We start from the raw sequence: 57,283 nt of genomic DNA, 5'->3' as shown, positions 1-57,283 counted from the left end.
GGGGATCACATCAACCGCGAGGCCGAGGACGACAGTTGCCCGCACAGCACGACATCGACTCCGAACGCGAAGTATGGGATGCATTCGCGGAGAGCGCCAAAGACAAAACCCTGGAGGCCGATCCGGTCTTCTGCTGGACGCAATACTCGGGGCATGGCCCTGGCCCCGAACTCCTCGGGTCACCCAGGAGCGCGCTGGAGATCGGTTGCGGCACTGGGCGGGCGCTGGCGTTCCTTCTCAACCAGGGTGTGAAGGTCACGGGCCTGGACCTGTCTCCGGTCGCGGTCAAGCACCTGACGGAACGCTGGGGCGGGCGGGGCGCCGAATTCATCTGCGGCGAAGTGCTGGAACGCTTGGCAGTGAGCGCTGACGCATACGACGCGATCTATTCCCTCTTCGGTGCTGCCTGGTTCACCGACCCGGAGCGGCTGTTCCCGCTGGTCGCGGCGCGGCTGAACTCCGGCGGGGTGTTTGCTTTCTCCCAGCCACCTGCGATTCCCGGTGCATATGGACCACAAGGTATGTACAAGGGTGGCTTCGCGGGTAAGGCCACGTACACCTACCGGTACAGCTATACGCCCCGGAAGTGGGCGGCAATGCTGTCGAAGAACGGCTTCGGGGACATCGAAGTGAAGGTCGTCGATGCGCCGGCCCCTGGCCATATCGGAACCTTGATCGTACGAGGCGTGAAGCACTGAGCCGCGGCGCGCTGCGCCGGGCGTCGGCCCCCGCGGGGTACGGCACAACAACCGCCGAGGCGGGGATGTACGGCCGAAGGGCCCGGACCGTGGTTGCGGTCCGGGCCCTTCGGCGTGTGTACGGGGCGTGCTAGCCGCCCAGCTTCTTGGCGGTGCTGAAGCCGCCGGCGGCGGCCAGGACGAAGAAGAGCACTTCGATCGGCTCGAAGTTGTCCACCCAGGCCTGGTTGATGTCGCCGAAGTGGTCGAAGAAGACCCCGACGTCGCCGATGAAGAAGACGGCGGAGAACATCACGCCGAGGTAGTAGGCGAGCAGGCCGAGGATCGCGGCGACCACCGGCACGACGGCGTTACGGCCGCCGATCTTGCCCATCGCGGCGCCGATCAGCGCGCCGAGGGCTACGGCCGCATAGCCGATCGTGGCGCCGTCGGTGGCGTTGAGGATCCCGCCGTAGATGGCGGCCACGATCAGCATGACGACGAAGCCCACGGCGATGGCGCCGCCCGGGTTCCCGGTGCCGGCCGGCTGCGCCGACGGCGGGAAGCCGCCCGGACCGGGAGCGCCGTACTGGGGCTGCGGCGCGCCGTACTGGGGCTGCTGGGGCTGCTGGGGCGATGGCGGGTAGGGCTGGCTCATGAAGGTCCCCCGTGGAAGAAGCGTGAATGCAAGCGTGAATGACGGGCCAAAGTTAGCAGCGTGCTCTGGCATGCCCACAACGACTTAGAGGACCGTGACCTGTTCGATGCCTGCGTGCCGCATGGGTCACAGGCGGTGCGCCGCCCCCGTAGGCGTGGCCCCCCGTGTGTCCAGGAGCAGTTGGGCCTTTACGGCCAGGCCCTGGAGGTCGTAGGTGCGGTGGGGCTGGAGCAGCACCGTCAGGTCGGCGGCGGCCGCGGCCTCGTAGAGGGAGTCGGCGCGGGGGATGGGGCGGTCGAGGACGTTCCACTGGGGGATGTAGGGGTCGTGGTACGTCAGGTGGGCGCCCAGTTCCATGAGGCGGGAGGCGATTTCGCGGGCGGGAGCGGCCTCCTGGTCGCCGATGTCCGGCTTGTAGGTGACGCCGAGGAGCAGGATGCGGGCGCCGCGGGCGGACTTGCCGTGTTCGTTGAGGAGGGCGGCGCAGCGCTGGATGACGTAACGGGGCATCCGGCCGTTGACCTCCTGGGCGAGTTCGACCATGCGGAGCGGGTAGCCCAGTGAACGGCCTTTGTGGGAAAGGTAGTTGGGGTCAACGGGGGTGGCGTGGCCGCCGACTCCCGGGCCGGGGCGGAAGGCCTGGAAGCCGAAGGGCTTGGTCTCGGCGCAGCGGATGACGTCCCACAGGTCGACGCCGATGTCGTGGCAGAAGACTGCCATCTCGTTCATCAGGGCGATGTTGATGTGGCGGTAGTTGGTCTCCAGCAGTTTGGTCGTCTCGGCCTCGCGGGGGCCGCGGGCCCGTACGACCTTGTCGGTGAGACGGCCGTAGAAGGTGGCGGCGGCCTCGGTGCAGGCGGGGGTGAGGCCGCCGATGACCTTGGGGGTGTTGCGGTAGCGGTGGGTGCGGTTGCCGGGGTCGTGGCGGCTGGGCGAGCAGGCGAGGTGGAAGTCGCGGCCCGCGGTCAGTCCGGAGCCCTCTTCCAGGAGGGGGCGCAGGAATTCCTCGGTGGTGCCCGGGTAGGCGGTCGATTCGAGGATGACGGTGGTGTGCGGGCGCAGCCGCGCGGCGAGCGCGCGGGCCGCGTCGGCGATGCCGGTCAGGTCCAGGGCGCGGTCCGCGCCGAGCGGGGTGGCCGCGCAGATGACGGCCGTACGGACCTTGCCGAGGGCGGCGGGATCGGCGGTGGTGCGGAATCCGGCCGCGAGCAGCCGGCGGATCTCGGTGGCGGACAGCGGCCCGTCGGCGCCCGAGGGGGTGGCGGCGAGCGGGTCGGGGTCGTAGCCGAGGGTGCTGATGCCGGCGGCGGTGGCGGCCTGGGCGAGGGGGAGGCCGAGGTGGCCGAGTCCGATGACGGCTAGGTCCGCGGGCATGTCTGCTGCCGTCCTTCCCGAGCGACTGCGAATAACGCATAAGTAGACTAAGCCGACATTTGACCCAGAATAGGGATTGGTGGATCAAGGTGGCGGGGTGTTGCCGTCACGGGCGGAGCGGGGATACCGGCATGTAGCAGATGTCCACAGCACGGCCGGAACGACGAACGGTTGGCAGGCCACCGATCACAGCGGGAGGCAGTGGTGAAGACAGCGACACTGGGACCGGCGCAGCGTGCCGAGGCGCTCGCTCGAATGGCGGAGCGCGAGCTGGACATTCTGGTGGTCGGCGGCGGGGTCGTCGGCGCCGGTACGGCACTGGACGCGGCGACCCGCGGACTGGGCACCGGGCTGGTCGAGGCCCGCGACTGGGCCTCGGGCACCTCCAGCCGCTCGAGCAAGCTCATCCACGGTGGCCTGCGCTATCTGGAGATGCTGGACTTCGCACTCGTACGGGAGGCCCTCAAGGAGCGGGGGCTGCTGCTCCAGCGGCTGGCACCCCATCTGGTGAAGCCGGTGCCGTTTCTCTACCCGTTGCAGCACCGGGGCTGGGAGCGCTGGTACGCGGGGTCCGGCGTCGCGCTCTACGACGGCATGTCGGTCTCGTCCGGCCACGGCCGCGGGCTGCCCGTACACCGCCATCTCTCCCACAAGCGGGCCCTGCGGGTCGCGCCCTGCCTGAAGAGCGACGCGCTGGTCGGCGCGCTCCAGTACTACGACGCCCAGATGGACGACGCGCGCTATGTGGCGACGATGGTGCGCACCGCCGCCGCCTACGGCGCGCAGGTCGCCAACCGGGCGCGGGTGGTGGGATTTCTGCGCGAGGGCGAGCGGGTGGTCGGCGCGCGGGTGCAGGACGTCGAGACGGGCGGCGAGTACCCCATCCGCGCCCGGCAGATCGTCAACGCCACCGGCGTGTGGACGGACGACACCCAGGCGCTGATCGGCGAGCGCGGGCAGTTCCACGTCCGCGCCTCGAAGGGAATTCACCTGGTTGTCCCAAAGGACCGGATCCATTCGACGACCGGGCTCATCCTCCGTACGGAGAAGAGCGTGCTGTTCGTCATCCCCTGGGGACGGCACTGGATCATCGGGACGACGGACACCGGCTGGGACCTGGACAAGGCCCACCCGGCCGCCTCCAGCGCCGATATCGACTATCTGCTGGAGCATGTGAACTCCGTGCTCGCCATACCGCTGACCAGGGACGACGTGGAAGGCGTCTACGCCGGCCTGCGGCCGTTGCTGGCCGGGGAGTCGGATGCGACCAGCAAGCTGTCGCGCGAGCACACCGTCGCGCACCCGGTGCCGGGGCTGGTCGTGGTCGCCGGCGGCAAGTACACGACGTACCGGGTGATGGCCAAGGACGCCGTGGACGAGGCGGTCCACGGGCTGGACCGCAGGGTCGCGGAGTGTGTGACGGAAGACGTCCCGCTGGTCGGCGCCGAGGGCTACAAGGCGCTGTGGAACGCACGGGCCCGGATCGCGGCCCGTACGGGCCTCCATGTCGCCCGTATCGAGCACCTCTTGAACCGCTACGGCTCGCTCACCGAGGAATTGCTGGAACTCGTCGTGGCCGATCCTTCACTGGGCGAACCGCTCGCGGCCGCGGACGACTATCTGCGCGCCGAGGCCGTCTACGCCTGCACCCATGAGGGCGCCCGGCACCTCGACGACGTCCTGACCCGCCGCACCCGCATCTCCATCGAGACCTTCGACCGCGGCGCCCACAGCGCCCGCGAGGTGGCCGAACTGATCGCGCCCGCGCTGGGCTGGGACAGCGCCCAGATCGAGAAGGAGATCGCGCACTACGAGAAGCGGGTCGAGGCGGAGCGCGAGTCGCAGCGGCAGCCGGACGATCTGACGGCGGATGCGGCCCGGCTGGGGGCGCCGGACATCGTGCCGTTGTAGCTGCCCGCTCTGCGCTCTACGCAGGGTGCCCGGGGCAGAATTCCGCCGTCAGGACGGCCGTCCCGTGCGCCGGCCGGGTCAGCGCGTCGGTGTTGACCCGGTAGCTGACGAGGTGCCGCCCGTCGGCGGTGCCCGCGGTCTCGGCGAACGAGCCGTTGATGTCGCCGCTGTGGCCCCAGACCGTGACGCCACAGGGCAGCGCGGTCGCGTACAGGCCGAGGCCGTAGGCGCCGCCGGTGGCCCGCTCGCTGCGCAGCTGAGCCATCTGACGCGGCGCCAGGAACTTGCCGCTGAGCAGCGCGGAGAAGAAGCGGTTGAGGTCGCCGAGGGTGGAGACCAGCTCGCCCGCGGCGCCGGCCCGGCTGGGGTCCAGGGCCGTGGCGTCCACCTGCCGGCCGCCGATCAGGGAGTACGCGCGGCCGTGCGGCTTCGGCAGCGACGGATCGGTGCCGGGGAAGGAGGTGTTGTCGAGCCCGGCGGGAAGGGTGATGCGCTGACGGATCTCCGCGGCGTACGAGTGGCCGGTGACCCCCTGGATGATCAGGCCGAGCACCACGTAGTTGGTGTTGGAGTACGCGTAACGGGCACCCGGTGCGGCCGCCGCCGGGTGGCCGAGGGCGATCCGCAGCAGCCGGGCCGGGGTGTAGGTGTCGTAGCGGTGGGCGGCGAAGCCCGTGCCGTACAGCCGGCCGGCGAGCCGGGGGTCGCGGGTGTAGTCGAACACACCACTCGTATGGTCCAGCAGCTGCCGGATGGTCACCTTGCGCAGATCGCTGCTGTGGCCGCCTGCCGCGCCGGGCCCGCGGACCGGTACGCCCGCCGGGAGGTGCGCGGCCGCGGTGTCGTGCAGCGTCAGTTTCCGCTCGGCGGCGAGTTGCAGGATCACCGTGGCGACCAGAGTCTTGGTGAGACTGCCGGCCCGGAAGTGGTCGGACTTCTCCATGACGCGGCCGGTCCGCAGATCGGCGACCCCGACGGTGGAGAACCGCGAGCCCCAGAACCGCCCGTCGCGGGTGATGAGGGAGGCGGCGCCCGGGGCACCGTCGTCCACCAGACGGTGCAGCGCGTGCACCGTAGTGGCGGGCGGCCGGCGGACCTCCGCGGGCGGGATGGCGGCGATATGCCTCTGACCAGCACATCCTGCCTGGACCGGCACGATCAGCGCGGTCAGTGCGATCAGGGCCGCCGTCGCGGCCCGGCGGGGCGAGCGCATCGTCATCGGGACTCCCCTTCGTCCGGGCCATCATGGCGCGCGGGCGGCGGCCCCCGGAAACCGTGCCGGGCACCCACCCGGGCCTTCCGCATGGCTGCGGATGAGAGAGAATGAAGGCTCCGCCAGGGTGAGTTGTCCGAGTTGGGGCAGTTTGGCGATCGACAGGGGTGTGGCCTGGGGCCCGCACCGGGATCGCGGTGCCAACTCGGCTGGAGTGCAGAGGGGATTCCGTGGGCGACGACGTCGAGATGGACGGCAAGGAGGGCAGGCTGCTCGCCGGCCGGTACCGGCTCGCCGATGTTCTCGGCCGGGGCGGCATGGGCACCGTCTGGCGGGCCCGCGACGAGGTCCTGGGCCGAACGGTCGCAGTCAAGGAACTGCGCTTCCCCGGCGGCGTCGAGGAGGACGAGAAGCGCCGGCTGATCACCCGTACGCTGCGCGAGGCCAAGGCGATCGCCCGGATCCGCAACAACGGCGCGGTGACGGTCTACGACGTGGTCGACGAGGACGACCGGCCGTGGATCGTGATGGAGCTGGTCGAGGGCCGCTCGCTCGCCGAGGTCGTCCGCGACGACGGCGCGCTCACCCCGCGCCGCGCCGCCGAGGTCGGCCTCGCCATCGTGGACGTCCTGCGCGCCGCCCACACCGCGGGCATCCTGCACCGCGATGTGAAGCCGTCCAACGTCCTGATGTCCGACGACGGCCGGGTCGTGCTCACCGACTTCGGCATCGCCCAGGTCGAGGGCGACCCCTCCGTGACCTCGACCGGCATGCTCGTCGGCGCCCCCTCCTACATCTCCCCGGAGCGCGCCCGCGGCCAGAAGCCCGGCCCGCCGGCCGACATGTGGTCGCTCGGCGGCCTGCTGTACGCCTGCGTCGAGGGCCACCCGCCGTACGACAAGGGCTCCGCGATCGCCACCCTGACGGCGGTGATGACCGAGCCGATCGAGCCGCCCAAGAGCGCCGGCGCCCTCGAAGAGGTCATCTACGGCCTCCTGGTGAAGGACCCGGCGGGCCGCCTGGACGACGCCGGCGCGCGGGCGCTGCTGCGCGACATCGTCGACGGCCCCAAGGACGCCGCGCCCGAGCCGCCGATGGACGCCACGCGGGCGATGGCGCTGCCCACGGTGCCGGAGGAGCGGGAGCCCAAGGCCAGGGCGGCGAAGCCGAAGGCCGCGCCGAAGCCGAAGGTGTCGCGGAAGCCGAAGACCAAGGCCGGAACCAAGGCCGGGACCAAGGCCGGGACCGGGGCGGTGAGCGCCGAGGCCGGGGAGAAGGCCGGGGCCGCCGTGTCCGCCGCCGCCTCGGTGGGCGCGCCGGAGAAGAAGTCGCAGACCCCCCGCACGACGGCCTCCTCGGACCGTACGAAGCCGGCCGCCACCAAAACGAGCGACCCGGTCAACCCGGCCGCGAAAGCGAACCCGCACGGGGGTACCGCGACCGCCGACCGCCCCGCAGCCCGTTCCGCCGTCGCCACCGACGCCGCCAAGGAGCGGGTGCGCGGCGCCCTGCAGTCCGTACGCAACGCCGCCGCCGCGGTCCGCAACGAGTCCAGACCCGGCGACGGGAGCCGGCCCGCCCCGCGCGCCTCGGTGACCGATGTCGTACCGCGCCGCACGCTGATCATCGCTGCCGTGGTCGTGGCACTGCTGGTACTGGGCACGATCCTGGCCGTCGCGCTCAGCGGCGGCGACGAGAACAGCGGCGCGTCGGCCGGCAAGGACGGCAAGGCGTCCACCGGCCACGCCAAGACCTCGAAGGACGACCGCAACAAGCCGGACTCGGCGGATGCGGACGAGCCGGGGGACGAGCAGCCCGGCGCACCGGGGTCGCAGACGCCGAACTCCGGGTCCGGCGACGGCAAGGGCAAGGGCAACGACACGGGCGGCGGAAAGGGCGACAGGGCCCTCCCGGCCGGCTTCGCGCCGGTCTCCAACGGCCGGTTCCACTTCAGCGTCGCGATGCCCAAGGGCTTCAAGCAGACCGCGACCTCGGGCGACGGCTCCGGCGCCATATACAGCGCCTCGGGCGGCCTCCCGCGCGTCCAGATCGACTACAACGCCAAGCCGGGCACCGACGCGGCCGCCTCCTGGCGCTCCCTCGAGCCGGCGGTGGCCGGCAGCACGCCCGGCTACCACCTCCTCGGCATCAAGACCGTCTCGTGGCGGGACTATCCGACCGTCGCGGACTGGTCGTTCACCCGTCAGCAGAGCGGCACGAAGGCACGGGTCCTCGACCGCGGCTTCAAGGCCGACGACAAGCACGGCTACGCGATCATGATCACGTGCAAGGCCGACGCCTGGTCGGACAAGGAGTGCAAGCAGCTGCGCGATACGGCGTTCCGGACGTTCGCCATCAAGGGCTGACGCGTGCGGGGCCGACGCGGCACGGGCCGCTGTCGGTCCCGGCACGTATCGTGAGAGCGAACGGTTCGTACGCATGAACGCCGTACGCCTGAGCGCGCTGTTGGGGAGGCGTCGTGGACGAGTACGCGGGGAGAGTGCTCGCCGAGCGCTACCGCCTGCCGCTGCGGCCCCCCGGCGACGAGGACTTCACCGCGACCCGCGCCTTCGACACCTACAGCGGGCAGGAGGTGCTGCTCCGTCAGGTGCCCCTGCCGGAGGTGGTGGAGGCGGAGGTCGTGGACGCGGACCCCGTCGGTGACCCCGGCTTCCCGCGCGGCGGCCCCGCGGGCACGGCCACGGGAGCGGCCGACCGCAGCCCCCGGGATCCGGCCGTACGACGCGCGCTGGAGGCCGCGACGGCGGCCGCGCAGATGCCCGATCACCCCCTCCTGGACCAGGTCTTCGACGTCTTCGCCCAGGACGGCAGCCTGTGGATCGCCGGCGAACTCATCCCCGCCCGCCCGCTGTCCGCGCTCCTCGCCCAGGGCCCCCTGAGCCCGCACCGCGCCGCGGAAATCGCCGCCGACGTCCTCACCGCACTGCGCGCCCTGCACGCCCACGGCCGCCTCCACCGCAACATCACCGCCCGCACGGTCCTGGTCTGCGACGACGGCCGGGCCATCCTGACCGGCCTGGCGGTGGGCGCGGCCCAGGAGGCGCTGTGCGGAGACGAGGCGCTGCCGGGCGGGAGCGGCACGGGCCTCGACCCCGGCGAACTGCCCGCGCCACGCCGCGCGCCGGCGGCGGAGGCCGCGCCCGATCCCCAGGTCCGGCTCTCCAAAACACCACCGCCTCCGCCGTCGAGCGAGCCCTCGTCCTCCTCCTCGCCCTCCCCGTACGGCCGGCCCACCGCCGGCCTGGCCGCCGAGCGGGCGTGGCAGGCCCGGCTCCAGATTGTCGGCCCGGTCACCGAACGCTGGGCCCCCGAACAGGCCGCACCGGCCGAACTCGCCCATGTGACAGGCCAGTTGGCGAACCGGCCCGGCCCGGCCACCGATCTCTGGGCGGTCGGCGCGCTCCTCTTCCGCAGCGTGCAGGGCCACCCGCCCTTCCCCGAGGAGGACGCCGCCGAACTGACGCAACAGGTCCGCTCGCAGCCGCCCGCACCCGCCGACGCCTGCGGCGAGGGCCTGCCGCCCCTCATCGCCTCCCTCCTTCGCCAGGACCCCGCCGACCGGCCGGACTTCGAGGAGCTGCGCGGCCGGCTGCGTGCCCTGATCCGTACGGCACCGGAGCCGGAGGTCGGCCGCCGGCTGGTCACGATTCCGGCGCTGGAGCGGGGCGCCGTCCCCCGCCGGCTGCCGATCCTGCGGCGCCGCGGCGAACTCGTCCGCAAAGGCCGCCGGAAAAAGGACCGCGCCCGCCGGCCGCAGCCGACGCCCGTCGCGGCACCGGCGGCGGCCGCGTCCGCGCCGCCGGTCGCCGCCGTACCCCGCCCCGCGCGCCCACCGCGCCCCCCGAAGCAGCCCAAGCCGTTCGGCGGGCCCGGATTCGCCAAGCAGCCCAAGCCACCCAGGTCGCCGAAGCCGCGCAAGCCGCCGAGACCCGCCCGGAGCTCCGGACCCTCGGCCGGGGGGCTGTACGACGACCAGCAGCTGCTCGTCCAGGTCGGGCTGGACACCGCCCCGCGCCGCTCACGTCCGGCATGGGACGACGACGCCGAACGGACACCGCGCGGACGCGGCCCCCGCCATCTTGGCCGCCTCCTCCTGGTCCTGATCCTGCTCCTCCTCGTGGGCGCCGTTGCCTACGCCATGGTGTTCCTGCCGAAGTCCGGCGAGGAGGCCCGCGGCGCTTCGGGCGGCTCGGACGGCACGGGCGTATCGGGCGCGCCCTCCGGCGGCAGCCCCACACCCACCGCCGGCCAGGACAGCGGTGGCCAGGGCCGGACCGAGGGCCAGGACGGCGGTTCCGGCGGCACCCGGCCGCCACAGCCCACCCCGCCCGCGAACCTCCCCGAGGGCTTTGAGCTCCGCAAGGACGCCGAGGGTTTCCAGGTCGCGGTCCACAAGGGCTGGCAGCGCCGCGGCAAGAACGGCCAGGGCCAGGTCCGTTACCTGCGCGGTGACTACGAGCTCCTGATCGTCCCCGGCCGCGACACCACCGCCCACTTCGGCGCCGACCCGATGGCCTACCAACTGGAAAAGGAAGGCGAACTGGCCCCGTCCCGCGCCTCCAACTGGTCCTCGTCCTCCGGCCTGCGCCGCATCGACGTCGGCCGGACCGCCATGGCCGAGGGCACCTTCACCTGGAAGGACACCAGCGGCCGCGAGGTCTACGTCCGCAACCTCGCGATGATCCACAACGGCCGCTACCACCTCGTCCTCGTCATCGGCCCCGACAACGGCCGCCGCGAGGTCGACCGCCTGTTTGAGCAGGCGACGAGCACATACAGCCCCGGCTGACGGAAGCGCCGGCCGCCCAGCGCGCGCGGACCGTGCACGCGTCCCGCGCCGTGCGAGGGCGGCCGGCGCGTCAGCGGGAGTGTGACGACAGGGGCTAGACGGAGGGACCCGCTCCGACCAGCGCCTCGAGGACCTTGACGGCGTTGCCCACGCCGTCCTGGGCCCGGGTCTGCCGGCCCAGCTGTTCCGCCCGCCGGATCAGCGTGGGGGTGTGCACGGACTTCCGGATGGCGGTTGCCAGCCGGTCGGCGGTCAGCCGGTGTTGGGGCAGGGGCGGCGGCGCGACGCCGCATGCGTGCATACGCTCGGCCCAGAACGGCTGGTCGAAGCTGAGCGGGCAGACCACCTGGGGCCGTCCGGACGTCAGCGCGGCGGCAGTGGTCCCGGCACCACCGTGGTGGACGATCGAGGACATCCGCGGGAACAGCCGGTCGTGGGGCGCCTCCTCCACAAAGAACACGTCGTCGGCGCTCCCCATGGGCTGGTGCGCGGTCATGCTGCCCCAGCCGGTGGCGACGACGGCCCGGACCTGTGCCGCGCGGACCGCCTCGACCACCGTGCGCGTCGTCTGCGCGGGGTCGCTTCCGGGCAGGCTCCCGAACCCGACGTACACCGGTGGCGGGCCGGCATCGAGGAACGCGCGCAGAGGCGGTGGCATCCGCCAGTCGGAGTGCGTCGCCAGGTGCCAGAAGCCCGTGGTGTGGACGGTCGCCGGGTAGCGCGGCGCGCCGGGGAGCACATGGCCGCCGAAGGCCTGCAGGACGGTGGCCGGTTGCCGGTCGGCACCCCTCAGCACGTTGTGCCGCCCCCGCCGACGCGGCAGCCGCAGGTCCTCGCGCGTCCGCTCCACCGCCCGCCCGTACAACAGCCGGGTGATCTCCGGCGTGCCCGTGTACGACAGGGTGTTCCACCTCCTTGGGAGGCGCCCGGGGAAAAGTGGATTGCGCAGGTCCGGCGTGGGCACCCAGCCGGGCTGGAGACACACCGGTACGGCCGGCACGCCGAGGCTCTCGGCGAGGTGATGCGCCGGCAGCCACGACTGGAAGACCACGACATCGGGACGCCCCTGAGCCCGGACCGTGGCGACCAGGTCCGCCAGGACCTCCCGGTAAAGCGGCCGGTTCCGCAGCAGCCACCGCACCGCCAGCACCCGCCCCCGCAGCCCCCGCCCACGTGTCCGGTTCGCCTTGACGACGACGGGATCCCGCATCAGTGTCAGCGGCCCGTCCGTGATCGGCACGTACGGCACCCCGGCGGACCGCGCCACCTCGGAGGCCGCCCGCGGACCGACCAGCGACACCTCATGGCCAACGGACGCCAAACCACGGGCCAGCGCAACAAACGGCTGGACATCGCCCCGGGAACCATGCGCCAGAAGCAGTGCTTTCAACAGTGAACACTCCATGCAAGACATCGGACGGAACGGGCGTTCCCACGCCTCGTCGGCTATCTGCCTCCACCCTCCAACGCCCATGGACCCCGCAGAGAGATATGGGGCCACGGTTCGATCCCGTGTCGCGTTTGCCGGCGCGCCCCGTAAGGGCGACTGGTTTCCGGCCACCGATGGGAACATCCCTGCTGAATGTGTCCGTGTCGGCCAGGATGCCGTGGACCGGTGCGAGACGGCCCGGTCTCGGCGTAGGCCCCATGAGCGAGCGACCGGCAGCTCAAAGGCCCGGCGGCTCCCTCCGTGAATCCGCCGGACAGGCCCTACCGGAAGCCGTCCGCCGGCAGCATCGGCGCCCCGAACCCGTCCGGTCGTTCGGCCTTGACCGGGCAGCACGACGCCGTGCGGCTGACGAGGGGCAGAAGGAGAACGGGTCGGGCCGACCACTCCACCCAGGCCCCGGCCAGTTCGAGGCCCAGGCCGCAGGGTTCGCCCCGGTGGAGCGCCGCCATCGCCCCGACGTGCCCATGCCTCCCCACCCGGTCCAGTACGCGCTGCCGCTCGCGGTCGGGGAGCCCGGAGGCCATCCGCCGTGCGTCCGCGCCGATGCAGTGCATGGCCCGTGCGGCGCTGTGCGTGACCATGGCTGCCCAGGAGGCGGGGGCATCCGCGTACAGGGACTCATGGACGAACCGCTCACACCAGAAACCGGGAAGGGCGAGCGGCCCCGGTGTCACGCCGCCAGCCATGCCGCCTCCCGACCGCGTGACGCCAGATCGGACCACTCCGCCCAGACGGCAAGGACGTACGTACACCCGTCCCCGTCAACGGCCTCCAGCGTGAACGGAACGTCGCCCGCGAGCCCGTACAGCGCCCACTGATACTCGTCCCCGTCCGCCAGCCACTCCCGCACTGCCCCGTCGTACGGAGCCCCTAACTGCTCCGCCACCTGCTCGGCCCGCTTCCGCACCCAGCCGAGGGCGCGACCTGGCGAGCCCGAGGCCCATCCGCCGAGGCCGATGGAGCCCCCGTCCGGGCACCGGACCACGGCCGACGCCCGGTACGTCACACGCTCCGGCACCTTCACGGCTTGCGCGGCGCCGACGGTCGCCCCGTCAACTCCCTTCCGATGATGGCCAGTTCGGCCCACACGGTCTTTCCGGTGACGTGCCGGTCGACGCCCCAGCCACTTGCCAAGGCGCCCACGAGCATCAAGCCGCGACCACATTCCTCGTCCTCCTTGGTTCCTTCGCTCATTACGGGTTGTTCGTCGCTCGCGTCGCGCACCTCGAGCCGCAGACGGCCGTCCGGTAACGCGAACCGGACGACGACTGTCGGGTTGCCGGGCGGCTGCGCCTGCACGGCATTGGTGACCAGCTCGGACAGCAACAGCTCGGCAGCGCCGGCCAGTTCACCGTCGATGCGCCAGATATGGAGATGACGGCGCAGTTCCCTGCGGGCCCATCCGACGCTCCGCACGTCACTCGGTATGCCGTACGCCACGGCCGGCGGGGGTGGGGGCGAGGTGGGGGCGGCGGTGGTGAGTCGTGTTGCGGCGGGTCGGGCGCGTGTGGACATGGCTATCCCCTGGGTGCGCATGACGGAGTGTCAAGAGCGCTGATTGCTCAGCAAGTTGAGACTGACAGTGACAGCGGCTCTAGAATGCTCGGCGTTCGCGAAATTGGCAAGCGAGTCGTTGGCACTAGTGCCAACGACTTTGCTGCCCACTAGTGTTCGGGTATCCGAACCCGTTCAGAGGGGGTACTTCATGGCCGGAACGCGTCCAACGGTTCGACGGCGTCGCCTCGCTGCAAAGCTGATCGAGTTCCGGGAGCAGTCAGGGAAGACTCCGCAGGATGCAGCCGAGCGCATCGGATGCCATCGAACGAAGATCAACAAAATCGAGAATGCCCGCTTGGGGATCTCGCTGGGCGAGCTGCGCGATCTACTGAGGTTCTACGAGGTCGATGACGACGATGCCCTGGTCGATGACATGGTGTCGCTGGCCAGGCGCAGCCGAGAGCCCGGTTGGGTGCAGCGTGTGGGACTCGCGCGGCCGACATTCACGGACTTCATCGACTACGAGTCGACAGCCGAATACATCAGGTCGTACGAAAGCAGCCTCATCGCAGGACTGTTGCAGACCCCCGACTATGCGCGGGCCGTGCTCTCCTGCCCGCCATCCACCCTTGGGCACGACGACATCGAGGCGTTGGTGGAGTCCCGCATAAAGCGGCAGGAGGTGCTGGAGCGCCCCGATCCGCCTCGCCTGTGTGTGATCGAGACGGAGGCAGCGCTGCGACTCCAGGTGGGAGGCCGCCAAGCAATGCGCAAGCAACTGGACCACCTGGAGACCATGACCGGGCACCCCTCAGTAGAAGTGCAGGTCATCCCCGATCGCGCAGGGGCGCATGCAGGGCTGGACGGTTCGTTCGTGCTGTTCAGTTTCCCGAACCCCACCTATTCCGACGTCGTATGCGTCGAGCACCGTACCGGGATGCTCTATATGGAGACCCCGGACGAGACTGAGGAACATACGCTCATCTTTGACTCGCTCCGGTCAATCGCCCTGAGCCCTGGGGACAGCCTGGACCTGATCGCACAGGTACGGGAGGACCTTTAGCGGCAGGACCTTAGAGAGGTAGCAAGGGATGAGCACCCTGAATCGTGAGACCGCCACGTGGCGCAAGAGCAGCTACAGCGGCACGGGAGGAAATTGCGTCGAGATGGCCGACGGCTCCCCCGGTGTCATATCCGTACGCGACAGCAAGGACCCCGCCGGCGCTCACGTCGCCTTCGGCGCGGGTGCCTGGACCTCGTTCATGGCAGCGCTGAAGAGCGACGAATCCGCTGCTTCCTGAGGTCACGCAGCGACGGCACAGAAGTGCCCTGGGCGGTCCAGGCCCGGGGCACTTCCCGGGGCCTGCGGCAAGCCTGACGCACCCGCCGCCGGGCTCTCCGCAAACACCTCGCCTCTTGAGAGGATCTGGGCAAGCACGGAGTACCCACGGAGGACAATCGATGAGCACCAAACGCGGGAACTCCGCGGAGCGCCGCCCCGCCGGCCCTGACAGCCAGGGCCCGGACCCCGGCCCCTGGCCGCCCACCGGGCTGCACCCCGAGCTTCTCGCGGCCAAGGCGTCGGTCTACGACCCGGCCGGTTTCCGGTGTTCGCGGCCGGTGCCCGAGGCGGAGAGTGCCGAGTACGGGGCGCATGCCTTCACCGTGGACGGGCGGGCCGTCAGGTTCCGGGTAGGGAAGACCACCCCGACGAAGGCCGGGCAGTTCGTCACGGTGTGGAAGCGGTGCGACGGCGGGCCGATCCAGCCGTACGGCATCGAGGACCCCGTCGATCTCTTCGTCATCAGCACGCGCGAGGGCGACCACTTCGGGCAGTTCGTCTTTCCGCGCGAGGTGCTGGGCGAGCGGGACATCGTCTCGCGCAACGGCGTGGGCGGGAAGCGGGGCTTCCGGGTCTACCCGCCGTGGGTGACGGCGACCAGCCGTCAGGCCCGCAGCACCCAGGCGTGGCAGGTGGCGCACTTTCTGAACGTTCCCGGGGACGGTCCGGCCGACCCGGACCGGGCTCGCGCGCTCTACCACCTGCAACGTTCCTAGGCGCTCAGCTCCCGCTCCAGCGGTGTCCGGAACCGCGGGGTGATCCGGACGTCGCCGACCCAGCCCGCCAGCCGGGCCGCCTCGGCCGCCACCGCGGCGGCGGCCTCGCGCCCTCCCTCGCCCTCGCCCGTCAGGAGCCGCCACACGATCTCGCCGTCCGCCCGCTGAGCCCAGCCGCCGATGATCCGGCCGTTCCACCACACCGTCGGGCCGATGTTGCCGCTGCGGTCGAAGAGGAGCGGTACGTGGGCCGGGTCGAGGTACCAGTCACGGGCCCGCCAGCCCATGGCGGTCGGGTCGAGGGAGGGCAGGAGGGCGGCCCACGGCTCGCGCGCGGCGACCGGGCCGAGGTCGTCCGGCAGGGCCAGGCCGTCAACGCCGTTGTCCAGCGTTACCGAGACGGCGTCGGTGGCGGCCACCGCGCGCCGGGTGTCGGTGAGCGTCCAGCCGGTCCACCACTTGAGGTCCTCGACGGTCGCCGGGCCGTACGCGGCGAGCCAGCGGCGGGCGAGGGCGGCGCGGGCCTCAGGGGCAGGCGGGGCGGGCAGATCGGCGAATGCGGCGCCGGGCGTCCAGCGGAAGGAGCTGCTGGTCCAGCCGCCGCGCGGCCGGCCGCGGCGGACTTTCCCCTCAGCCGCCAGTACACGCAGGACACGGCTGGAGACGGCGACCCTGGCCTCGTACGGCTTGCCGGGGGACTGCACGATGGTGGTGCGCAGGTCGGGGACATCGGAGGCGAGATCGGCGGCCGTCGCCTCGCCGCGCGCGGCCAGTGCGGCGAGGGTTTTCACCTCCGCCTCCGCCAGCCGCCGTTCGTCCCACCCCGGCGCGCCGCCGGTGATCCACTTGACCATCCCCGCCCGCTCCCTGGCCGCGATCGCCCGCCCCGTGGACGAGGCGACGACCGGCACGAACTCGGCGCCGACCGCGAAGAGCGTGCGGCGCATGCACAGCAGCCGCACCAGCGAAAGGTCGTCGTACAGCGCCCGCTCGACATCCCCGGGATCGGGTTCGGCCAGCCGGGCGCAGGCCGACAGGTGGACGGTGGCGGCGTCGGTGGCATGCAGCCCCACGACCGCGTCGGCAACCTCTTCGGTACGGGCCGCCCGGTACGCGGGCGCCAGCAGATGGCGCCGCCCCAGGCGGGCCCGTCGGCCGGCGCTGTCGATACGGGGGCGGGGAGGACGGATTGGGCGAGTGGCGTTCATGGGGCGACGGTACGGAGCAACTAGGACCGATGGCGTCCTTCGACGCCCTCTGATGTCCTTCGGCGTCCTTCGGCGCGTCAGTGGCCGTACACCTTGACGTTGTGGTGTTCGCAGAACCGGGCGAGCTTGTCGGGGTCGACGAAAGCCCAGGTGAGCTGGTCGATCTCGACGAATTCGCGCGGGTCGCCGTCCCCGGGGCTCAGTGTTTTGGCGATCCCGTAGACCGTACCGAGGTCCCAGTACTCGCCGCATTCGTCCATGGCTGTGAGGGAGTGGGGCCGGCCGTGGAGAGTGAACGAGAGCCGGGGTCCGTCGGGCGTCTCGGTCAGATCGGTCTCCTCGACGTTCAGGGAGCCGTCGGCGGCATCGACGAAATCCGTCACCATATTGTCGTAGGGCGGCGGTTCACAGCCGGAGTCCGGCGAGAAGCGGGCCACCAGACGGGCTTGGTCGAGGGCCTCCTCCAGCACCGTGTACGCAGACGCGGGGGCGGTACAGCGCGCCAGGGCGGCGTCGGCCGCGTCGGCCGGTACCAGCCCCAGGCCGACCAACTGCGCGGCGACGTCCTTCGGCGGCGCGGGTGCGTCGTTCGCTACCAGGTTCTGCAGCTTCGTCAGACGCGAGTCGTAGCTGTCTCGCGCCGCGAACCGTTCGACGACGCCGCGGGCGGCCGCCACCGCGTCCGGTCCACCGATGTTCACCAGGGCCTCGACACATTCGGTATCCAGCCAGGGCCGGCACTCGTCGCTGATCCGGACCACCAGGTCGACCACCTCCGGGTGGGCGGCCTTCTCCCGGAAGACCTCACCGAGTACTGCCATCGCCGACTCCGGGAAGCGCCGCCAGTCCTCGAGTGCGTAGTGCGCAGCGCGGTCCGGGTCGAGTTTCGCGAGCGCCTCCAGGGCCCTGCCCGCGGCATGGTCCGGCGCCTCCCGCACGGCCCGGTCCAGCAGGGGCAGGCCTTCCTGCCCACGGGACAGCAGCCCCTTCACCGTGGAATTGGCGGCGCCACTCAGCACTTCCTCGGCGCACCTTTGCAACGCCTCCTCGTAGACCCCTGGTTCGGCGCGCTCGGCTATCAGCCGGAGCGGTTTCCCGGGCCAGCATTCGGTCCGGTTCTTCGCGCCCGGCCGGTCCAGCCAGCGCCGGACCTCCTGCGCCACCTCCCGGCCGGGCCAGATACGCGCGGCGGCGGTGAGGAAGATGAGCGGGTCCCCCACGTACTCCTCCCGGCCGACGCGCAAGTCCGCCAAGCCGGCTTGCGCCAGCTCCAGCAGCCGCGGCCCGGCCGCGGCGACCCCCAGCCGCTCGCACGCCAAGGCGGCGCAGCGGCGCAGGTAGCGGTCGTCCGAGTCGAGCAGGCCCAGCAGCCACGGCGTGATCAGCTCCTCGTGGTCCCCGAAGCCGTCTCCCACGTACTCGATGTTCGACAGGGCCACCTGCAGACATTCTTGATCGGCCAGCACGGCAGCAAGCAGGTCCCTGGCGGCCCCGTCCCGCAGACGCACGAGTGCGACGACGGCCTTGACCCGGAAGCCCGGCCATGTACCGCCGGACAGCGCCCCCGCCCGCAGCTCGGCGCGATCCTCCTCGGTCACCTTCGCGAGCAGCCGGAGATCCCGCTCGTCCATGAAGTCGATATTGCTGGGGGCCGCAAGCAAAGCGGCCAGGCGAGGGGGCCGGACGGACACGGACCACTCCCATCTGCTGGTGAACGGACTGTTGGAAGAGGGACTGATGGGGACGGAGGATTTCGAACGCAAGATCGAAGTTGCGTCGAAATTAACAGTCTCTCTGGTGGTCGGTCCCGGGTTCACCGTTTTCCCTGAACCGCTCCCGCAGCTCCCCCTTCAGGACCTTCCGCAGCGTCGCCCCGCGCGGCAGCGCCGCCAGCACCTCCAGCTGCTCAGGCAGCTTGTGCGGCGCCAGCCCCTGTGAGCGGAGGTGCGCGGCCGCCTCGGCCAGTGTCAACTCCCGTGTGCCCGGCGGCTGTTCGACGACGGCGCAGACCCGTTCGCCGCGCTCTGGGTCCGGAAGTCCGATGACCGCCGCGTCGGCCACGTCCGGGTGCCGGTACAGCAGCTCCTCGATCTCCTGGGCGGAGATGTTCTCGCCCTTGCGGATGATGATGTCCTTGAGGCGGCCGGTGACGACGAGGTGGCCGGTGGGAGTGAGACGGCCGAGGTCGCCGGTGGGCAGGAAGCCGTCCGCGTCGAAGGGGGACGGCTCGTCCAGATAGCCGCGGCAGACGGCCGGGCCGCGGAGCATGATCTCCCCGCTCCCGGAGGCGATACGGATCTCCATTTCGGCGGGCGGGCGGCCGTCGGTGGTGGCGAGGTGCTCGGGGCTGTCGTGCGGGTCGCCCATGGTGACCATCGGCGCCTCGGTCAGGGCGTAGCCATGGGCGAGCCGGCAGCCCAGCTCGGCGACGACCTCGTGGTGGAGCGACGGTGGCCTGGGCGCGCCGCCGCCCGCCAGCAGGCGCAGCGACGGGAGCAGCCGGCGGCCGGGCGGCAGCGTGCGCTGTTCGGCGAGGAAGAGGGAGTAGAAGGCGGTGGAGCCGCCGGCGAGGGTGACGCGGTGGCGGCGGTAGGCGGCCAGCGAGCCGGGCAGCGCGAAGTGCTCCAGCAGCAGTGCGGGGATGCCGTGCCGCAGCAGCATGACGGTGTAGTCGGGCCCGGCGACATGGGCGTACGGGAAGGCCATCGAGCCGATGTCGGACGGGCCGATGCGCAGCGCGGCGCTCAGGCAGCGGCCGGCGGCCAGCAGGCTGCGGTCGGTGTGCAGGACGCCCTTGGGGCCGGCGGTGGTGCCCGATGTCCAGTAGATCCAGCGGACCTCGTCGGCGTCGCCGGGCGGGGGCGGCAGGACGGCCGGGTCCCCGTCCGGGAGGTTCTCGTACGCCTCGATGACGGTGAGCGGACCGGACAGCTTGGCGGCCAGGCGGTGCGCCATCGCGGTGTGGTCGAAGCCGCGCCAGGTGCCGGGTACGGCGAAGAAGGCGGCGCGGGTGCGGCGCAGCACCTGGCCGGTCTCGTGGTCGCGGTAGAGCGGGACGACCGGGCTCTGGACGGCACCGATCCGGGCCAGCGCAAGGCTGAACAGCACGGTCTCGATCCGGGTCGGCAGCTGCCAGACGACCCGGCTGCCGGGCCGTACGCCCAGGTCGTACAGTCCGGCGGCGACCCGTTCCGCACGCCGCCGCAGCGCCCCGAAGGTGATCCGGAGCTCGTGCCGGGCGGATGCGGCGCCCTGGATGAGGGCGGGCGCATCGGGGGTACGGGCGGCCCGCCAGGCGACCAGATCCCAGAACGTGACGCCGGTCATCTCGGCACCTCCCGTGCACGCCGGAGCCAGTGGCTGCCCGCGCAAGGCTGACGGCTCGTCAGATTTCTTGGCGAGGGTAGAGGTCGTTGCCTTGTCGGTCCAGAGGATCCGGGGCTAGCCTATTTCTGACGGTGCATCAGATAAGTCTCGGAGGCCGACCGTCGGAGATCGGTCGCCGGAGACCGGCCGGCCGGGATCAGGTACCGCGGATCCGGCCGGACACGGGTGAGGGGAAACGATGCGGAACCCGCCAGAGCCACCGCGCATCATCGGCGTCCACGACCGGACGACCGAGCCCGCGCACCTCTTCGCGACCCGGCCGCCGAAGAAGTGCCGAGACCGGGACCGGGACCGCTAGTGGACCTCACGTACACCGAGGAAGAGGACGACTTCCGGGCCCGGCTGCGCAAGTGGCTCGGCGAGGTGCTGCCGACGCTCCCCGCCAAGCCCGCCGCGACCGACTGGCCCGGCCGGCGGGCGTACGACGCGGCCTGGCAGCGGATGCTGTACGACGCCGGATACGCGGGCCTGCACTGGCCGCGGGACGCCGGCGGGCAGGGCGCCACCCCCACCCAGCACCTGATCTTCCTGGAGGAGACGGAACGGGCCGGCGCGCCCTACGTCGGCGCGGGCTTCGTCGGACTGCTGCACGCCGGCCCGACCATCGCCGCCGAGGGCACCCCCGAACAGCGCGCCCGCTGGCTCCCGCCGATCCTGCGCGGCGACGAAATCTGGTGCCAGGGCTTCAGCGAACCCGACGCCGGATCGGACCTGGCGGCGCTGCGGACCAAGGCCGTACGCGACGGCGATACGTACGTGGTCAGCGGCAGCAAGATCTGGACCTCGCACGCAGAGGTCGCCGACTGGTGCGAACTCCTGGTCCGTACCGACCCCCACGCACCCAAGCACCGCGGCATCAGCTGGCTGGCGATGCCGATGGACGCGCCGGGCGTCACCGTCCGGCCGCTGCGCACGCTCGCCGGGTCGACGGAGTTCGCCGAGGTGTTCCTCGACGAGGTACGGGTGCCGGCCGCCCACCGCATCGGGGCGGAGAACGACGGCTGGCGGGTGACCATGGTGACCCTCTCCTTCGAGCGCGGCACCGCCTTCGTCGGCGAGGTGGTCGCCTGCCGCCGGGTGCTCGGCGCGCTGGCCCGTACGGCCCGCGCCAACGGCCGTTGGGACGATGCCGTACTGCGCCGCCGACTCGGCAGGCTGAACGCGGAGTTCGCGGCGCTGTGGCGGCTGACCCAGTGGAATGTGAGCGAGGCGCAGAGGAGCGGTGGCGTCCCGGGTGTCGGCGGCTCGGTCTTCAAGCTGCGCTATTCGCACGCCCGCCAGGAGCTGTACGACGCGGCGGCGGAGGTGCTGGGCGCCGGGGCGCTCGACGCGGACCACGAATGGGTCGCCGACCGGCTGTCCGCCCTCTCGTACAGCATCGCCGCGGGCACCTCCCAGATCCAGCAGAACATCGTCGCCGAGCGCATTCTCGGCCTGCCGAAGGGGCGGTGAGCGGCCGGTGGACTTCCAACTCACCGAAGATCAGCGGGCGTTGCGCGACGGCACGCGGGAGCTGCTGGCCGGACGGTTCGGCCGGGACCGGCTGCGGGCGGCCGTCGACGACCCGGCGCTGGACCGTGCGGGGTGGCGGGAACTGGCCGCGGCCGGGTTCTTCGCGCTGCGGCTGCCCGAGCCGGACGGCGGCGTGGGACTCGGCCTGCCGGAGGTCGTCCTGGTCTTCGAGGAGGCCGGGCGGGCCCTGCTGCCCGGCCCGCTGGCCGCCTGCGAGCTGCTGGCCGGCGTGGTCGACGGCGTCGCCACCGGCGAACGGATCGTCGCGCTGGCCGACGCGGCCACCGACCCGCTCCTGTGGGAACATCCGGCCGACTGCGACACGTTGATCTTGCTGGGGGACCCGCAGGGGGCGGATCCGGTGCACCAGGGGCGCGAGTCAGGGGCGTATCGGAGCGCGGCCGACGACCTCGTCTGCGCCCCTTTCGCCTCAGTTGACCCCCTGACCCCGCTCGCCCGCATAACGGACATCGCGCACCCCGTCCCCCTCTCCCTCGATGCGCCCCGGCTGCGCCGCGAGGCGGCCCTGCTCACCGCCGCCCAGCAGCTCGGCAGCGCGTCCCGCACCGTCGAGATGGCCGTAGCGTATGCGGGCGAACGCGAGCAATTCGGCGCACCCATCGGCTCCTTCCAAGCCATCAAGCACCTGTGCGCGCAGATGCTCGTACGAGCCGAAATCGCCCGAAGTGCGGTGTATGCGGCGGCGGTCACAGGCGGTGACCTCGACGTGACGGGCGCGAAACTGCTCGCCGACGCGGCTGCGGTGCGTAACGCACGCGACTGCCTGCAGGTTCATGGCGGCATGGGGTTCACCTGGGAGGCCGATGTGCATTTGCATCTCAAGCGGGCCTGGTTGCGCGCCGAGCGCTGGGGCGGGGCCGCCGAGGCGGAAGAAGCGCTGGCGGCGGGCTTGATTACCTGAGGGTGGTGGGCGTGATGGGGCGTCCCGTGAGCCGCGATGTCCGGCTCTGGCGGCTCATGCGCGAAATGTCGGACACCGTACGCATAAGCGGTCACGCAGGGTCGATATCGGGTTGTGTCCTAGGCGTGACTCGTCACAGGCGGGAGTCGGCGTTCCGCTCGGGTACGCTCCCTTGGGTGCGAGTGGTTCTGTGGCGCAATGTGCACGGTGCCGTCGAAACGACGACGGCTCCGGGGTACGGACTGCGCGCCGCTCGCCTCGGGCGGGGGCCCGAGAACCCCCCTTGTTCGACTCCCCGCAAAGTGCGTCGCACAGTATGCAGCACGCATACTCCCTTGCGCTGGAATATGCCCGAAGCGCTTGTTGGGGTGACTGAACGTCAACCATGCTGTGCTTCACCGGGGTCACGCACCGTGACCCTGTGGAGGCGCGAGGCGATGTTTCCGCCGGTTCGGATGGTGTGAGCGGTGCAGGTGCTTCAGGTTCAGTTGGAGGTACGGCCCGACCCCGCAGAGGTGGGGCGAGCCAGACGGTGGGCCCGGTCGCGGCTGATGGGGTCCGGCATAGGAGCCGATGAGCCGCTGGCGGAGACGTTGATCTTGCTGATCTCGGAACTCGTCACCAATGCCGTGGTGCACACCGGCTCGTCGGCCAAGCTGCGGATGTGCTTCTCGGGATCGGGCGCGGTGGTGGGGACCGTACGGGTCGAAGTGGTGGATGCCAGCGCCCGCCCGCCGCGCCAGCGGCACGCGGACGGCGAGGACACCAACGGCCGGGGCCTGGAACTGGTCGACGGCCTCGCGGACCGCTGGGGCTGGCAGCAGGAAGGCGCCGGCAAGCGGATCTGGTGCGAGGTGGACCGCTGCCAGTCGCTGCTGATGGCAGCGGGGGGCGAACTGCGGGCGTACGAGCCCCATTGCGCCGTGAGGCATCGCGTGTAGGTGATGGGGACGTCAGCGATGGGGACGTCAGCGATGAGGGCGTCGGTGTATGGGACGTCAGTCAATTGGGCACCAATTAATTGGGCTTCAGCGAGTCGGACCGTAGTGAGTCGGGCCGTAGTGAGTCGGACCTCAGCGAGTCGGGCCCGAGTCAATCGCGTGCAACGGAAGTAGTCCAGACCAGGTGTTGACGTGGCGCGCATGGGCGCACCGCCACCCGGCCGGCCGGTTCTTACAGGATCGCCACGGGCGCCACGGGCGTTCCCGTACCGCCGACGAACGGCTCGGCCATCGCCGACAGCAGGAACGTCCAGCGGCCTTCCGCCGCGCAGGCCGCGCTCAGCTCCTCCAGATTCCAGTTCTGGCCCTGGAGCATGCCCATCTCCACCAGGTCGAGGGCGTGCACCGGCAGCCACAGGTTCTCGATCTCCGGGGGGAAGATCTCGAAGGTGAGGGTGTCGTTGGCGACGGCGGCCACATCGCGGGCGTGGAACCACTCGGGCGTACGCAGCGAGAGGCCCGGTGACGGGAACGCGTACGCCTGGCGGTCGCCCGCGAGGTAGTGCTGGATCTGCCCGGTCCGGATGAGGACGATGTCGCCGGAGCGGACGGTGGCGGACGCCAACTCCTCGGCGGCGTCGAGGTCTTCGGGGGTGACGGCGTGCCCGCCCGGCAGGCGGTCGGTGCCGTGGGCGCGGGGCACGTCCAGGAGGACGCCGCGGGAGACGATCGGGGTGGCCTTCTCGATGCCGAGGCGGGTGGCGCCGCCGTGGGCGGTGACGGTGCCGGCGGGGCGGTTGTTGTAGAGCCGCCCGGAGTGTGAGACATGGGTGAGGCCGTCCCAGTGGGTGGCGGCCTGGAGGCCCATGGTGACCGCGTCGTCGGAGGTGGCGACCGTGCCGGGGCCGAAGATCTCCTGGTTGATCGCGGTCATCGTGTGCAGCGGGTTGACCCGGCCGGGGATCATGCCGGTCTGTACGCCGTCCTGCTGGAGCGGGAGGGCGAGGGGGATGCGGTGGCCGGTACGGATGGCTCCGGCCGCCGCCCGTACGGTCTCGTCGGTGATCAGGTTGAGGGTGCCGATCTCGTCGTCAGGACCCCAACGGCCCCAGTTGTTCACGCGTTTGGCGATGTCGTGGAATTCCTGCGGCAGGGGCATGGGGGCCTCCTCGGGCCGGTTCGGCTCGGGTCGTGTCGCGTTCGATGTCGCGTCCGGCGTCGTGTCCGGGGTCTTGTGTTCGTACCGCGTCTGCTCAAAAATCTAACGGTCCGTCAGAAAGCGCGGGAAGGGGTGCGGCATGGGGAAGTTCTTGGCCGGCAAGGTGGTCGCTGTCACGGGCGCGGGGCGCGGTATCGGGCGTGCGGTCGCCCTCGCCTGCGCGGAGCAGGGTGCCAAGGTGGTCGTCAATGACTACGGGGTCTCCATCGCGGGCGGCGAGCCGAGCAGCGAGGTCGCCGAGTCCGTGGTGAAGGAGATCGAAGCGGCGGGGGGCATCGCGACGGCCGTCGCCGATGACGTCTCCACGATGGCCGGCGGGCAGCGGATCGTGGACACCGCACTGGCGCAGTACGGGCGGATCGACGGGGTCGTGTGCGTGGCCGGGATCCTGCGGGAGCGAATGCTGTTCAATATGTCCGAAGAGGAATGGGATCCGGTTGTCGCCACGCATCTGAAAGGGACGTTCACGGTGTTCCGGGCGGCGGCGGCGGTGATGCGGCGGCAGGGGTCGGGGACCCTGGTCGGATTTACCAGCGGGAATCATCAGGGGTCGGTTTCCCAGGCCAATTACTCGTCGGCCAAGGGCGGCATCATTTCGCTGGTGCGCAGCGCCGCGCTCGGCCTGCACAAATACGGGGTGACCGCCAACGCGGTGGCGCCCGTCGCGCGGACGCGGATGTCGGCGAATGTGCCGATGGAGCTGTCGGAGATCGGCGAGCCGGAGGATGTGGCGGCGTTTGTGGTGTATCTGCTGAGCGAGCGGGCCCGGGAGGTCACCGGCCAGGTCTATACGGTGGCGGGGCCGAAGATTGCGGTGTGGGCCCAGCCGGGGGAGCTTCGCTCCGTCTACGCCGACGGGGGGTGGACGCCGGAGCGGGTTGCCGAGGTGGTGCCGGGTTCGGTCGGTACCGACCCGATGCCGATGCTGGCGCAGCTGTCGGCCATGGCGGAGGCCGCCGCGGCCAAGGCCCGGCCCAACCAGTAGGGGTTTCGGCGTACCTGCCGCGTTCCTGACGGTCCTGCGGGGTGACGACGAATCGCCCTGACGGCGATTCGCCTTTCTCCGCCCCGTTCCGCAGGAGCTTCGTTTCTCCCCCGCAAGCGGGAGGTACCCCCACCCCCGGCTGAAGCCGGGGGTATCCACGAAGGAGATCAGATGAAAGGCATCATTTTCGACGGCGAGCAGACCCGGGTCGTGGACGACCTGGAGGTACGGGATCCGGGGCCGGGCGAGGTGCTGGTCGGGATCCGGGCCGCCGGGCTGTGCCACAGCGATCTGTCGGTCATCGACGGGACCATTCCGTTTCCGGTGCCGGTGGTGCTGGGGCACGAGGGAGCGGGCGTGGTCGAGGCCGTCGGGGCGGGGGTGGAGCACGTGGCGCCCGGCGATCACGTTGCGCTGTCGACGCTGGCCAACTGCGGGGCGTGCGCGGAGTGCGACCGGGGGCGTCCGACGATGTGCCGGAAGGCGATCGGGATGCCGGGGAAGCCGTTCCGGCGGGGGGACGCGGAGTTGTTCAACTTCGCGTCGAACTCGGCGTTTGCGGAGCGTACGGTCGTCAAGGCGGTGCAGGCCGTCAAGATCCCCGAGGACATTCCGATGACCTCGGCCGCACTGATCGGGTGCGGGGTGCTGACCGGCGTCGGCGCCGTACTCAACCGCGCGAAGGTGGACCGCGGGGATTCGGTGGTGGTGATCGGGGCCGGCGGCATCGGCCTCAATGTGCTGCAGGGCGCGCGGATCGCCGGGGCATCGGTGATCGTCGCGGTGGACGCCAATCCGGCCAAGGAAGCGGTGGCGCGGCAGTTCGGGGCCACGCATTTCATCGATGCGTCGGCGGTGGCGGACGGCGTCAAAGCGGTGAAGGAGATTCTGCCGACCGGGGCCGACCATGCCTTTGAGTGCGTGGGGAGCACGCGGCTCATACGGCAGGCGATCGACCTGCTGGACCGGCACGGGCAGGCGGTGCTGCTCGGAGTGCCGCCGGCCAGTGCGGAGGCGTCGTTCCTGGTGTCGTCGATGTATCTGGACAAGTCGATTCTGGGGTGCCGGTACGGCTCGGCCCGGCCGCAGCGGGACATCGCCCTGTACGCCCGGATGTACCAGGAAGGGCGGCTGCTGCTGGACGAGTTGGTGAGCGAGACCTATCCGGTGGAGGACTTCGCCAAAGCCGCCGACGATGCGCATCATGGGCGGGTGGCCCGCGGGGTTCTGACCTTCGGGTAGGGGTGCGCGAGGCCGATGGCCCGATCCTGGTGAAGCGTGACCCTCCGGCCACTCGTTCCGTGGTGCCCCGGCGATGATGCTGCTCCGGTGAGCCAGACAACCGACCTGCCCCTGGGGGCTACGGACCCCGCCCCCGCACCCACCCGTAGACGGCGCCCCCACCGGGCCTGGTCCGTCGCCGCCGTCACCTTCCTCACCCTCATCGGCGCGGCCGGCTTCGCCTCGCTGCCCGGACTGCTCATCGAGCCGCTGCACGCCGAATTCCACTGGTCGCGCGGCACCATTGGCTTCGCGGTGTCCGTCAACCTCGCGCTGTACGGGCTGACCGCGCCGTTCGCCGCCGCCCTGATGGACCGCTTCGGTATCCGCCGGGTGGTCGCCGCCGCCCTGACCCTGATCGCGGTCGGCGCCGGGCTGACCGTCTTCATGACGGCCGACTGGCAACTCGTCCTGTTGTGGGGCGTGTTGGTGGGACTGGGCAGCGGCTCCATGGCGCTGGCCTTCGCCGCCACGGTCACCGGGCGCTGGTTCGTCGCGCGGCGCGGGCTGGTCACCGGGATCCTCACCGCGGGCGGAGCCTCCGGGCAGCTGGTCTTTCTGCCGCTGCTGTCCTGGATCGTGGACCGCCACGACTGGCGGCCCGCCGCCGTCACCGTGGCGCTCGCCGCGCTCGCCGTCGTCCCCCTGGTGTGGCTGCTGCTGCGCGACCATCCGTCGGACGTGGGCCTCGCGCCGTACGGGGCAACGGAGTACGTACCGAAGCCGCCGCCGCAGCAGGGCGCGGCCCGGCGCACCGTGCGGGCGCTGCTGTCGGCAGCCTGCACAGGCCCGTTCTGGCTGCTGGCGGGCACCTTCGCGATCTGCGGCGCCACCACGAACGGCCTGGTCAAGACCCACTTCATGCCGGCCGCACACGATCACGGCATGCCGATGACGGCCGCCGCCTCACTCCTCGCGGTGATCGGCATCTTCGACATCGCCGGGACCGTCGCCTCGGGCTGGTTCACCGACCGCTTCGACGCGCGCCGCCTGCTCGCCGTCTACTACGGCCTGCGCGGTGCGTCGTTGATGTTCCTGCCGCTGCTGCTCGCGGACTCGGTCCACCCGCCGATGGTCTTCTTCATCGTCTTCTACGGACTGGACTGGGTCGCCACCGTCCCGCCGACCATCGCCCTGTGCCGCGAGCACTACGGCGCGGACGGCGCCATCGTCTTCGGCTGGGTGTTGGCCGCTCACCAGGTGGGCGCCGCCCTGATCGCCTTCCTGGGCGGCCTGGCACGCGACGCCTTCGGCACATACGACCCGGTCTGGTACGCCTCCGGGGCGCTGTGCGCGGCCGCCGCGCTGATGGCGCTGGTCATACGGAGGCGGAAGCCGTCATAGCGGAGGGCCTCGTAACGGTGCCCTGGTGGCGGGGCGCCTTCCCGCCGGGTGCATGATCCCGGTGAGAGGGGTGAGGCGATATGCGCACGACCAAGGATGGGGACGTCGGCAGCGTGTTCTGGAGCTGGCCGGCCGTGGCGGTCTCGATGGCCGCGCTGCTGGGTGAGGTGCTGGTCGCGGGCGCCGGGCTGACGATGTACGGCTTCACGGAGGAGGGGGCGGTCGGCAATGTGTTCCTGATGGCATTCGTGCTGCCCTTCGCGCTCCTCCTCGGTGCGGTCCCCGGCTTCGCGCTCACGGTCACTCTGGTGCTGCCGACGCTGTGGCTGGCACGGTGGGCGGTCCGCCGGCGCGGCGGGCCGGGGCGGCCCAAGTGGTGGGCGACGGCGGCCGCGGCGCCCTTCCCGGCGGCCGGCGCGACCCTGCTGGACGGGACGATCCGCGCGGTCCTCAGCCGTACCGTGGGAGCGCCGCTCGGGTACCTCGGGCTCTGGCTGGTCCTCACGGCCGCCGTCATACCTGCCGCGCTGCTCGCCGCGTACGCCGCCCGGAACCGCGGCGCCCGGCGTGCCGTGCGGCTGACGATCACCGTCGCGGCCGGCGGGGTCGCGGCCGTCGTCGGGGTGTTCCTGCTGGGCGTCGGCGCGTACGCCGTCGGGCTGCTGGAGGAGTACCGGGCGCCGCACCTGGAGCGCGCCGAGCTCGTCGGGGTCTGGAAGGACGGCTCCGGTGGCATCCTGCGGCTGGACTCCGGCGGCACGGCGAGCGCGTCCCGCCTGGGCGAGCGGGGTGAGCGCTGCACCGGCACCGGCGTCTGGGAGCTGGAGGGGACCGTCACGGACGGCGAGCAGGAGGTGGGGGTGACCGGTGCCTGCCCGCAGGACTGGTCCATCGGTGGTACGAAGGAGAAGCCGGCCCTCTACTTCTTCGTGGGCGATCCGGACGAGGGGCGCCGCCATGTGCTGACACGGCAGGGAGGCGCCCAGCGGTGAACCGTACGGCCGCGCTCAGCCGCTGACGGGGCCGAAGGCGCCGAACGCGCCCCGGTGAAAGAGCAGCGGTCCTGCCTCGGCGGCGGCCGGGTCCGCGGCGAGGGCATCCACCCGGCCGACCACGATCAGATGGTCGCCACCCGTGTGCACGGCCTGGATCGTGCAGTCGATCCAGGCGGGGACGTCCGCCAGCCGCGGCGAACCGGTCGCGGGCGCCGCCACGTACGAGACGCCCGCGAACTTGTCGCCGCCGCTCACCGCGAACCCGCGGCACAGTTCCCCCTGCCCGGCGCCGAGAATGTTGACGCAGAAGACTCCGGCGCGGGCGATCCGCGGCCAGGTGGTCGACGTACGCGCCACCATGAACGTGACCAGCGGCGGGTCGAGGGACAGCGACGCGAACGACTGACAGGCGAAGCCGGCCGGCCCCTCGTCCCCCGGTGCCGTGATGACCGTGACGCCACTGGCGAAGTGCCCCAGGACGGACCGGAATTCGGACGGATCCAGAGGTGCGCGCTCGTCTTCCCGTACGGCGCGCAGGGCGGGGCGCGGAAGGGCGTGGGCCGGGGCCTCCGGGGAGGCGGTGGTCGGCGCGCCGACCGAACGCAGATATCGCACCGCTGTGGCTGCCATTCCCGCATGTCCCATCATGCCTTTCATTGAATCTGATGCTGCGTCAGATGGGAAGTGCTTGGACGGGTGGAGGTGAGGGGTGGTGGATGGCGGATGAGGGGTGGCGAGTGACGGGTGAGGGGTGGGGGATGGGTGGTGGCGGGCAGGGGTGAGCGGGGGTCGGTGGGCGGCACCCTCAGGGGTGGTTTGCGGCAACGCAGGACTGATGTAGGGGGTATTCGGGCGAGATCGGGGGATGGCACCTCATTGCCTACTGACTGCACGGGTAGCTCCGCCTCGGCCACCTCGGCCCTTTCGGCCGCCGCCCGTAGCCAAGTGCGGGGGAGTTCCGCCATATGCCCGATGCGACGCCGTCATCACGCTCATCTGCCGCGTCACCCACCTTCGGAGAGACCGCCGGCGAAGCCTTCGGAGAGCCCTCCCAAAAGGCCTCCAACAAGGCCTCCAACAAGGCCTTCGACGAGGTTTTCTGCGGGCTGTTGCCCCGGCTCTACCGGCGCGCCGTGATGCTGGCCGGATCGAGACAGTCCGCGGAGGACGTGGTGCATGCGGCGTACCTCAAACTCGCCGCCCGGCCACAGCGCTTCCTCGCGCACCCGGAGCCGTACGCCTACGCCTTCACCACCGTGCTCACCATCGCCCGCGACGCGTACCGCAAGGACCGGCGCCAGGTTCTGGTCGAGGCGATGGAGGGGGCCGACGGGGCCGGCGCGGTCGGGGCGGTCGGCGGCTCCGGCGCGGGGTCCGGCGGGGCGGCCGGGGGCTGGGACGGAGGGACGGAACGCCGGCATGCCGAGCTCGAAGCGGTGCGCCTGCTGGGGCGGTTGTCGCACCGCCAGGCCGGAATCGTCATCCTCGTCGACCTCGACGGCTACACCATCGACCAGGCCGCGCAGATCATCAAGGTGCACCGCGGTACGGCCGCCCGGCACCGTGCCCGCGCACTGGACAGACTGCGCGCCTACCTCGGGGAACCGCAGCACGGCCGGACGAAGAGGTGAGCGGCGTGGCGAGCTCGGGGGGCGACGACGCCGAAGCGCGCGGGACAGCGGGCGCGGGGCGCAGCACCGGCGAGGCGGCGCTGCGCGACCGGCTGCGGCGCGCGGACGAGCAGATCGAGACGCCGGCCGGACTGTGGGCCCGCATCAAGCAGTCCGCCGGACCGGTGTCGAAGCCCGTAACACCCAGAACGCCCAGAACACCTGTGGGGCGCCTCGCGTCCGTACCGCTGGTTTCATCACGCCGGAGGGCGTACGCCGTCGTGCTCACGGTCGCGGCGACAGTGGCGGCCCTGGTGGTGGGGGTGTGGTGGCTGGTGCGTCCGGGCGGCGGCGGACCGCAGCCGGCCGCCGGCGTCCGCGCGGTACCCATGGCCGTCTACAACAGCGAGGCGCCTTGCCGCTACCTCCGCTCCCTGGAATGCGGACTGCGACTGGCCAGGAATCCGCACGTCAGATACGCCGCGCGCAACAATTCCGTGGGCCGCGTCTGGCACGGCGACGTACTGCTCGCGCACTGTGTGGTCACCGACGGACGGATGATCCGGGACGAGGAGGGCGTGACCTCCACCCGCTGGTATCTGGTGACCGCCGGGAGGAATGTGACGGGCTGGCTCCCGGGGGTGCGGACCCGCAATACGCGCGAGCTGCCGGAGTGTTCGCCCGACGTGGCCTAGATCGGACTGCGTGGCCTGGATCACGCGATACGACGTCATGTGGGGTGGAGGCGCCACCCGTGTGCCCAGTGAACAGCCCACCCACCCACCCACCCACCCACTTACCTACCTCCTACCGGCCCCGGTACCTGGGGCTGCGGCGCTCCACGAAGGACGCGATCCCTTCCTGGGCGTCCGCCGTGGTCATGTTGATCTCCTGGGCGGTGGCCTCGGCGGCGAAGGCGGCGGCCCGGTCGACGTCGAGCGAGGCGTTGACCAGCTGTTTGGTAAGGGTGAGCGCCCGGGTCGGGCCGCCTGCCAGCCGCTCGGCCCACTCCCGCGCGGTCTTCCCCAACTTGCCGTCCGGCACGACCCGGTTGACCAGTCCCAGCCGCACCGCCTCGGCGGCCGGTACGGCGTCGCCGAAGAACATCAGTTCCTTGGCGCGCTGCGGGCCGATCAGCCGCGGCAGGAGGTAGGCGCCGCCGCCGTCCGGCACCAGTCCGCGCCGTACGAACACCTCGATGAAACGGGCCGATTCGGCGGCCAGCACCAGATCGCAGGCCAGCGCGAGATGCGCCCCGATCCCGGCCGCGGTGCCGTTGACGGCGGCGATCACCGGCTTCTCGCAGTCCAGCACGGCACCGATGAACCGCTGTGCGCCGCGCCGGATCATCCGGGCAACATCGCCCGCCACCCGCTCGTCACCGGCCGAGGGCGATCCGCGCAGATCGGCACCGGCACAGAAGCCTTTGCCGGTCGCGGAAATCACCACGGCCCGGACGGCCGGATCGGCCGAGGCCTCCGCGAGCAGCTCGATGATGCGTTCCCGCTGGTCCCAGGTGAGCGCGTTCATCGCCGCGGGCCGGTTGAGCGTGATCCACAAGACGCCATTGTCAGTGGCGCGAAGTATCAAGGAATCAGCGGAAGGCGGGGAGTCGTTACCTGATGCGGCCGCCGATTGGACTGCGGCTTCGGCTTCGGCTTCGGCTTCGGCGGCACGGGGCGATCCGGGGGAGGACGTCATGGCGGAGTGGCTCCAACGGGTGCGAGGGGGGCTTACGGCCGAGGGCGTGCTGTTCAGGAGCGGGGCAGGCAGGAGGAGCGGGGAGGCGGAAGGCGCAGGAGGCCGTATGCCCAGGCTGCACGTCACGCCCAGCGCGGCGCCGAGGCGGCGTCCCCCTGCGGTCCATGGCAGACAGCCAGCGCATCGAGCGCCACAGCCCCCTGCCCGCGCGGTAGGACAACCAACGGATTGATGTCCAGCTCGGCCAGATCCTCGCCCAGCTCCAGCGCCATCCGCTGCACCCGCAGAACGACCTCGACCAGCGCGTCGACATCCGCGGGCGGCGCGCCCCGTACGCCGTTCAGGAGGGCGTGGCCGCGCAGCTCGCCGAGCATCGCGCGGGCCTGGTCCTCCCCGAACGGCGGCACGCCCACCGCGACATCCCGCAGCACCTCGACGAGGACCCCGCCCAGCCCGACCGTCACCGTCGGCCCGAAGAGGCTGTCGTGGGTGACCCCGACGACCATCTCCACGCCGCGCTCGATCATCTGGCAGACCAGCACGCCGTCCAGCGGGACGCCCTCGTAGCGGGCGATGTCCGTGAGTTCACGGTAGGCGTCCCGCACCTGGCTGGCGGAGGTCAACCCGACCTTGACGAGGCCGAGTTCGGTCTTGTGGGCGAGCTGTGGGCCGGAGGCCTTCATGACGACCGGATAGCCGACCTGGCTCGCCGCCCGTACGGCCGCCGCCGCACTGGTCACCAGCTGTTCGCGCGGTACCCGGATGCCGTAGGCGCGCAGTAGCTGCTTCGCCGCGTGTTCGCTGAGCTGCTGACCCGGGCGCATCAGAGCCTGCGCCTTGCGGGCGGAGGGGGAGAGCACGCGCGGGGCGTCGTCGAACGGCGAGCGGTAGTTGGCGGCGAAGCGATGGTGGTCGAGGTAGGCGCGTACGGCGGTGATGCAGTTGGCGAAGGTGCGGAAGGTCGCCACGCGGGAGGAGCCGAGGAGGGTGTGCCGGTAGGCATCCTCGGTGCCGACCGGCGAGCCCCAGACCACGCACACCAGCTTGTCCGTCTGCTCCGCCGCGTCCACGAGGTCCTGGGCGAGCTTGTCGCTCATGGGGGGAAAGGGGCCGGTGATGGGGCAGATGAGAACGCCCACCGAGGGGTCGGCGAGGATCGCATCGATGATCTTGCGGCCGCGCCAGTCGCCGACCGGGTGCCCCCCGTTGTCGATGGGGTTCGCGACGTTCAGGTACTCCGGTATCCACTGGTGCAGCTCGGCCTGCTTGGCCGGGGGCAGGGTGGGCAGGTGCAGGCCCGCCGCGGTCGCCAGATCGGAGAAGTGGGCGCCGGTGCCGCCGGAGATCGAATAGACGGCGATGCCCTCGGCGGCCGGCTTCTTGGCGCGGGCCAGCAGCGCCGCGGTGTCCTGCAGCTCGTCGAGCCCGTCCACCCGGATCACGCCGAACTGCCGCATCGCGGCGTCCACGACCTCGTCCGCACCGGTGAGCTTGCCGGTGTGCGAGGCGGCCGTCCGGGCGCCCGTCTCGGTGCGGCCGACCTTGACGGCGATGACCGGCACCTTGTTACGGGCGGCCCGGTCGGCGGCGAGCAGAAAGCTGCGCCCGTCCTTGAGGCCCTCCACATACGCGGCAATGGCGCCGACCTCGGGGCGGGAGGCGAAGTAGGAGAGGAAGTCGGCGGTCTCCAGATCGGCCTCGTTGCCGGTGGGGGCCCAGTGGGAGAGGCGGATGCCCAGTTCCTGGAGGGCGAAGACGGGCCGGCCCTGGTGGCCCGACTGAGTGATGAGGGCGATGGCCGGGCCGTCGAGGTCCTCGCGGAACTTTTCGAAGGCGTTGAGGTTGGTGTTCGGGCCGAGCAGCCGCAGCCCGGAGCGTTCGACGACGTCGGCCAGCCGGGCCTGCGCCGCCGCGCCGGCCGCACCGGTCTCGGCAAACCCGGAGGCGAATGCCACCGCGAACTTCGCCTTGGCGTCGCCCAGTTGCTCAATGACCGGTATCGGGTCGCCGACCAGGAGGACGGCGAGGTCGACGGGTTCGGGGAGATCGGCGACGCCGGCGTGGCAGGGCCGCCCGAAGACCTGCTCGCGTCCCGGGTTGACGGGATGGAGCCGCGCGCCGACCCGCTCCGCCCAGGCGATCAGCTGGCGGGTGATGCCGGTGTTCGGCCGGCCCTCGCTGTCCGAGGCGCCGATCACCGCCACGGACTCGGGCCGGAAGAAGCGGTCCAGGTCGGGCACCGGAGCGTGCACCGGCCGGCCGCTGACGTCCCGGTCGGCCGTCGACCCGTCGGGACGCAGCACGCCGTGGACGGTGGGTGGTGGTTGCTCCCCACAGGCCACGACGCGGGCCGGCCGGGAGTGAGTGGTGAGGGTGCCGTGAGTCGATCCAAGCATCGCAGGCCCGCTCCTGTGTGACGGTGACGGCTCTCATTACCTGACGCATAGTCAGATTACTGAACTGACGCCGTGTCAGGAATGGGGCTGCACGGTAAAGCTTCGCCGGGGTGTGGGCGCGGCGGGCGGTGACGTACGGCCCCTTGCGCACCCGCCCTGAATCCGTTGAACTGACGTACCGTCAGAATAGTGGGTTCGCCGCCAGGAGGGCATACGGAATGCAGCCGATCTTTCCCGGCGGGGCCGACCGGCCAAGTCCTGTTCGCGATGAGCCGGCGGACGTGGTCGCTCGATGATGTCGTGGGGGTGTTCCAGTGATGGCGGTGTCCGGAGCGGTTCGTGGTGCGGCGCCTGGTCCGGTGCGTGGTGTGGTGCGTAGTGACCTGCCGGAGGTGGATGCCTTCACCCGCCCGTACTGGGACGCGGCCGCGGAGGGGCGGCTGTCGCTGCGCCGCTGCCGGGTCGAAGGCGGCGGGTGCGGGGCCGCCCACCACTACCCGCGAGAGTTCTGCCCGTACTGCTGGAGTGAGGACGTCGTCTGGGAGCCGGCGAGCGGCCGCGCCACCCTTTACACATGGTCGGTGGTGCACCGTAATGACCTCCCGCCGTTCGGGGGCCGGGTGCCGTACGTGGCGGCCGTGGTCGACCTCGCCGAGGGGCCCCGGATGATGACCGAGGTTGTCGGGTGCGGGGAGGCGGATCTGCGGATCGGGATGGCGCTGGTGGTGGACTTCCGGGAGGAGGGGCGTGCCGGGGGGCATGCAGCCGCTGAGGGCGGCGGTGACGGCGGCGGGCGCCCCGTCGCGGTCCCCGTCTTCCGGCCTGCGTGACCCATGCGACCCACATGATCCACGTGATCCACGTGATCCATGCGACCCACATGCCTCACATGACCCACGTGACCGCGCGCGAACCCGAGCGTGCCCACGCCCCCCACGCCTCCCACGCGCCCCGCGCCCGCGCGCCCCGCCCGGCCCGTACGCAACCCGGTGAATTCCGGTGGCATCCTCGCCACCTCCACGCGATCCTTTCCCCGTGCTGATACGAGAAGCGACCGCGGCCGACTGGCCCGCCATCTGGCCGTTCTTCCACACCATCGTCGCGGCGGGTGAGACCTACGCCTACCCGCCCGACATCGATGCGGCGGCCGGCCGGGAGCTGTGGATGCTGGAGCCGCCGGGCCGTACGGTCGTCGCCGTCGACGAGGACGGTACGGTGCTGGGCTCGGCCAAGATGAACCCCAACCACATGGGCGGCGCCTCACATATCGCCAGTGCCAGCTTCATGGTCGATCCCCGGCACGGCCGGCGCGGTGTCGGACGGGCGCTGGGCGAACATGTGCTGGCCTGGGCCCGCGCCGAGGGCTACCGCGGGATCCAGTTCAACTCGGTCATCGAGACCAACACCGCCGCCGTGGCCCTGTGGCAGTCCCTCGGCTTCGCGATCATGACCACCATTCCCGAGGGATTCCGGCACCCCACCAAGGGCTATGTGGGATTCCACGTCATGCACCGGAAGCTGTAGCACCGTTACGGCCACAGTAGTTCTTGTGCCCAACTCTCACCCTCATAGCGGTAGTTGAGGCGTACGTGCCGGCGTCGTGCGTCGCCCTGGAAGAACTCGACCTCCTCGGCGCGCAGTACGTAGAGCGTCCAGGTGGGGACGGGGGCGCCCGGCTCGCGCCGGGCGCGTTCCCAGGCGGCGTCCGAGGCGCGGGCCAGCTCCTCGGTGGAGCCGAGGACCTCGCTCTGGCGGCCGACCAGCGCTGCGGCCAGCGCGCCCGGTGAGCGGCGGTGCAGATCGGCCGCGCTCTCCTCCGGGCCCGCCGCGGTCACCGACCCGCGGATACGGACCTGACGGCCGACCGCCGCCCAGTAGAAGCCGAGCGCGGCCCGCGGCCGGGCGGCCAGTTCGCGGCCCTTGCGGCTGCCGTGGTGCGAGGCGAAGTGCCAGCCGCGCTCGTCGGCGTCGTGCAGCATCAGGGTCCGTAGGGACGGGTCGCCGGCCGCGTCCGCCGTGGCCAGCGTCATGGTGTGCGGCTCGGGCACACCGGCCTCGGCGGCCTCGCGCAGCCACTGCCGGAAGAGCGGCAGCGGCTCGGCCGGGGCCTGCGCCGGGTCGAACGAGGGCAGTTCGGTCTCCCAGACCCGCAGCCCGCGCAGCAGCTCGCGGAACGCGCGGGAGGCGGCGTCATCGGAAGAGTGGCGGTCGGTGGCCCCGGCGGCGGGGGCGTCCGGGGTGTCCTGGTGGGCAGCGGATTCGGCCATGTCAGGCAGCGTACGGGGGGTGGGCCGCGGCCGCCTCGGGGCGGGCCCTGCGCGGTCCGGGCCGCGCTGCTCCTGGTGCCGGACGGCGGGCCGCGGCGTACTCCTTGAGCGTGATCGCGTTCGCACCCCGCTGCACATCCTCGGCGACCTTCTTGGCGACCAGCTTCTTCCACGGCATGTGCGGCAGGATCCGCAGCATCAGATGCCGCAGCCGGATCTGCCGCCGCGTCGCCAGGGTCATCTCCGCCGCGAACTTCTCCGCCAGCCGGTGATTGACCGCGACATAGCCGCGCATCTCCCTCTCGTAGCGGTCGAAGGCCACCGTCGGATCGCCCGCCGCGGCCGCGAGTTCCCCGGCCAGGACGTACGCCCCGACCAGCGCCATCCCCGTGCCCTGCCCCGAGGCGGGCGAGGCGCAGTGCGCGGCGTCGCCGAGCAGCACCACACGGCCGCTCGACCAGCGGTCCATCTCGATCAGGTGCAGCCCGTCGAAGTAGAAGTCGGGCGCCTCCCGGGCCGCCCGGAGCAGCCGGGGGACGCGCTCCCAGACGCTGTCGCGGGGGACTCCCAGGCTGTCGGGATCGAACGCGGCCTCCAGCAGGGCCAGTTGCTGTGCGGTGTCCCGGTGGTCGTACGTCAGCCGGGGCGCGCGGAAGCTCAGGATGCCCTTGGCCGTCGGGTCCCCGGCCGAGCTGTATTCGCAGATGAGTTTGTTGGGCAGCGCGTGGTACAACTCCTCGCGGTCCAGGCCGAGTTCATTGGGCAGGGAGAAGACCGAGACATAGGTGCCGAGGTGGCGGGCGAAGTGCCCCTCCGGGCCGAAGGCCAGCCGCCGTACGGTCGAGTGGACCCCGTCCGCGCCGACGACGAGGTCGAAGCGGCGGGGCGCGCCCCGCTCGAAGGTCACCTCGACGCCCTCGACGCCCTCGACGCCTCGTCGACCGTGGTGAGGGAGGCGATGGAGTCGCCGAAGACGTACTCGACGTCCGTCCGGGTGCGGTCGTAGAGGATGCGGGCCAGGTCGCCGCGCATGATCTCGTCGTCGCGGCCGAGCCGGGCGCCGAAGATGTCGGCGGGGAGCGTGGCGATCCGCTTGCCTGCGCCATTGACGTAGGCGCCGGTCTGCATATCCGTACTGGCGCGCTGGATGTCCTCCAGGATTCCCATCCGCTCGACGGCCTCGATCGCCGCGCCCCGGATGTCGACCTTGTAGCCGCCGGTCCGCAGTTCGGGGGCGCGCTCGACGACGGTCACGACGAATCCGTGGCGGTGCAGCCAGTAGGCGAGCGCCGGGCCGGCGATGCTCGCGCCGGAGATCAGGACGGTCGGGGCGGGGCGGGGGGACGAGCCGGTGCCGGGCATGGCGGGGTTCCCTTCGGGCCGTGGTGCGGGGTGGTGGGTGGTGCTGATCGGTGCTTACGGCCCGACTGTACAAACGTCTTAAACGGATGTCTATGACGCTTGTATAGCGTGGATTGCTACCCCCTCCCCAGCACCACCGTCCCCGACGAGCAGAACCAGCCACCGGTACCCGAGGCGACGGCAAGCTGCGGGAGCCGGCCGTCGGCTTTACGGACCTGTCGGCCGGGCCCGGCCTCGCCGCGGAGTTGCCGTACGGCCTCGACCAGCAGGAACAGCCCGCGCATCCCCGGATGGCAGGCGGCCAGGCCACCGCCGTCGGTGTTGACCGGCAGTGCGCCGTCCCGCAGCAGCCGCCCCTTCTCGGCGAACGCGCCGCCCTCGCCCTTGGCACAGAAGCCCAGGTCCTCCAGCGTCACCAGGGTCATATAGGTGAAGGCGTCGTAGATCTCGGCGAGGTCGATCTCGGCGGGGCGGACGCCGGCCCGCTCGAAGGCGAGGCGGCCGGAGACCGCGGCGGGCGAGACGGTGAAGTCGTCCCACTCGGACATGGTGGTGTGCGAGACCGAGGTGCCGGAGCCGAGCACCCAGACCGGGGGTTTGGCCAGGTCGGGGGCGTAGTCCTCGGCGACGAGCAGGACCGCGCAGCCGCCGTCGGAGCGGATGCAGCAGTGCAGCTTGGTGAACGGATCGGCGATCATCGGGCCGGAGAGGACCTCGTCGACGGTGACCGGATCGCGGTACAGGGCGTCCGGGTTGGCCGCCGCATTGGCCCGTGCCTGGACGGCGACCTCGGCCAACTGCTCCAGAGTGGTGCCGTATTGGTGCATATGGCGGCGGGCGGCCATGGCGTATTTCGCTATCAGGGTGTGCCCGTAGGGGACCTCGAACTGGAGCGGGCCGCGGGCGCCGAAGGAGAGGTTGGCGGTACGGCGCCCGGCCTTGATGTCGGCGCGCGCGGTGGAGCCGTAGACGAGGAGTACGGCATTGGCGTGACCTGCGGCGATCGCATCGGCGGCGTGTGCGGCCAGGACTTCCCAGGTGGCGCCGCCGACGGAGGTGGAGTCGACCCAGGTGGGGCGCAGGCCCAGGTATTCGGCGACCTCTACGGGCGCGAGGGTGCCCAGGCCGGCCGAGGCGAAGCCGTCGATCACCGACCGGTCCAGGCCGCTGTCGGCGAGCGCCCGGCGGGCGGCCTGGGCGTGCAGGGTGTAGGGGGTGGCCTCGTCCACGCGCCCGCAGTCGGACAGGGCGACTCCGGCGACGGCTACCTTGCGACCACGATCACGACCACGATCACGATCACGAACGTGATCATGACCACGATGACGATGGCGATACCCGGAAGGGGTCCCTGAAGTCATAAATCTGACGGTACATCAGATCTGGGCGGGTGGGCAGGGATCGCATTCGGGCGGGCAGGGCCCGTATGGGGGGCGGGGGTGCCCCCCATGCCCCCGGCGGGGGCGTGGGGATGCCGACACGCGAAACCCTAGGAAAGTCGGAGCCCTCTCCCTACTATGACGGCCCGTCAGATCGGATGCCGGGGCCCGTCGGACCCGATGGGCGTTGTCGCACGGCCGGGAGGAGCCCGCCGATGGATGCCGCGTTCACCGAGGAGCAGGACGAGATCCGCCGTACTCTGCGCGAACTGCTGCACAAGCGCTGCGGCCCGGACGAGGTCGAATCGGCGGTGCACACCCCGCGCGGGTACGACGAGGGGCTGTGGCGGCAGCTCGCCGGGCAGCTCGGGCTGCCGGGGCTGGCCCTGCCGGCGGCGTACGGCGGCGCCGGCTGCGGGCGCACCGAGCTGGCCCTGGCCTGCGAGGAGGCCGGTCGCGTCCTGCTCCCCTCGCCGCTGATCGCCACCGCCGCGCTTGCCGCGCCGCTGGTCCTGGGCCTGGGGGCCGAGCGGCAGCGCGCCGAGCTGCTGCCGGCCCTCGCTGCCGGGGAGCTGACCGCGACTCTCGCCGTACCGGGCGGGCGGCTGGCCACCGCGCTGGCGCTGACCGGGCAGAACGCCGGGGACTGGGCGGGTGGCGGCCGGGCGGGCGGCATTCAGGCGCGGGCGCAGGCCGGGGGCTGGCGGCTGTACGGGGAGGCCGCGCAGGTCCTGGACGGGCACTCCGCGGACGTGCTCCTGGTGGCCGCGCACACCGGCGGCTTCGCGCGCAGCCGCACCCTGATCTTTCTCGTACGGGCCGACGCCCCCGGTCTCGTACGGATCCGGCAGACCGCGATGGACGAGACCCGTCCGCAGGCACGGCTCGAACTGCGCGAGGTGGCGGCCGAGTTGCTGGGGGAGGGGGAGGGGGAGGGGGAGGGCGAGGGGGATGAGGCGGTGGTGACGGGTGCGCTCGCCGCCACCGGGGTCGGGGCGGCCGCGGCGCTGGCTGCCGAGGCGGTCGGTGCGGCCGATGCCGCGCTCGCCCGCACCGTCGAATATGTGCAGGTGCGCAAGCAGTTCGGCCGGCCGGTCGGCTCCTTCCAGGCGGTGCGGCACCGGCTCGCCGACCTGTATGTGGCGGTGCGGGCGGCGCGCTCGGCGGCGTACTACGCGGCCTGGTCGGCTTCCGGCTCGGCCGGGGACCTACGCCCGGCCGAGCCGGGGGCGGCCGGGCTGGCGCTCGCACAGGCGCTGGAGGCGCTGCGCAACGTGGCCGCCGAGGCGGTGCAACTGCACGGCGGTATCGGCTTCACCTGGGAGCACGAGGCACACCTCTACTTCAAGCGCGCGGCCTGCGACGAGCTGCTGCTGGGACCGGTGCACCGGCTGCGGGCGCAGGCCGCCGAGCAGGCCGGGCTGTTCGCGGCCGGGAAGGACGGGGCCGGGAAGGGCGCGGCGGGGGCGTTCGGTGCGCGAGAGGCGGTCGATGCGTGATGCCGGCTGGTGAGCGGCTGGTGCAGAGGGTCTCGTCGACCCGTACGTTCGCCCGTATCGCACCGCATGTCATCCCCGCTCTGGACCGCACCGTGCACCGGCTGACCCGCGGGAAGGTGCTGCTCAGTGCGCGGATGCTGCCCGGTGTGATCCTGACCGCGACCGGTGCGAGGAGCGGGCAGCCGCGGCGGACCCCGCTGGCCTGCATGCCGGAGGACGGCGGCAGCTGGCTGCTGATCGGCAGCAACTTCGGGCGCCCGGGCCACCCTGCCTGGACGGGGAATTTGCTCAAGCATCCGGAGGCGGAGGTCAGTTGGCGGGGCCAGGACATTCCCGTACGGGCCCGGCTGCTCACGGGGGTGGAGCGGGAGCGGGCGTGGCAGGCGGTGCTCGCCTTCTGGCCGCCGTATGCCGCCTATCAGGCGCGGGTGGAGCGGGAGATCCGGCTGTTCCGGCTCGAGCGGCGCTGAGCGCACACACAGCGGGTGCCGCCCGGGCTCCTGAGAGGCCGTACGGCACCCGCTGTGTGTGCAGCTGTACTGCTATGGCAGGACGGATACAGGACGGATGCAGGACCGTTGCAGGACCGGTCGCGACCGGTCCGACGGCTACGCGCCGGTCGGTTCGCCGACTGCTGTGCCGGCTACTTCGCCGACTGCCTCGCCGGTTACTTCGTCGGCTTCTTGCCGGTGATGCCGAAGTGCACCAGCAGCGCCAGATTGGGCTTGAGCTCGGTCTGCTTGACGCCCCAGCTCTGGAAGCCCTTCTGGTGCCCGGCGACCGCCGCCAGCATGGCGACGATGGAGCCGGCCATGGCCGCCGCGCTCACGTCCTTGTCGACCTTGTTCTTGCTCTGGAGCTCCTGGATGGAGTCCGTAAGGGAGTTGGTGACGGCATTGAGGATCTTCATGCGGATCTTGTAGAACCGCTTGTCGCCCTCGGCCGCGCCCAGATCCACGACGCGCAGAATCGCATCGTTCTTGCGCCAGAAGGAGAGAAAGCCGTCGACGAGTTCCTCCGCCGCCTGCCAGCCGGACTTGCCCACCCAGGAGCGTCCGGCGACAAGATCGGTCAGACTTGCGCCTTCTTTGGCCATCTCCTCGGCGATTTCGAGGACGGCGCCCTCCACGTCCGGAAAGTACTGATAGAACGTAGCGGGTGAAGTCCCTGCTTTTCGGGCCACATCGATGACTTTGACGTCCCGGTAGGGGGACGAACTGAGCATTTCACTGAGGCAGTCGAGCAGCTTTTGCCGGGTCGCCTGTCCGCGGCGGCCGGCAACTCTGCCGTCGACGGTTCGCACTTGTCCTGTCATGCCGTCAGCTTACCGACGGGTGATCGGAGCGCGATTTGGCTGCCTGCAAATGGGGATGCGGGAGTTAGGGGTGCCGGACCCCGGTTGCCGCCCTGGTTGCGGCCTCGTGCGCGGCTCCGGATCCGTGGGGCGGTGCTTGATCCGAACCGGTGAATGGTCTTATCAACAGGCTGTGGACAACTTTGGTGGACAAGCGTGCGCCGCGGCTTCGGCAAGTGCGGTCAAAGAGTGGCCTGTTGCGTGCCAGTGTGCGGATGACCTGCGTCAACCCGGGAATGAATCGTCCACACGTTCGAGTGTTCGCCGGGCGGGGCGCCCGTACGGCCGCTAGCGTTGATACATGACTGCACTGGCGGACGGCGCTCCCTGCTGGGCGGACGTCATGCTGCCCGATCTCGGTCAGGGCAAGCGCTTCTACGGCGAGCTGCTGGGCTGGACGTTCTCCGAGGGTGCCGCCGAGTTCGGCGGCTACACACAAGCCTTCCGTAACGGCAAGAAGGCCGCGGGGCTGATGCCCCGGCAGGACGAAGCCTTCCCCACGGCCTGGGGCCTCTACTTCGCGACCGCCGACATCACACGCACCGAGTCCCTGATCCGGGGTGCGGGCGGGCGGATCCTCGCGGCGCCCAGGGAGGTCGGCGCGCTCGGCTCCATGCTGATCGCCGTGGATCCGGCCGGCGCGGTGTTCGGCGCCTGGCAGGCCGGCACGCATCAGGGCTTTGAGACCGGCCAGGAGTCCGGCGGGTACATCTGGACGGTGCTGCACACGCGTGACGCCGCGGCCGCGGACGCCTTCTACGGGACCGTCTTCGGCTTCGAGGGCGTCACCGACAGCCCGATGGCGCGTCCCGGGTTCCTGCCGTGGCGGCTGCCCGGCCAGGCCCGCGAGATCGGCTGCCGGATCGCGATGGACGCGACGTACCCGGAGGAGATGCCGGCGCACTTCCTCGTCTGCTTCCTCGTCGACGAGATGGAGGCCGCGGCCCGCACCGCCACCAACCTTGGCGGCGCTGTCGTCGTCCGCCCTCGGCAGACCCTCGGCGGGCCGTTCGCCGTCTTCAGTGACAACCAGGGCGCCAGCTTTGGCGTCATAGGGCTGAAGTAGCCGTTGACGTCGGAGAATTGTGCCGGCGGAGAAGTTTTTGTGCGGAGCGTGGAAAGGGCAGCGGTGCGGGGGAATACGCGGGGTGTGTGCGGCGCTGCACCGTGTGCACGCAGGGTAACGGCAAGGGCGGGGGCGGCATGACCGGCAGGGGATGGGCGCGCGGCGGCACGCCGACCGCGCGGCGGGCGGGCACCGCCGGGGGGCCGCTGCGCCGCGGGATACCGAGGACCGGCGCGCGGGAAACCGGCCGGTAACCCCACGGCAGGCACGCGTCACCGGATGGACCCGAGGGCTTCAGGCGGGCGTGAGTTACGCCTGGTAACGGGCTCGCCGTGTGTGACGGGGCGTGATCCGTGACACGACGCATGGCCCCCGGGTTCGCAACCAGCGGCCCGGCCAGGAAGAATCACCACACGTACGGCCGTTCAGGCCAGGCGGTGAGACGCTGCACGGGGCAGTGGCTCTCGGCGGCTCGTGGCTATGGAGAGTCTCTTTTTTTTACGCCCCACGGGGAGGTGGCAGGCAAGTGGTGGAGCAGCTGACGCAGCTGACGCAGCACGATCCCCGGCGGATCGGGCCGTTCGAGGTGCTCGGCCGTCTCGGGGCCGGCGGCATGGGACTGGTCTATCTGGCCCGTTCGGCGTCCGGCCGGCGCGTGGCGATCAAGACGGTGCGTACGGAGCTCGCCGAGGACCAGCTGTTCCGGGTCCGCTTCACACGCGAGGTCGAGGCGGCCCGCGCGGTCAGCGGCTTCTACACCGCGGCGGTGGTGGACGCCGATCCGCGGGCGGCGGTGCCGTGGCTGGCGACGGCGTATGTCCCCGCTCCCTCCCTCGAGGAAATAGTCAATGAGTGCGGGCCGCTGCCGGCCCAGGCGGTGCGGTGGCTGGCAGCCGGGATCGCCGAGGCGCTGCAGTCCATCCATGGCGCGGGCCTGGTGCACCGTGACCTGAAGCCGTCGAACGTGCTGGTGGTCGAGGACGGCCCCCGGGTCATCGACTTCGGTATCGCCTCCGGGGTGTCCAACACCCGGCTGACGATGACCAATGTGGCCGTGGGCACCCCGGCCTACATGTCGCCCGAGCAGGCCCGCGACTCCCGCAGTGTGACGGGCGCCAGCGATGTCTTCTCCCTCGGCTCGACGCTGGTCTTCGCCGCCACCGGGCACGCCCCCTTCCATGGCGCCAACCCCGTCGAGACCGTCTTCATGCTGCTGCGCGAGGGCCCCGACCTGGCCGGACTCCCGGACGAGCTGCGGCCCCTGATGGAGTCCTGTATGCAGATGGAGGCGGTCCACCGGCCGTCCCCCGCCGATCTGCAGTCCCAGCTGGCACCGCATCTGTTCGGCTCCGGCAGCGACGACAGCGGTACGGCCTCGGCCTGGCTGCCGCCCGGTGCGGTGGCGCTCATCGAGCAGCGGCGCGGCGGCCGCGCCACCGTACCCAGGAGTTCCCCGCGCGCCTCCTCCGGCCGCGGCCCCGGCCGCCCGGCGCCCGCCGCTCCCGTGCCCGCAGAGCCCGCCCCGCAGCCCGTACAGGCGCCGCCGCGGCCCGAGAGCGCACCGGTGGGCGGCGCCGCGGCCGAGTCCGGCTGGCCCGGCCGGGTCGGCGCGGGGCCCGGCGCGCACCGTGGCGGCGACCCGCGATCCGGCGGCCCCGGCCCGATGCCGCAGCCCGCGGCGCTGGGCCCGGACGCCTCGACGGTCCGGGCGACCCCGGTCTCCGCGGCCCCGCCACCCTCCGCGCCCCCGGAGGCCGGGCCCGTACGCCTCGGTGGTTCGCCCGCCGCCATAGGGCCGGGCCCGCGCGCCGCCGACGCGCGCGAGCCGCAGCCGCAGGCCGGTGCCGCCACGAACTGGGTGCGGCCGCCCGGCGGCGGAGCCGCGGCCGGTGTTCCGCAGCAGGGCGGCGCCCAGCCGGAGGCCGCGCCGCCCCCGCCGCCCGAGCAACCGCCCGCCGAGCCGGGCCGCTGGCGCCCCTGGCGCTTCCGGATGTCGAACGACGTCTGGGGCACCCCCGTCGTCGCCAACGACCTGCTCTATGTCACCTCCTTCGAGGTGCACGCCCTCGATGTGGCCAGCGGGCGGCGGAAGTTCAAGACCCGCGATGTGGCGTGGGCGATGGCCGTCGCCGACGGCCGCATCCATGCCTCGGACGGCCCGAGCCTGTACGCCCTGGACGCCGACGACGGCACCGAGCGCTGGCGGCTGAACACCGATGGCTGGGTCTACGCCCTGAAGGTGGACCGCGGCACGGTCGTCACCAGCACGCGCGGTGGCGGCGTCCAGGCGTGGGAGGCCGCCAACGGCGGGCTGCTGTGGGAGATCGGTGGCGTCCAGACCGACTTCGAGACCGCCGAGGCCGGGCCCGTGGTGCACGACGGCACGGTGTTCGTATGGGCCGATGCCCGTCTGAAGGCGCTGGAGGCGCGCACGGGCGCCGAGCGCTGGTCGTATCCGGTGGGCGACGCGGCGTCGTGCGGCGGGGTGCCGGTGCGGCTGCTGCCCGCGTCCGACGGTGTGGTCTATGTGGTCGCCGGGACCCGGGTGCTGGCGCTGGACATCGCGCGCGGCGATGTGCGCTGGCACTTCGAGGCGCCCGCGGTGTTCGTCAGCCCGCCGGCCTTCGCCCCCGGCCCCGCGGTCACCGGCGGCGGAATCTATCTGGCGGACTACCTCGGCACGGTCTACGCCCTCGACCCGGCGGACGGCCGCGACCGCTGGCGGATCGCCACCGAGGCACGCCAGTCCACCGAGCCGGTGCTGGTCGCGCACGGCGCCGTCCACCTGGGCAGCGGCAAGGCGCTCTACACCCTGGACGCGGTGACGGGCACGCCGCGTTGGCGGTTCCAGGCCGGCGCGGACGTGATCGGCGCACCGGTCGTCGCCGAGGGCCGGGTGCACTTCGGCTCCGCCGACCACTGCCTGTACACGCTGGATGCGATGGGCGGCCAGCTGCGCTGGAAGCTGGAGACCGGCGGCGAGATCACCGGTTCGCCGGTGGCGGTCGGTGGCGTCGTCTACGCCTGTAGCAAGGACCGCTGTGTGTACGCGCTGGACGCGGCGAAGGGGACGGCGCAGGCCCGGCGGTCCTGACGGGACGCGGTAGCCGGGAGGTACGCGCGGGAATCCCTACCCCCGTTCCTCCGGCGGCTGTTGGGTGCCCCGCTGCCGTTCCTCCTTGCCCCACTCCACCGGGGGCGTCGGAGGCTGCGGATGCGCCGGCCGGGTCGGCGGGGGCGAGGGCGGGGGCGGTGAAGGCGGTGGTGCCGTCGGACGGGGCCAGGGCTCGGTGGACGGCTCGTGCGGCGGGTGTCCCCCGCCTTCGGCGCCGAAACCGGGGCGGGTGAGCGGACGGGTGGCCGGCCCTTCATCGGGCAGCTCGCCACCGTTGCCGTACTGCTCCTCCGCGTACTGCTCCGGGGTCCACTCCTGGGCCGCCGGGTCATGGGTCACGGGGCGGCCCGCATCCCATGGTTCGGGCGCCGCCGGGGGCGTCACCGGGCGAGCGGCCGGGGGAGGGGCCGGGCGCTCGTCGTAGCGGCCGTACCCGTCGTCGTAGCCGCCGTACCCGTCGTCGTACGGCTGCGCGGCCCGGCGGCCGCCCACCCGGCTGCCACGGCCCCTCATCACCAGGGCGCCGAGCAGCAGCAGCGCACCGCCGCCGAGGGCGCCGGCCACGCCCGCACCGAGGCCGTGGGTGCCCGCGGTGAGTTCGCCCGCCGACTGTCCCTGGCGGACCATCCACAAGACGGCGAACCCCAGCACGATCACGCCCGCGAGCGCGACGAGCACCCGCGAGCGCAGCGCCACACCGATGAGGGCCAGCAGGGCCGCGAAGGCCAGGGGCAGAAAGAGGGAGCCGAAGAGCGAGGCGCCGTTGTCCGTGAGATGGCCGAAGAGATCCTCGATGCGGAAGTCGCTCCCGTGACGGCCGTCGTACCAGGGACGGAAGGGGCTCCAGACGGCGGCCGTCGCTCCGAGGAGGGCAATCAGGGATCCGATGACGTTGCGCACCACTGGCGTCGCCTCGCTTCGGGTCGTCCTGAGGTCCTCCGTGACCGACGCTACGCCGGACCGCCCGCACCCGCTATTTCTCCGGTGTTCTCGGGCCCCGTACGTGTTGTCACCCACGCTTGCTAAGGTGCCGTGCACGCGTCAGGCAACGCATGGTGCGGCACAGACGTCTTCAGGGGGATGGGCAACGGCATGATGCAGCGCACACGTAGCGGAAGGCGCAAGGGCATACGGGCGGTCGTTGCGGCCGGGCTCACGCTGGCATCCATCGCGACGCTCGGCGGCTGCGCCTTCGGCGTCCCCGAGGTCGAGGTGCCGACGGGGTCCCCGAGCGCCACGGACAGCTACGACCCGTACAACCCGACCCCCTCCTCGGACTCGACCCCCTCCTCGGACCCGACGTACGAGGACACCTACTCGCCCGAGCCGACCGAGGAGTCGTTCGACCCGGACGGGAGTTCCGATGTCGATGGCACCGGCTGCGACTTCTCCGAGTCGCGCCACACGCTCATGTACACGGTCCAGGTCAGGAACCCGTCGCTGAGCGACACGTACTCCTACGACATCACCGTCGTGTGGCTGAAGGACAAGCCGGCCGACGGGAACAATTACGGCTCGCACCGGCGCTCCATCACCGTGGGCCCCGGTGACACGGAGACCTACGACGCCGAGTACACCATCAGTGGGTCCAACTGGAACCGGTTCTGGTTCAAATGCCACTTCCACTCGGTCGTAAAGTCCCGGGGCTGACCTCATCCGGGCCGTTTCCGGTCACCGCATCCGATGGCCGCGTTTCCGGGCCGCGAACAGGCCCGCCTGCTGCTCCGGCGGCGCATTCCCGAGGGTGATCAGGTGCGGCGCGCCCGCCAACGCCTGCGAACGTGCCGCCTCGCGCGCCGACCACACCGCCCGTACGGTCCCCTGGACGGCCGCCGACGGGTAGCCGGCGATCACCGCGGCCGCCCGCAGCGCCGCCCCGACCGCCTCGCCGTCCCGTACGACCTCCGACACCAGGCCGGTCTCGTACGCCCGCGCGGCCGAGAGCCGCTCCGCCGTCCCCATCAGCGACATCCGCGCCACCTCGCCGAACGGCATCCGCTGCGCCATCCCGATCGCCTCGTACGCGCTGACCATGCCGTACGTCGTGTGCGGGTCGAAGAAGGTGGCCGACTCGGCGGCGATGAGGAACTCGCACTCGCCCAGCAGGTAGAACGCGCCGCCGCAGGCCATGCCGCCCACGGCCGCGATGACCGGCTTCCACAGGTCGTTCGCCTTGGGGCCGATGGCCAGCAGAGGGTCGTCCATCGCGTACGGGGAGGAGGGCTGCGGCACGCTGACGGACCGGTCGATGCCGGTACAGAAGGCGCGCTCGCCGGCTCCGGTGAGGACCACGGCGCGGACCCCGTCGTCGCCGCGGACCGCTCGCCAGGTGGCCGTCAGTTCGGCGGCCGTCTCCAGGTCGATCGCGTTGTGCCGCTCCGGCCGGTCGATCGTGACCAGCGCGACGCCGTCGTCCCCGGGGGTCTCCACCCGGATGGTGCGGCCGGTCATGGCCGCTCCAGGAGCCAGCGGGGTACGGTCACGCCCCCGGGCATGGTGTGGAAGGCGACCTTCACCGGGGCGCCGATGCGCAGCCGCGCGGGGTCGACGGAGTTGAGGGGGGCGTCGGCGGTGGTGACGAGGTTGCCGACGAGGCGGATGTGCGGGGCCTCGGCCAGCTCCACGATGACCGCGTTGTAGCCGGGCCGGTCGGCGTACGCGGGCAGCAGCGGCGGGTGCGGCAGCACATACGACCAGATCCGGCCGCGCCCGCTCATCTTCTGCCAGTGGGCGGCGAAGGACTGGCAGTGCGGGCAGCAGGGGCGGGGCGGGAAGCGCAGTTGGTCGCAGTCGGAGCAGGCCTGGATGCGTAGTTCGCCGTGGGCGGCGTGGTCCCAGAAGGGGGCGCCGTCGTCGTCGGGGACGGGAAGCAGCAGGTCGGCGGCGGTGTCGGGGCGATTGTCAGTGGCGGGTGTCACGCTGGGTGACATGTCTTCACGAACTGATGCGGGAACGGACGCGGGAACGGACGCAGGGACGGATGCACGCAGTGACTCGCGAGAGCTCATCGGCCGTCAACTCCTCAGCAGCAGGGCCGAGGTGGGGACCCCCTCGCCCGCGGTGACCAGACAGGTGGCGGCGTCCGGGACCTGTGCGGTGCCGGTGCCGCGCAGTTGCTTGACGCCTTCGGTGATCAGGTTGAAACCGTGGACATACGCCTCGGAGAGGCCGCCGCCGCCGGTGTTGAGGGGGAGGCGGCCGCCGATCTCGAGCGCGCCGCCCTCGGTGAAGGCCGCGCCTTCACCGCGCCCGCAGAATCCGTAGCCCTCCAGCGAGAGGGGGATCAGGGGGGTGAACGCGTCATAGATCTGTGCCACGTCGACGTCCTGCGGCCTGAGGTCGGCGCCCTTCCACAGGTGGCGGGCGGCGGTCCAGGCGGGCCCGGTGAGCGGGTCGTCGTTCCAGTAGTTGACCATGCCGTGGTGCTGGGCGGGCAGGCCCTGGGCGGCGGAGTGCACATAGACGGGCGGTTGCCGGCAGTCGCGGGCGCGCTCGGCGGAGACCACGACGCAGGCCAGCGCCCCGTCCGTCTCCAGGCAGTTGTCGAAGAGGCACAGCGGTTCGCTGATCCAGCGTGCGGTCATGTACATCTCGCGGGTCAGCGGGCGGTCGTACATGATCGCGGCCGGGTTCTGGTTGGCCCGGTTGCGGCAGGCGAGCGCGACGTTGAAGAGGTGGTCGCGGGTGGCGCCGTACTCGTGCATATAGCGGCGGGCCAGCATGCCGATCTCGTCGGCGGGGCGCAGCAGTCCGAAGGGGCGGGTCCACTGCGCCGGTGCCGGCAGCTGGACCTGGGTGTTCTTCCAGGGCCGCGGCCCCGAGCCGCGTTTGCGCGAGCGCCAGGCGACGCCCACGCTCGCCTGCCCGGTGGCGATCGCGGCGGCCAGATGGGCCACCGTCGCGCACGACCCCCCGCCGCCGTACCCGACCTTGGAGAAGTGGGTGATGTCGCCCGCACCGATCGCCTTGGCTATCTCGACCTCGTCCGTCTCCTCCATGGTGTACGAGGCGAAGGCGTCCACCTCCGAGGGGGCGATGCCGGCGTCGTCGAGCGCCGCGACGATCGCGCGGCAGGCCAATGTCTTTTCCGATTCCGGGAGTTGTTTGGCAAAAGGAGTCTGTCCGATGCCGGCTATCGCCGTAGCGTCCTTGAGGGTCGCCCCCATCGCCACCTCCGTGGTCGGCCGTCAGTGCTGACAGCGGAGGAGGCTACCGCTAATCTGACGGACAGTCAGCTATGCGGTCGGCCCCATGTGGTCAGCTACGAGGAAGCCGGCTCGTGTTCGGCTCTTTCGCGGGAGGCAGTGCGATGCGCGATGACCTGGATCTGCGGGCGGACCTGGAGTACGGCTCCATCCCCCACCTGGTGCGCGCGGCCGCGGAGCGGTACGGCGCCCAGGAGGCAGTGGTCGAGGGCCGCACCCGGCTCTCGTACGCCGAGCTGGGCGAGCGGGTGGAGCGGGCTGCCGCCGCCTGTATCGCCTCCGGTGTCGCGCCCGGCGACCGCGTCGCCGTCTGGGCGCCCAACACCCTCGACTGGATCGTCTCCGCCCTCGGCGCCGTGACGGCCGGCGCCGTCCTCGTGCCCGTCAACACCCGCTTCAAGGGCGCCGAGGCCGCCTATGTCCTGCGCCGCACCCGCGCCCGGCTCCTCTTCGTCACCGGCACCTTCCTCGGCACGTCCTACGTCGCCTCACTGCGCCGCGCCGCCCAGGAAGGCACCGGCACCGGCCCGCTCCCCGGACTGCCACACCTGGAACAGGTCGTGGTCCTCTCCGACGACGCCCCCGCCGACTTCACCACCTGGAAGGACTTCCTGGCCGCCGGTGCCTCCGTACCCGCGTCGACGGTCACCACCCGCTCCGCCACCCTCCGCCCCGACGCCCCCTCCGACATCATCTTCACCTCCGGCACCACCGGCCACCCCAAGGGCGCGGTGATCACCCACGCCCAGACCCTGCGCGCCTACGACCTCTGGAGCGAACTCGCCGGTCTCCGGCAGGGCGACCGCTATCTGATCGTCAACCCGTTCTTCCACACCTTCGGCTACAAGGCCGGCATCATCGCCTGCCTGCTGCGCGGCGCGACGATGATCCCCCAGCCGGTCTTCGGCGTGGAGACCGCGCTCGCGAACATCGCCGCCGAGCGGATCTCCGTACTCCCCGGCCCGCCCACCCTCCACCAGCAGATCCTCGAACACCCCGCCCGCGCCCTGCACGACCTCTCCGCGCTCCGCCTCGTCGTCACCGGCGCCGCGGTCGTCCCCCTGGAGCTGGTCGAGCGGCTGCGCAGCGAGCTGAAGATCGCCACCGTCCTGACGGCATACGGCCTCTCGGAGAGCTCCGGCCTCGTCACCATGTGCCGCCGCGGCGACCCGCCCGAGGTCATCGCCTCGACGTCGGGCCGCGCCATACCCGGCACCGAGGTCCGTGTCGTCGACGCCGCGGGCCGCCCGCAGGCGCCCGGCGAGCCCGGCGAGGTCCTGGTCCGCGGCTATCACGTCATGTCCGGCTACTTCGAGGACCCGGCCGGTACGGCCCGCGCCCTCACCCCCGACGGCTGGCTGCGCACCGGCGATGTCGGTGTCCTCGACGCCGACGGCAACCTCCGTATCACCGACCGCATCAAGGACATGTTCATCGTCGGCGGCTTCAACGCCTATCCCGCCGAGATAGAGCAACTCCTCGGCCGCCACCCCGGCATCGCCGATGTCGCCGTCATCGGCATCCCCGACCCCCGCCTGGGCGAGGTCGGCAGGGCCTACGCCGTCCGCCGCGCCGGCGCGTCCGTCACTGCCGACGACCTGATCGCCTGGTCCCGCCGCGAGATGGCCAATTACAAGGTGCCGCGGGAGGTCGTGTTCGTCGCGGAACTGCCGCGCAATGCGAGCGGGAAGGTGGTCAAGCGGCGGCTGCGGGAGGGGGGCGGAGCGGCCGCCGGGTGAGGGGAGGGACGCCACCGGTCACCGCCCCACCGTCACCCGGCCGTCCCGCACCCCCGTCCCCTCCGCCAGCGCCCGCATCCGGTCCGCGAACCCGTCCTCCACCGCACCGAACCACACCGCCAGGTCCTCGGCACCCGCCGCCTCCCAGGCGGCCACCTCGGCCCGTACCTCCGCGAGGGGCTGCTCCGACGAGGCCCACTCCGTCCGGCTCCCGGCAGCGACACGGGGCGCCCCCGCGCGGCGCGCGAGGTCCTTCCGGCGCGCCGCGAATTCCTGCGGCGTCAGCCCGACCGCCTGCCAGTACCCGCCGAACTCCGCCGCGCGCCGCAGCGCCGCATCCGAGTTCCCGCCGATCAGGAACGGCACCGGCTCCTCGGGCACCGGCTCGAACACGGCCCGCTCGTCGAAGGACGTCCAGGCGTCCTCGTACGGCCCGCCGCGCCCCGTGTGCAGCCGCCGGATCAGCCGCAGCATGCTGTCCGTACGGGCACCCCGCGTCCCGAAGTCCACGCCCGCCGCCTCGAACTCGTACCGCTGCCACCCCACCCCGACGCCCAGCACGAACCGCCCGCCGCTGAGCCGGGCCAGGGTCGCCGTCTGCCGGGCGAGGACCAGCGGCTCGCGCAGCGGGGCGATCAGCACCGACGTGCCGAGCGTGACCCGCTCCGTCACCGCCGCGAGATGGCCGAGAGTGACCAGGGCCTCGTACACCCCGCCGTATCCGGGCAACGGCGTCCCGTACGGGCCCGGCGGCAGCACATGATCCGGCAGCCAGACCCCGGCGTACCCCAGCTCCTCCGCCTCCCGCGCCAGCTCCACGACCGTCCGTACATCCATCGCCGCGGACTCGTCCGGCAGGACGACATGCAGCCGCATCCGCGGCCCCGCGCCGCGCTCGGTCTCCGTCATGGTCCCTCTCCTCACCCTCGACGCCTCACCGAAGAGCCGCTGAAGCCACCAGAGCCACTGGAGCTACCAGAGCCACTCCTTTGCGCCACTTCTACGGCCTCACACCGGTGTGAGAGTCAAGAGAGGGAAGGCGTGCGCTACTTCGGGGGTGTCCAGTCCGGCCGGCGGCCGCTGAGCGCCACCACCCGGTCGAGCAGCGGGGCGTCGTCCGCCACCGGGACGGGCGGGGCGAACATGGGCCCGGGGGCGCCTCCGGAGTCTTCGGCCCAGGAGGTGAGCAGCGCGAACGAGACCCCCAGACTCGCCGCGTCGGGCGCATACGCCTGGCCCGTGGCGCGCGCCAGGTCCCAGCCGTGCAGCACCAGCTCATTGAGCGCGATCCGGCCCGCGATGGCGCCGGGGAGGGGGATCCCGCCCGCCTGGGTCTCGCCGGTCCAGGCCTCCGGGGTGCGCCAGGCCGCCGCCATCTCGGCCAGGTTCCGGTCCAGCTCGGCGCGCCAGTCCGGCGTCACCTCCGGCATCGTGGCACCCGGCGGGGTGTCGGTCGTCGGCCCGAGCTGCTTGAGTGCCGCATCCCGGAAGGCGCCGGTCAGGCCCACGAGATGGCCCAGGAGGTGCCGCACGGCGTACTCCGCGCACGGCGTGGGCGCGTCCATCCGCTCCTCGGAGGTGTGCTCCGCCAGCCGCTCCACGAGCTGGGTCTGCGCGCCGAAGTCGATCGTCTCGGTCATGTTCTGTTCCGGTCCTTCCGTCCTGCCGGGGGAGCCTGCGCTGCCTGGGGCGCGGGCCCGGGGCGGACCACCGCCCGTCCCGGCCACCGCGCTCCTCCCAGTGAAGACTCCTCCGGCCCCGGGAAGTCATCGCCACACCGTCAGGGCGTGCCCTGGGGGTTTTCCCGCCCCGGCTCGGCGTAGCGCTCCCGCAGCACCGTCTTGAGCACCTTGTTCAGCGGTCCGCCGCGCGGCAGCTCCGCCGTGACCTCCAGCTGCTCCGGCAGCTTCTGCGTCATCAGGCCGGCGGCGCGCAGGTGGGCGGTCAGGGCGGGGAGGGTCAGCGGGGCGGGGGCTGGTGCGCCGGGGGACGGTGAGTCGGAGGACGGTGCGCCGGCGGGGGACTCGGCCGGGGTGACGACGGCACACACCCGCTCCCCGCGTTCCCGGTCCGGCAGCCCGATGACCGCGACATCCGCCACCGCCGGATGCGTCCGCACGAGGTCCTCGATCTCCTGGGCCGAGATGTTCTCGCCCTTGCGGATGATGATGTCCTTGAGCCGCCCGGTGAGGACGAGATGCCCGTCGGGACGCAGATGTCCCAGGTCACCGGTGTGGAAGTACCCGTCTGCGTCGAACGCCTCCGCCGTCAGCGCCGGATCGGTGTACCGCCGGAACACCATCGTCCCCTTGACCGTCACCTCACCCGGCTCCCCGACCCCGGCCTCGCCCCCGTCCGCCCGCACCATCCGCACCCGGGCACCGCTTACGGGACGTCCCACCGTCCGCGCCAGCTGCTCATCGCTGTCATACGGCGTCCCCATCGCGATCATCGGGCACTCCGTCATCCCGTACCCGTGCACGATCGCGCAGTCCAGCTCCCGGCCGGCCTCCGTATACAGCTCCGGTGGCAGCGGCGCCCCGCCGCCGGACAGCAGCCGCAACGACGGAATCAGCCGCTCCGCATCCGGCGACTGCCCCCGGTACCGCCGCGACTCCTCCAGAAACGCCTGATAGAACGCCGTACTCCCGCCGGCCATCGTCACCCCGCGCCGCCGGTAGACCGCGGCCGCCCGCCCCGCCTCGAACGTCTCGAGCACCACCGCCGGAAAGCCGCTGACCAGCATCGCGATGACGTAATCCGGCCCGGCGATATGCGCGTACGGGAACGCGATCGACCCGATGTCGTCCTTCGACATCCCCAGCGCGGTCGCCAGCCCGACCCCGCCGGCGATGAGGGAGGCATCCGTGTGCTCGACACCCTTGGGGGACGAGGTCGTACCGGAGGTGTAGTAGATCCAGGTGGTACGGCCGTCACCGCCCTCGGGCGCGGGCTCCGGCACCTCGCCCGGATCCCCCATCGGCAGCCCGCCCTCCACCGAGACCACCCTGACGTCGTCCCCGGCCAGCTTCCGCGCCATCGCCCCGTAGTCGAACCCCCGCCACACCCCTGGCACCAGCACGAACTCCGCCGCCGACTCGGCCAGGATGAACCGGACCTCCCGCTCCCGGTGCAGATGAATGACCGGTGTCTGTACGGCCCCGATCCGTGCCAGCGCCAACGACGCGATGACCGCCTCCACCGACGTCGGCAACTGCCACACCACCCGCGTCCCGGCCCTGACCCCCAGCCCCCGGAACCCCGCGGCCACCCGCACCGCCTCGTCCCGCACCTCGTCGAAGGTGACGCTGCGCCCCTCCTCGTCGAAGAACATGGGCAACCCGGCCGAGGCCCGTGCCCGGTACTCGACCAGTTCCCAGAGGGTGTGGATGCGGGAGGGTTCGAACACGGCGCGCCTCCTGGCTGTGGGCGGGGCGGGGTGGGCCGGGATCCGAACGGCGCCGGGGCGGCCGAATGGCGCGACTGTAGCAGTGAATATGACGAAGCGTCAGATAGGTGTGGAGGCCTATCGCTTCGGCGGGAACGACGGAGGGCGCCGAGTCTGCGGCTCGGCGCCCTCCGGTGTGGCTCCCCGTCTACGGTGCGGCGATACCCGCCGGGGCGGTCGGGGTGGTGCTGTCCTGGGTGGTGAAGGTGCCGGATATGGGCGTGGTGGTGTCCTTGACGGTCATGTCGGAGGTGCGCTTCGGCGTGTGGCTGTCGGCCATGGCGGGCGCCGCAGCGCCTCCCGCCATGGCAGCTGCGATGGCGATCGTGGCGATCGTCCGCTGGGTTCGGCTCACGTCAACTCCTGGGTTGGGGGCGGCGTTTCTTGTCGACCGAAGCTAGCCGCTAGTTGGTCATATGTTCGACTCACTGTCTGGAAATAGCCGCAGAATGAGCAGAATCAGTGTTGCCCGATAATGCTGACCACCTGCCGGCCAATGCCGAGCGGAATAGGTGGGGTGCCGCATGCCAGAGGGCCGGACTCGATGACTCCCCCCTCGGTGTCATCGAATCCGGCCCCTGGATCCCCCTGGATCCCCCCGGGTCCCCCCCCCGGGGGCCCCCCCGGGCCCCCCCCGGGAACCCCCCGGGGGGCCCGGCCCGGTTGGGGACGGTGGACGCGGGGGGGGTAGGGGATGAGG

General features: G+C 71.8%; 51 protein-coding genes. 24 read left to right on the top strand and 27 right to left on the bottom strand.

The genetic code is table 11. The features are described 5' to 3' along the window. Window positions 1–35: 35 nt before the first annotated feature. Window positions 36–698 (top strand): class I SAM-dependent methyltransferase, encoded by a 663-nt coding sequence (locus AB0D04_RS09775; protein ID WP_362701312.1) that lies wholly within the window; start codon window positions 36–38, stop codon window positions 696–698. Between the two features lie 130 nt (window positions 699–828). Here AB0D04_RS09775 and AB0D04_RS09770 read toward each other — a convergent pair whose 3' ends face one another. Together AB0D04_RS09770 and AB0D04_RS09765 are read right to left on the bottom strand one after the other, a co-directional pair. Further along, window positions 829–1,335, bottom strand: coding sequence for a hypothetical protein (locus tag AB0D04_RS09770; RefSeq protein WP_362701309.1), 507 nt, complete (start codon window positions 1,333–1,335; stop codon window positions 829–831). 126 nt (window positions 1,336–1,461) lie between these two features. Continuing rightward, the gene (locus AB0D04_RS09765) at window positions 1,462–2,709 is read right to left on the bottom strand and encodes a nucleotide sugar dehydrogenase (protein ID WP_362701306.1); all 1,248 of its coding nucleotides are present in this window, start codon (window positions 2,707–2,709) and stop codon (window positions 1,462–1,464) included. Window positions 2,710–2,913: 204 nt separating this feature from the next. Here AB0D04_RS09765 and AB0D04_RS09760 point away from each other — a divergent pair, with 204 nt between their 5' ends. Next, window positions 2,914–4,620, top strand: a complete 1,707-nt coding sequence (locus AB0D04_RS09760) for a glycerol-3-phosphate dehydrogenase/oxidase (RefSeq protein ID WP_362701304.1) — start codon at window positions 2,914–2,916, stop codon at window positions 4,618–4,620. Between the two features lie 16 nt (window positions 4,621–4,636). Here AB0D04_RS09760 and AB0D04_RS09755 read toward each other — a convergent pair whose 3' ends face one another. After that, window positions 4,637–5,839 carry a serine hydrolase domain-containing protein gene (locus tag AB0D04_RS09755; RefSeq protein ID WP_362701301.1) on the bottom strand — a complete coding sequence of 401 codons (1,203 nt, stop codon included), beginning with the start codon at window positions 5,837–5,839 and terminating at the stop codon, window positions 4,637–4,639. Window positions 5,840–6,063: 224 nt separating this feature from the next. Between AB0D04_RS09755 and AB0D04_RS09750 the strand changes: the two genes are divergently transcribed. Then, on the top strand, window positions 6,064–8,199 hold the full coding sequence (locus AB0D04_RS09750; protein WP_362701298.1) for a serine/threonine-protein kinase: 2,136 nt from the start codon (window positions 6,064–6,066) through the stop codon (window positions 8,197–8,199). Window positions 8,200–8,312: 113 nt separating this feature from the next. Further along, the gene (locus AB0D04_RS09745) at window positions 8,313–10,643 is read left to right on the top strand and encodes a hypothetical protein (protein ID WP_362701295.1); all 2,331 of its coding nucleotides are present in this window, start codon (window positions 8,313–8,315) and stop codon (window positions 10,641–10,643) included. Between the two features lie 94 nt (window positions 10,644–10,737). On the opposite strand, the gene AB0D04_RS09740 is transcribed toward AB0D04_RS09745, so the two are convergent. The 4 genes from AB0D04_RS09740 to AB0D04_RS09725 all read right to left on the bottom strand — a co-directional run bounded on the left by AB0D04_RS09740 (window position 10,738) and on the right by AB0D04_RS09725 (window position 13,533). Next, window positions 10,738–12,033: a glycosyltransferase gene (locus tag AB0D04_RS09740; protein ID WP_362701293.1), complete on the bottom strand. Its 1,296-nt coding sequence runs from the start codon at window positions 12,031–12,033 to the stop codon at window positions 10,738–10,740. A gap of 320 nt (window positions 12,034–12,353) precedes the next feature. Next, window positions 12,354–12,779, bottom strand: coding sequence for a hypothetical protein (locus tag AB0D04_RS09735; RefSeq protein ID WP_362701291.1), 426 nt, complete (start codon window positions 12,777–12,779; stop codon window positions 12,354–12,356). Continuing rightward, on the bottom strand, window positions 12,764–13,099 hold the full coding sequence (locus AB0D04_RS09730; protein ID WP_362701289.1) for a hypothetical protein: 336 nt from the start codon (window positions 13,097–13,099) through the stop codon (window positions 12,764–12,766). The genes AB0D04_RS09735 and AB0D04_RS09730 overlap by 16 nt, the downstream gene beginning before the upstream one ends. 14 nt (window positions 13,100–13,113) lie before the next feature. After that, entirely contained in the window at window positions 13,114–13,533 is a 420-nt protein-coding gene (locus AB0D04_RS09725; RefSeq protein WP_362701286.1) for an ATP-binding protein, read from the bottom strand. A 265-nt stretch (window positions 13,534–13,798) separates the two neighbouring features. On the opposite strand from AB0D04_RS09725, the gene AB0D04_RS09720 reads away from it, so the two are divergent. From AB0D04_RS09720 to AB0D04_RS09710, 3 genes are all read left to right on the top strand, one after another. Continuing rightward, window positions 13,799–14,653, top strand: coding sequence for a helix-turn-helix transcriptional regulator (locus tag AB0D04_RS09720; RefSeq protein ID WP_362701284.1), 855 nt, complete (start codon window positions 13,799–13,801; stop codon window positions 14,651–14,653). A gap of 28 nt (window positions 14,654–14,681) precedes the next feature. Beyond that, entirely contained in the window at window positions 14,682–14,891 is a 210-nt protein-coding gene (locus AB0D04_RS09715) for a DUF397 domain-containing protein (RefSeq protein WP_362701281.1), read from the top strand. Between the two features lie 160 nt (window positions 14,892–15,051). After that, the gene (locus tag AB0D04_RS09710; RefSeq protein ID WP_362701278.1) at window positions 15,052–15,648 is read left to right on the top strand and encodes a MepB family protein; all 597 of its coding nucleotides are present in this window, start codon (window positions 15,052–15,054) and stop codon (window positions 15,646–15,648) included. Here AB0D04_RS09710 and AB0D04_RS09705 read toward each other — a convergent pair. From AB0D04_RS09705 to AB0D04_RS09695, 3 genes are all read right to left on the bottom strand, one after another. Beyond that, window positions 15,645–16,856, bottom strand: coding sequence for a winged helix DNA-binding domain-containing protein (locus tag AB0D04_RS09705; protein ID WP_362701276.1), 1,212 nt, complete (start codon window positions 16,854–16,856; stop codon window positions 15,645–15,647). The genes AB0D04_RS09710 and AB0D04_RS09705 overlap by 4 nt on opposite strands. A gap of 77 nt (window positions 16,857–16,933) precedes the next feature. Then, window positions 16,934–18,547 (bottom strand): hypothetical protein, encoded by a 1,614-nt coding sequence (locus AB0D04_RS09700; RefSeq protein WP_362701273.1) that lies wholly within the window; start codon window positions 18,545–18,547, stop codon window positions 16,934–16,936. A 91-nt stretch (window positions 18,548–18,638) separates the two neighbouring features. Further along, window positions 18,639–20,183 (bottom strand): AMP-binding protein, encoded by a 1,545-nt coding sequence (locus AB0D04_RS09695; protein ID WP_362701271.1) that lies wholly within the window; start codon window positions 20,181–20,183, stop codon window positions 18,639–18,641. 357 nt (window positions 20,184–20,540) lie between these two features. Between AB0D04_RS09695 and AB0D04_RS09690 the strand changes: the two genes are divergently transcribed. The 3 genes from AB0D04_RS09690 to AB0D04_RS09680 all read left to right on the top strand — a co-directional run bounded on the left by AB0D04_RS09690 (window position 20,541) and on the right by AB0D04_RS09680 (window position 23,618). Continuing rightward, entirely contained in the window at window positions 20,541–21,695 is a 1,155-nt protein-coding gene (locus AB0D04_RS09690) for an acyl-CoA dehydrogenase family protein (protein WP_362701268.1), read from the top strand. Window positions 21,696–21,702: 7 nt separating this feature from the next. Next, a complete protein-coding gene (locus AB0D04_RS09685) occupies window positions 21,703–22,677 on the top strand; it encodes an acyl-CoA dehydrogenase family protein (protein WP_362701265.1) in 975 nt (324 codons plus the stop codon). Between the two features lie 467 nt (window positions 22,678–23,144). Further along, window positions 23,145–23,618, top strand: coding sequence for an ATP-binding protein (locus AB0D04_RS09680; RefSeq protein ID WP_362701263.1), 474 nt, complete (start codon window positions 23,145–23,147; stop codon window positions 23,616–23,618). Window positions 23,619–23,850: 232 nt separating this feature from the next. On the opposite strand, the gene AB0D04_RS09675 is transcribed toward AB0D04_RS09680, so the two are convergent. Then, entirely contained in the window at window positions 23,851–24,777 is a 927-nt protein-coding gene (locus tag AB0D04_RS09675) for a cyclase family protein (protein ID WP_362701261.1), read from the bottom strand. Between the two features lie 139 nt (window positions 24,778–24,916). On the opposite strand from AB0D04_RS09675, the gene AB0D04_RS09670 reads away from it, so the two are divergent. From AB0D04_RS09670 to AB0D04_RS09655, 4 genes are all read left to right on the top strand, one after another. Beyond that, the gene (locus tag AB0D04_RS09670; protein ID WP_362701258.1) at window positions 24,917–25,822 is read left to right on the top strand and encodes an SDR family oxidoreductase; all 906 of its coding nucleotides are present in this window, start codon (window positions 24,917–24,919) and stop codon (window positions 25,820–25,822) included. 171 nt (window positions 25,823–25,993) lie between these two features. Further along, a complete protein-coding gene (locus AB0D04_RS09665; protein WP_362701256.1) occupies window positions 25,994–27,064 on the top strand; it encodes a Zn-dependent alcohol dehydrogenase in 1,071 nt (356 codons plus the stop codon). Window positions 27,065–27,151: 87 nt separating this feature from the next. After that, the gene (locus AB0D04_RS09660) at window positions 27,152–28,447 is read left to right on the top strand and encodes an MFS transporter (protein ID WP_362701254.1); all 1,296 of its coding nucleotides are present in this window, start codon (window positions 27,152–27,154) and stop codon (window positions 28,445–28,447) included. An 80-nt stretch (window positions 28,448–28,527) separates the two neighbouring features. Beyond that, the gene (locus AB0D04_RS09655) at window positions 28,528–29,439 is read left to right on the top strand and encodes a hypothetical protein (RefSeq protein ID WP_362701252.1); all 912 of its coding nucleotides are present in this window, start codon (window positions 28,528–28,530) and stop codon (window positions 29,437–29,439) included. A 15-nt stretch (window positions 29,440–29,454) separates the two neighbouring features. On the opposite strand, the gene AB0D04_RS09650 is transcribed toward AB0D04_RS09655, so the two are convergent. After that, window positions 29,455–30,072, bottom strand: a complete 618-nt coding sequence (locus AB0D04_RS09650) for a flavin reductase family protein (protein ID WP_362701250.1) — start codon at window positions 30,070–30,072, stop codon at window positions 29,455–29,457. Window positions 30,073–30,407: 335 nt separating this feature from the next. On the opposite strand from AB0D04_RS09650, the gene AB0D04_RS09645 reads away from it, so the two are divergent. Both AB0D04_RS09645 and AB0D04_RS09640 read left to right on the top strand, forming a co-directional pair. Further along, window positions 30,408–31,073: an RNA polymerase sigma factor gene (locus AB0D04_RS09645; protein ID WP_362701248.1), complete on the top strand. Its 666-nt coding sequence runs from the start codon at window positions 30,408–30,410 to the stop codon at window positions 31,071–31,073. 5 nt (window positions 31,074–31,078) lie between these two features. Then, on the top strand, window positions 31,079–31,747 hold the full coding sequence (locus tag AB0D04_RS09640) for a hypothetical protein (protein WP_362701247.1): 669 nt from the start codon (window positions 31,079–31,081) through the stop codon (window positions 31,745–31,747). A gap of 112 nt (window positions 31,748–31,859) precedes the next feature. Here the strand turns inward: AB0D04_RS09640 and AB0D04_RS09635 are convergent, their stop codons facing one another. Next, window positions 31,860–32,753, bottom strand: coding sequence for an enoyl-CoA hydratase-related protein (locus tag AB0D04_RS09635; RefSeq protein ID WP_362701244.1), 894 nt, complete (start codon window positions 32,751–32,753; stop codon window positions 31,860–31,862). Between the two features lie 122 nt (window positions 32,754–32,875). Beyond that, entirely contained in the window at window positions 32,876–35,149 is a 2,274-nt protein-coding gene (locus AB0D04_RS09630; RefSeq protein ID WP_362701241.1) for an acetate--CoA ligase family protein, read from the bottom strand. 368 nt (window positions 35,150–35,517) lie between these two features. Between AB0D04_RS09630 and AB0D04_RS09625 the strand changes: the two genes are divergently transcribed. Then, entirely contained in the window at window positions 35,518–35,979 is a 462-nt protein-coding gene (locus AB0D04_RS09625) for an OB-fold domain-containing protein (RefSeq protein ID WP_362701239.1), read from the top strand. 205 nt (window positions 35,980–36,184) lie between these two features. Further along, window positions 36,185–36,673 (top strand): GNAT family N-acetyltransferase, encoded by a 489-nt coding sequence (locus AB0D04_RS09620; protein ID WP_362701237.1) that lies wholly within the window; start codon window positions 36,185–36,187, stop codon window positions 36,671–36,673. A 5-nt stretch (window positions 36,674–36,678) separates the two neighbouring features. Here AB0D04_RS09620 and AB0D04_RS09615 read toward each other — a convergent pair whose 3' ends face one another. The 4 genes from AB0D04_RS09615 to AB0D04_RS09600 all read right to left on the bottom strand — a co-directional run bounded on the left by AB0D04_RS09615 (window position 36,679) and on the right by AB0D04_RS09600 (window position 40,007). After that, the gene (locus tag AB0D04_RS09615) at window positions 36,679–37,416 is read right to left on the bottom strand and encodes a pyridoxal 5'-phosphate synthase (protein WP_362701234.1); all 738 of its coding nucleotides are present in this window, start codon (window positions 37,414–37,416) and stop codon (window positions 36,679–36,681) included. Window position 37,417: 1 nt separating this feature from the next. Continuing rightward, window positions 37,418–38,323: an FAD-dependent monooxygenase gene (locus tag AB0D04_RS09610; protein ID WP_362701232.1), complete on the bottom strand. Its 906-nt coding sequence runs from the start codon at window positions 38,321–38,323 to the stop codon at window positions 37,418–37,420. Then, complete coding sequence (locus AB0D04_RS09605) at window positions 38,320–38,778, bottom strand: hypothetical protein (protein WP_362701229.1); 459 nt, start codon at window positions 38,776–38,778, stop codon at window positions 38,320–38,322. The genes AB0D04_RS09610 and AB0D04_RS09605 overlap by 4 nt, the downstream gene beginning before the upstream one ends. A gap of 116 nt (window positions 38,779–38,894) precedes the next feature. After that, window positions 38,895–40,007, bottom strand: coding sequence for an acetyl-CoA acetyltransferase (locus AB0D04_RS09600; RefSeq protein ID WP_362701226.1), 1,113 nt, complete (start codon window positions 40,005–40,007; stop codon window positions 38,895–38,897). Window positions 40,008–40,372: 365 nt separating this feature from the next. On the opposite strand from AB0D04_RS09600, the gene AB0D04_RS09595 reads away from it, so the two are divergent. Then, window positions 40,373–41,656, top strand: a complete 1,284-nt coding sequence (locus AB0D04_RS09595; RefSeq protein ID WP_362701223.1) for an acyl-CoA dehydrogenase family protein — start codon at window positions 40,373–40,375, stop codon at window positions 41,654–41,656. Continuing rightward, window positions 41,656–42,126, top strand: coding sequence for a nitroreductase family deazaflavin-dependent oxidoreductase (locus AB0D04_RS09590; protein ID WP_362701220.1), 471 nt, complete (start codon window positions 41,656–41,658; stop codon window positions 42,124–42,126). The genes AB0D04_RS09595 and AB0D04_RS09590 overlap by 1 nt, the downstream gene beginning before the upstream one ends. A gap of 197 nt (window positions 42,127–42,323) precedes the next feature. Here the strand turns inward: AB0D04_RS09590 and AB0D04_RS09585 are convergent, their stop codons facing one another. Then, window positions 42,324–42,971 (bottom strand): TetR family transcriptional regulator, encoded by a 648-nt coding sequence (locus AB0D04_RS09585; protein ID WP_362701218.1) that lies wholly within the window; start codon window positions 42,969–42,971, stop codon window positions 42,324–42,326. A gap of 340 nt (window positions 42,972–43,311) precedes the next feature. On the opposite strand from AB0D04_RS09585, the gene AB0D04_RS09580 reads away from it, so the two are divergent. Further along, on the top strand, window positions 43,312–44,076 hold the full coding sequence (locus AB0D04_RS09580) for a VOC family protein (RefSeq protein ID WP_362701215.1): 765 nt from the start codon (window positions 43,312–43,314) through the stop codon (window positions 44,074–44,076). Between the two features lie 526 nt (window positions 44,077–44,602). Next, entirely contained in the window at window positions 44,603–47,170 is a 2,568-nt protein-coding gene (locus tag AB0D04_RS09575; protein ID WP_362701212.1) for a PQQ-binding-like beta-propeller repeat protein, read from the top strand. Window positions 47,171–47,206: 36 nt separating this feature from the next. Here AB0D04_RS09575 and AB0D04_RS09570 read toward each other — a convergent pair whose 3' ends face one another. Then, entirely contained in the window at window positions 47,207–48,094 is an 888-nt protein-coding gene (locus AB0D04_RS09570; RefSeq protein ID WP_362701209.1) for a hypothetical protein, read from the bottom strand. 189 nt (window positions 48,095–48,283) lie between these two features. On the opposite strand from AB0D04_RS09570, the gene AB0D04_RS09565 reads away from it, so the two are divergent. Further along, a complete protein-coding gene (locus tag AB0D04_RS09565) occupies window positions 48,284–48,841 on the top strand; it encodes a hypothetical protein (RefSeq protein ID WP_362701206.1) in 558 nt (185 codons plus the stop codon). A gap of 21 nt (window positions 48,842–48,862) precedes the next feature. Here the strand turns inward: AB0D04_RS09565 and AB0D04_RS09560 are convergent, their stop codons facing one another. From AB0D04_RS09560 to AB0D04_RS09550, 3 genes are all read right to left on the bottom strand, one after another. Next, window positions 48,863–49,642 carry an enoyl-CoA hydratase/isomerase family protein gene (locus tag AB0D04_RS09560; RefSeq protein WP_362701203.1) on the bottom strand — a complete coding sequence of 260 codons (780 nt, stop codon included), beginning with the start codon at window positions 49,640–49,642 and terminating at the stop codon, window positions 48,863–48,865. After that, on the bottom strand, window positions 49,639–50,121 hold the full coding sequence (locus AB0D04_RS09555) for an OB-fold domain-containing protein (protein ID WP_362701200.1): 483 nt from the start codon (window positions 50,119–50,121) through the stop codon (window positions 49,639–49,641). Before AB0D04_RS09555 ends, AB0D04_RS09560 begins: the two co-directional genes overlap by 4 nt. Before the next feature lie 84 nt (window positions 50,122–50,205). Continuing rightward, window positions 50,206–51,357, bottom strand: a complete 1,152-nt coding sequence (locus AB0D04_RS09550; RefSeq protein ID WP_362701197.1) for a lipid-transfer protein — start codon at window positions 51,355–51,357, stop codon at window positions 50,206–50,208. Between the two features lie 143 nt (window positions 51,358–51,500). Between AB0D04_RS09550 and AB0D04_RS09545 the strand changes: the two genes are divergently transcribed. Next, entirely contained in the window at window positions 51,501–53,135 is a 1,635-nt protein-coding gene (locus AB0D04_RS09545; RefSeq protein ID WP_362701194.1) for a FadD3 family acyl-CoA ligase, read from the top strand. Between the two features lie 18 nt (window positions 53,136–53,153). Here AB0D04_RS09545 and AB0D04_RS09540 read toward each other — a convergent pair whose 3' ends face one another. The 4 genes from AB0D04_RS09540 to AB0D04_RS09525 form a co-directional block, all read right to left on the bottom strand. Next, window positions 53,154–54,044, bottom strand: coding sequence for a TIGR03619 family F420-dependent LLM class oxidoreductase (locus AB0D04_RS09540; protein WP_362701191.1), 891 nt, complete (start codon window positions 54,042–54,044; stop codon window positions 53,154–53,156). Between the two features lie 137 nt (window positions 54,045–54,181). Beyond that, complete coding sequence (locus AB0D04_RS09535; protein ID WP_362701188.1) at window positions 54,182–54,775, bottom strand: TIGR03086 family metal-binding protein; 594 nt, start codon at window positions 54,773–54,775, stop codon at window positions 54,182–54,184. Window positions 54,776–54,915: 140 nt separating this feature from the next. Next, complete coding sequence (locus tag AB0D04_RS09530) at window positions 54,916–56,544, bottom strand: AMP-binding protein (RefSeq protein WP_362701185.1); 1,629 nt, start codon at window positions 56,542–56,544, stop codon at window positions 54,916–54,918. Between the two features lie 187 nt (window positions 56,545–56,731). Next, on the bottom strand, window positions 56,732–56,938 hold the full coding sequence (locus AB0D04_RS09525) for a hypothetical protein (protein ID WP_362701182.1): 207 nt from the start codon (window positions 56,936–56,938) through the stop codon (window positions 56,732–56,734). Between the last annotated feature and the right edge of the window lie 345 nt (window positions 56,939–57,283).

It is taken from the genome of Streptomyces sp. NPDC048483 (assembly GCF_040651455.1).
Taxonomy (GTDB): Bacteria; Actinomycetota; Actinomycetes; order Streptomycetales; family Streptomycetaceae; genus Streptomyces.
This window is presented reverse-complemented; position numbering and strand designations above follow the sequence as displayed.

Coding starts and splice junctions, on each gene's coding strand:
- AB0D04_RS09670 (WP_362701258.1), top strand. CDS start 24,917: ATGGGGAAGTTCTTGGCCGGCAAGGTGGTCGCTGTCACGGGCGCGGGG.
- AB0D04_RS09550 (WP_362701197.1), bottom strand. CDS start 51,357: ATGGGGGCGACCCTCAAGGACGCTACGGCGATAGCCGGCATCGGACAG.
- AB0D04_RS09560 (WP_362701203.1), bottom strand. CDS start 49,642: ATGACCGGCCGCACCATCCGGGTGGAGACCCCCGGGGACGACGGCGTC.
- AB0D04_RS09650 (WP_362701250.1), bottom strand. CDS start 30,072: ATGGCAGCCACAGCGGTGCGATATCTGCGTTCGGTCGGCGCGCCGACC.
- AB0D04_RS09540 (WP_362701191.1), bottom strand. CDS start 54,044: ATGACGGAGACCGAGCGCGGCGCGGGGCCGCGGATGCGGCTGCATGTC.
- AB0D04_RS09770 (WP_362701309.1), bottom strand. CDS start 1,335: ATGAGCCAGCCCTACCCGCCATCGCCCCAGCAGCCCCAGCAGCCCCAG.
- AB0D04_RS09720 (WP_362701284.1), top strand. CDS start 13,799: ATGGCCGGAACGCGTCCAACGGTTCGACGGCGTCGCCTCGCTGCAAAG.
- AB0D04_RS09595 (WP_362701223.1), top strand. CDS start 40,373: ATGGATGCCGCGTTCACCGAGGAGCAGGACGAGATCCGCCGTACTCTG.
- AB0D04_RS09630 (WP_362701241.1), bottom strand. CDS start 35,149: ATGCTTGGATCGACTCACGGCACCCTCACCACTCACTCCCGGCCGGCC.
- AB0D04_RS09605 (WP_362701229.1), bottom strand. CDS start 38,778: ATGCCCGGCACCGGCTCGTCCCCCCGCCCCGCCCCGACCGTCCTGATC.
- AB0D04_RS09535 (WP_362701188.1), bottom strand. CDS start 54,775: ATGACCGAGACGATCGACTTCGGCGCGCAGACCCAGCTCGTGGAGCGG.
- AB0D04_RS09765 (WP_362701306.1), bottom strand. CDS start 2,709: ATGCCCGCGGACCTAGCCGTCATCGGACTCGGCCACCTCGGCCTCCCC.
- AB0D04_RS09695 (WP_362701271.1), bottom strand. CDS start 20,183: ATGACCGGCGTCACGTTCTGGGATCTGGTCGCCTGGCGGGCCGCCCGT.
- AB0D04_RS09735 (WP_362701291.1), bottom strand. CDS start 12,779: ATGGCTGGCGGCGTGACACCGGGGCCGCTCGCCCTTCCCGGTTTCTGG.
- AB0D04_RS09755 (WP_362701301.1), bottom strand. CDS start 5,839: ATGACGATGCGCTCGCCCCGCCGGGCCGCGACGGCGGCCCTGATCGCA.
- AB0D04_RS09590 (WP_362701220.1), top strand. CDS start 41,656: ATGCCGGCTGGTGAGCGGCTGGTGCAGAGGGTCTCGTCGACCCGTACG.
- AB0D04_RS09710 (WP_362701278.1), top strand. CDS start 15,052: ATGAGCACCAAACGCGGGAACTCCGCGGAGCGCCGCCCCGCCGGCCCT.
- AB0D04_RS09675 (WP_362701261.1), bottom strand. CDS start 24,777: ATGCCCCTGCCGCAGGAATTCCACGACATCGCCAAACGCGTGAACAAC.
- AB0D04_RS09585 (WP_362701218.1), bottom strand. CDS start 42,971: ATGACAGGACAAGTGCGAACCGTCGACGGCAGAGTTGCCGGCCGCCGC.
- AB0D04_RS09565 (WP_362701206.1), top strand. CDS start 48,284: ATGATGCAGCGCACACGTAGCGGAAGGCGCAAGGGCATACGGGCGGTC.
- AB0D04_RS09555 (WP_362701200.1), bottom strand. CDS start 50,121: ATGTCACCCAGCGTGACACCCGCCACTGACAATCGCCCCGACACCGCC.
- AB0D04_RS09715 (WP_362701281.1), top strand. CDS start 14,682: ATGAGCACCCTGAATCGTGAGACCGCCACGTGGCGCAAGAGCAGCTAC.
- AB0D04_RS09545 (WP_362701194.1), top strand. CDS start 51,501: ATGCGCGATGACCTGGATCTGCGGGCGGACCTGGAGTACGGCTCCATC.
- AB0D04_RS09655 (WP_362701252.1), top strand. CDS start 28,528: ATGCGCACGACCAAGGATGGGGACGTCGGCAGCGTGTTCTGGAGCTGG.
- AB0D04_RS09635 (WP_362701244.1), bottom strand. CDS start 32,753: ATGACGTCCTCCCCCGGATCGCCCCGTGCCGCCGAAGCCGAAGCCGAA.
- AB0D04_RS09580 (WP_362701215.1), top strand. CDS start 43,312: ATGACTGCACTGGCGGACGGCGCTCCCTGCTGGGCGGACGTCATGCTG.
- AB0D04_RS09705 (WP_362701276.1), bottom strand. CDS start 16,856: ATGAACGCCACTCGCCCAATCCGTCCTCCCCGCCCCCGTATCGACAGC.
- AB0D04_RS09615 (WP_362701234.1), bottom strand. CDS start 37,416: ATGGCCGAATCCGCTGCCCACCAGGACACCCCGGACGCCCCCGCCGCC.
- AB0D04_RS09665 (WP_362701256.1), top strand. CDS start 25,994: ATGAAAGGCATCATTTTCGACGGCGAGCAGACCCGGGTCGTGGACGAC.
- AB0D04_RS09645 (WP_362701248.1), top strand. CDS start 30,408: ATGCCCGATGCGACGCCGTCATCACGCTCATCTGCCGCGTCACCCACC.